Below are 56,633 nucleotides of genomic sequence, written 5' to 3'. Positions count from 1 at the left end.
TCGTCCCCGCAGCCACTGGAAACGATAGTTTAAGTCCAAACTATTAACACACAGAAAGCAAATATTTCTCTTTAGAAACAAAGACTTTTGACGCAAATCTATTCAATTGTTGCATCGCACAAGAATCGCTTGACTTACGTTTTTTTCACCGTAGAATAGGGTTTGTTGCGTTGCACAATTCTTGTTCAGCTTGAAAATTTAGATTCACCTGCTTTCCCAAACGGTACACGCAGCATCAAATTAACCAGATTTCGATTTTTTGGAGATTTATATGTTTTCAATTCCTGAGCAATTTTCGTCCGCTACCAAAGCCAACCTGGAAGCCCAATTCGCCCTTTTCTCGTCGCTGACGGGCAAAGCCTTCGAAGGCATCGAAAAGATCGTCGAACTGAACCTGACCGCTGCCAAGGCAACGCTGGAAGAATCGACCGCCGCCGCCAAGCAATTGCTGTCGGCAAAAGATCCACAAGAATTCTTCTCGCTGAGCGCTGCTCAAGCCCAGCCTAGCGCCGAAAAGGCCATCGCTTACGGTCGTCACCTGGCTGCCATCACGTCCGGCACCCAAGCCGAGTTCAGCAAAGCAGCTGAATCGCAAATCGCTGAAACCAACCGCAAAGTCCTGTCGCTGGTGGAAGAAGTGACCAAGAACGCGCCAGCCGGTTCGGAAAACGCCGTTGCCATCCTGAAAAGCGCCATCGGCAACGCCAATGCAGGCTACGAGCAATTCTCGAAAACCAGCAAGCAAGCCGTTGAAGCCATCGAAGCGAACCTGACTTCGGCCGTGAACCAGTTCACGCAAGCGGCTGAAAAAGTCGCGCCACGCACGGCTGCCAAGTAATTCTTGCGCGACCGCTACGGCGGTCCGCTGTTACCGGCTCCTCCAGGCATCCATCCTGCACTTCCCCGACGGATGCCATTATGCCCCAGCCTCGCTGGGGCATTTTTTATGCCTGAGCACTTCCTGAGCGCGATTACTCCCCCAGATACGCCGCCTTCACGCGCGGGTCGTCGAGCATGGCGGCCGCATTGCCGCCCATGGTGACCAGCCCGGAATCCATCACATAGCCGCGGTGCGCCGCCTGCAGTGCCAGGCGGGCATTCTGTTCGACCAGCAAGATCGTAATGCCTTCGGATGACACCTTGCGGATCACCTCGAAAATTTTCTCGACCATGATGGGCGACAGGCCCATCGATGGCTCGTCAAGCAGCAGCAGCTTCGGATGGCTCATCAGCGCGCGCGCCATGGCCAGCATCTGCTGCTCGCCGCCGGAGAGGGTGCCGGCCATCTGCGCCGCCCGTTCCTTCAGGCGCGGGAATACGTCGAACCATTTCTCGATATCGGCCTCGACACCCGCCTTGTCCGTGCGCGTATAGGCGCCCATCATGAGGTTTTCGCGGATCGACATGCGGGTAAACACGCCCCGCCCTTCCGGCACCATGGCCAGCTTCCTTTCCACCAGGTGAAATGATTTCGTGCCCTTGAGCGATTCGCCCAGATAACTGATCGTACCTTCGATCTTGCAAGCAGGCAAAGTGCCCGTGATGGCTTTCAAGGTCGTCGTCTTGCCGGCGCCGTTCGCGCCGATCAGGGCGATCAGCTCGCCCTCGTTGACTTCCAGATCGATGCCTTTCACCGCCTTGATGCCGCCGTAAGCCACATGCAGGCCCGCGACCTTGAGTACGCTGTTGTTCAAGCCATTGTTACTCATGCGTGCGATCCCCCCAGATAAGCCTCGATAACGGCCGGGTTTTGTTGTATTTCTGCCGGCAAGCCTTCCGCGATGCGCTTGCCATACTCGAGCACCGTGATGCGGTCGCACAATCCCATCATCAGTTTCACATCGTGCTCGATCAACAGCACGGTCTTGCCTTCGGCCTTGATTTTCACCAGCAACTCGCGCAGGGCCAGCTTTTCCGTGGCGTTCATGCCCGCCGCCGGCTCATCGAGGGCCAGCAGGGTCGGGTCGGTCGCCAGCGCGCGGGCGATTTCCAGGCGCCGCTGGTCGCCATACGACAAAAAGCGCGCCGTGCGGTTGGCGAACTGGGCGATGCCGACGAAATCGAGCAGCTCCATGGCCCGCTTGCGGATGGACGCCTCTTCTTCGCGCGCCGCCTTGTGGCGGAAGATGGCGCCGAACACGCCCTGGTGCGAGCGCACATGGCGCCCCACCATGACGTTTTCCAGCGCCGTCATGTCGCCAAACAGGCGGATGTTCTGGAAGGTGCGCGCAATGCCCGCCTTGGCCACCTTGTGCGGCGCGGAGGGTGAATACGGCTTGCCGGCCAGCTCGAAGGTACCCGTGTCGGGCTGGTACAGTCCCGTGATGACATTGAAAAACGTGGTCTTGCCGGCGCCGTTCGGGCCGATCAAGCCATAAATCTGGCCTTGCCGGATGGTAATGCCCACGTCGGTCAGCGCCTGCAAGCCGCCGAAACGTTTATTCACGCCGGCGATGTTGAGAATGATTTGTTCGCTCATGCTATCCCTCCCTTAAGCGGACACGACGCCGGTGGACTTGTTCGGCTGGTCCACATCGTGGTCGGGCCGGTCTTCGTGCTTCGGCGATGGCCACAGGCCGGCGGGACGGTTAAGCATGATCAACACCATGGCCAAGCCGTACAGCAACTGGCGCAGCACTTCCGCCTCGATCACCACGTGGCCGAACAGCGCCTGCTGGGCCGGCTCCACCACGTGGCGCAGTACTTCGGGTATCGAGGCGAGGATCACGCCGCCGAGGATCACGCCGGGGATATGGCCGATACCGCCCAGCACCACCATGGCCAGCACAGCGATCGATTCCGTCAGCGAGAACGATTCCGGCGAGACAAAGCCCTGGAACGAGGCAAACATGGCGCCGGCCACGCCGCCGAACGAGGCGCCCATGGAAAAGGCCAGCAATTTCACGTTGCGCGTATTGATACCCATGGCCTTGGCGGCAATCTCGTCTTCGCGGATGGCCACCCAGGCCCGGCCCAGGCGTGAATGCTGGAGGCGCTTGGTGACGAACACGACGGCGATGCACAGGAAAAGGAACAAAAAGTAATACGCATTCACGGACGGCATGGAAAAACCGCCCACCACGACGGTGCTGTTGGTGCCCGCCTCGCCCGCCAGGTTGACGCCAAAGATACGGATGGGATCGATCAAATTGATGCCTTGCGGACCATTCGTGAAATTAATGGGATCGTTCAAATTGTTCATGAAGATGCGGATGATCTCGCCAAAGCCCAGGGTCACGATGGCCAGGTAGTCGCCGCGCAGTTTCAAGGTGGGCGCGCCCAGCAAGGCGCCGAACAGGCCGGCAACAAAGGCGGCCAGCGGCACGATGAGCCAAATCGACAGGTGGATGCCGTTTTCGCGGATTTCCGGCCCCATCAGCTGTACCAGAGTTTCGCCCAGCACGGGATACTGGTTCACCACCGATTCTAGCAGGATGGCAAACTGCGGCGACGCCAGCAAGGCCGTCAGGTAAGCCCCCACGGCGTAAAAGGCGATGTAGCCGAGGTCGAGCAGGCCGGCAAAGCCGACGACGATGTTCAAGCCCAGGGCCAGCATGATGTACAGCAAGGCCATGTCGATGATGCGCACCCACGAATTGCCGAACTGCGCGGCAAAAAACGGGAACACTATCAGCAGCGCGGCCAGGCCCAGCATGCCGGCGTAGGCTTTGGTCGGATTTTTCTTAGCGTCAAAATCGAGTAGTGCCATGATTTAATCTCCCAGTTTCACATCAGGCACGGTCGGCCACTCGTTCGCCCATGATGCCGGACGGGCGCAGGGTCAGCACGATGATCAGCACGACGAAGGCAAAGATATCCTGATAGTGGCTGCCCAGGAAGCCGCCCGTGATGTCGCCGATATAGCCGGCGCCCAGGCTCTCGATAATGCCCAGCAAGATACCGCCCAGCATGGCGCCGTAGATATTGCCGATGCCGCCCAGCACGGCCGCACAGAAAGCTTTCAAGCCGGGAATGGCACCCATGGAAAATTGTATGGAGGCATAGTTGGCGCCCCACATCACGCCCGCCACGGTCGCCAGCGCGGCGCCGATGGCAAAGGTGGCCACGATGACCTTGTCGGAATCGACGCCCATGAGGCCCGCCACGCGGGGGTTTTCAGCCGTGGCGCGCATGGCGCGGCCCATTCTTGTTTTTTCCACCAGCAACACCAATCCTCCCATCGACAAGGCGGCCAGGGCCAGCAGCAGCACTTGCGTTTGCGAAATCACGGCGCCGCCCACATTGATGGGGTCGGTCGACAGCAATTGCGGGAAGGGCAAGGGATTGCGCGTCCAGATCATCATGGCAAAGGTTTGCAGCAGGATGGAGACGCCGATGGCGGTAATCAGGGGGGCGAGGCGGGGGGCGTTGCGCAGGCGGCGGTAGGCGACCCGCTCGATGATGATATTGACCAGAATACAGATGGGAATGGCGCCGAGGATGGCGGTGGCCAGTTTCAGATAGCCGGGCCAGTCCGGCACATAAATGCCCAGCAGCTTGAGGATGGTCAAGCCCACCATGGCGCCGATCATGAGCACATCGCCGTGGGCGAAGTTGATCAGGTTCAAGACGCCGTACACCATCGTGTAACCGAGGGCGACTAAGGCGTACATGCTGCCCAGCACCAAGCCGTTAATGATCTGCTGGATGAATGTATCCATGATTGCCCTATCAAATATGCATTTTTCGGGAACAACTTCCGCCAGAACATGTCGCTGATACAAAAACGGCACCGGAGGAAGAATTCCTGCAGTGCCATCCCTGGATCGTTCTCACCAGCATGGTGCACGCACTCAAAACGGGCGTGACATCACTTAGTCATAACGACAACACATTCAAGCTTGAGGCAATCATAACGATCTTTTGCAAAAACTAAACTTGGAATAAATCAATCATTTCAAAATTAAATTCGGTTTTGAGGTGACTATTTCATCGATACTCAAGAACCATACAGGCTCAGGCGACGTCGCGCTTGATGCCATCGAGGCCTTTCGGCATCGGGAACGTCACGGCTTCCTGCACCCCGTCGAGGGGGCGCACGCTCTTCACGCCACATTCTTTCAAGCGGTCGATGACGGCTTGCACCAGCACCTCGGGCGCCGAGGCGCCAGCCGTCACGCCCACGCGCAGCTTGCCTTCCAGCCAGGCGGGGTCGATTTGCGAGGCATTGTCGACCATATAGGCTGGCGTGCCCATCTTCTCGGCCACTTCGCGCAAGCGGTTCGAATTCGAGCTGTTCGGGCTGCCGACGACGATCACCACTTCCACTTGCGGGGCCATGAATTTCACCGCTTCCTGGCGGTTCGTAGTGGCGTAGCAAATGTCGCCTTTTTTCGGCTCGGCAATGTTCGGATATTTCGCTTTCAAGGCCGCAATAATGTCGCTAGTGTCGTCAACTGACAACGTTGTTTGCGAAACATAGGCCAGGCTCTCCGGATTGGCGACCTGCAATGCCGCCACATCTTCGAGCGTTTCCACCAGATGCATGCCCATATCGGCCTGGCCCATCGTGCCTTCGACCTCGGGATGGCCATCGTGGCCGATCATGACGATCTCGCGGCCTTCGCGGCGCATCTTGCCTACTTCCATGTGCACCTTGGTGACCAGCGGGCAAGTCGCATCAAAAATGCTCAGGCCACGCGATTCCGCCTCGGCGCGCACGGCTTTCGACACGCCATGCGCGGAAAACACGAGCGTATTGCCAGCAGGTACGTCATCGAGGTCGTCGATGAAGATGGCACCCTTGTTGCGCAAGTCGGCCACCACATAGGCGTTGTGGACGATTTCATGGCGTACATAGATCGGTGCACCAAATTGCTGCAAGGCACGCTCGACGATTTCGATCGCCCGGTCGACGCCAGCGCAGAAACCGCGGGGCTGGGCCAGTAACAGTTCTTTATCCATCGCTATTCCCTTTTACAGCACCGAAATGAGCTTGACTTCAAAGCGCAGCGGCTGACCGGCCAGCGGATGATTGAAGTCGAACAGGGCGGAGTCCTCGCGCATTTCGCGCAGCACGCCGGCAAAGCGGCCGCCGCCCGGCGCGGCAAAGTCGACCAGGTCGCCGATCTTGTAGTCGGCGCCCGGCACGGAGTTTTCGTCCAGCGTCGCGCGCGACACCGACTGCACCAGCTCGGGATTACGCTCGCCAAAGCCTTCGCCGGCGGCCAGCTCGAACGTATGGTGCGTGCCCTCAGGCAAGCCTAGCAGGCGCTGCTCGAGGAATGGCGCCAGCTGGCCCTGTCCCAGCATCAAGGTAGCAGGATTTCCGCTAAAGGTAGTGACAATATCAGTACCGTCAACAGTAGCAAGACGATAATGCAGGGTGAGGTAAGCCGCTTCGGTGACGACTGCTGGTTGCTCGATGGACATAGTGAGTTTTCAAGTAGCTGATGCAAAACGATATTGTAAGCCACACTGGCCGCGCCTGCCCCATGGCTTCGTCAAAGAAGGCCATGCTGGGGCTCGCGCCGGTGACAAACAGGAGAACAGCATGGGCATCAAGGACTGGCCGGCCAGAGAACGGCCGCGCGAACGCCTGATCGAGGATGGCGCACACTCGCTGTCGGATGCGGAATTACTGGCCGTATTCCTGCGCACTGGCGTGCGCGGCAAGAGCGCGGTGGAGCTGGCGCGCGATACGGTGGAACACTTCGGCTCCCTGCGGGGCCTGTTTGGCGCCAGCCTCGTGAGTTTTTCCGCCGTGCATGGCATGGGCAGCGCCAAGTTCGCCCAGCTGCAAGCAGTCATGGAACTGGCGCGGCGCGCCATCATCGAGGATTTGCAGGCGGGCCAGGCCCTCAGTTCGCCGCATGCGGTAAAAGACTATTTGCGCCTGACCCTGGGCAACCTGGCGCACGAAGCGTTTCACGTGTTGTTTTTGGACGTCAAGAACCGCCTGATCACCACCCGCGAAATGTTTCGCGGCACCCTCACCCACACCAGCGTGTACCCGCGCGAAGTGGTCAAGCAGGCGCTGCTGCACAACGCGGCCAGCGTCATGCTGGCCCACAACCACCCGTCCGGCACGCCGGAACCAAGCGAATCGGATTTATTGCTGACGCGCACGCTGGTGCAGGCCTTGTCGCTGGTGGACGTGCGCATCCTCGACCATTTCGTCGTGGCCGGGCGGCAAGTGCATTCGTTTGCGGAACACGGCCAGATCTAGGCCAGCGCCGCTCTGGTCGCAGTTAACCATGTGTAAACAAGGACATACGTGACAGAGCCGAAACGCTTATCTAACAGTAAACAGCACTGTTTACCAGTGCTTTTCCCTATGGGGAAGAGGGAAAGTAAAATTGTTAAATTAATTCACAACAACATGACACAATTGTTTTTCGCAAGTCATTGATAAATCTGCTTATTTTAGATATACTCTCGTTTTTCCAATTTGGAATATCTTTAAGGAGTGCGCCATGGCACGTGTTTGCCAAGTCACTGGGAAGAAGCCGATGGTCGGCAACAATGTTTCCCATGCAAACAACAAAACCAAACGTCGTTTTTTGCCTAACTTGCAGAATCGTCGTATTTTTGTTGAATCTGAAAACCGCTGGGTCTCCCTGCGTTTGTCCAACGCCGGTCTGCGCGTCATCGATAAAGTCGGCATCGACGCCGTATTGGTCGATATGCGCGCTCGTGGCGAAAAAGTCTAATTAGCAGAATAAGGGAGCTATCATGGCAAAATCAGGCCGCGACAAAATCAAGTTAGAATCGACCGCCGGTACGGGTCACTTCTACACGACTACCAAAAACAAGCGTACGACGCCTGCGAAAATGGAGATCATGAAATTTGATCCTAAAGCACGCAAGCACGTAACGTACAAAGAAACCAAAATCAAGTAATTGATATTGTGTTCTGTAAAAAGAGCCGCTCCAATGAGCGGTTTTTTTTCGCCCTGATTTTCAGCCGGCTGCCCGTCCCTTTTGCCGGGACGAAAAAAAGGCCCTGGAATCCAGGGCCTTGATATGGACGCAGTCTTGATTATGCGTAGCTACGCAGGCGCAAGGAAAAATCTTGTAGCGACTTGATGCCCGACGCTTCGGCGCGCGTGCACCAGTCTTGCAGCTTCTGCAGCAACTGTTCGCGCGTAAAGTGCGACCGCTCCCAGATGGCGCCCAGTTCCACGCGCATGTGGTGCATGGTTTCCAGCGCCTTGCTGTGCTGGAACAGTTCCGACAACTGCTCGTGATGCGCATCGGCCAGTTTGCCCGGTTCGCGCTGCATCAGCTTGCGCGACGATTTCAGGAAGCGCTTTTCCAGTTCAGCCTTGTGCTTCAGGTGCTCGAGCTCTTCTTTCCAGGCATGCTTGATCGATTTGGCGTACTTGGCCATCACGTCGTAGCGGTTGGCGATGACCGATTGCAAGGTCTCGAAATCCGCTTCCAGCTTGCCGTGCGAGAACTTCGGTTCCGGCGCCAGCTTTTTCACCTTGGCCAGGCCCAGCATTTCCAGCGCGCGGATATATGCCCATCCAATATCGATTTCATACCATTTCGACGACAGCTTGGCCGATGTCGCATACGTATGGTGGTTGTTATGCAACTCTTCACCACCGATCAGGATGCCAAAGGGAATGATGTTGGTGGCCGCGTCGGCGCAATCGTAGTTGCGGTAGCCCCAGTAGTGGCCAATGCCATTGATGATGCCGGCTGCCGTAATCGGGATCCACATCATTTGCACGGCCCACACGGAAATGCCGATCACGCCGAACAACACGAAATTGATGACGAACAGCGACACCACGCCCAGCCAGCTGTATTTGGTGTACAGATTGCGTTCGATCCAGTCAGTCGGCGTGCCGTGGCCGTACTTGGCCATGGTTTCCATGTTCTTCGATTCGGCGCGGTACAGCTCGGCGCCTTCCCAGAACACTTTCTTGATGCCGCGCGTCACAGGGCTGTGCGGATCTTCATCCGTATCGCACTTGGCATGGTGTTTGCGGTGGATGGCAGCCCACTCCTTGGTGACCTGGCCCGTCGTCAGCCACAGCCAGAAACGGAAGAAATGGCTGGGGATGGCGTGCAATTCCAGCGCCCGGTGGGCCTGGTGGCGATGCAGGTAAATCGTGACGCTGGCGATCGTGATATGCGTGACCACCATGGTGTACAGGAAAACTTGCCATGCGGACAGATCGGTAACGCCAGTTGCCATGAACTGCAAAACGTCGTGTAAAACGGAACTCAATGTCATTACTACTACTCCAAGTGGACAGGCATGCGCACGGTCGCTCCAGTGACTCTGGAGGTCCGGCCGAGTTAATTTTAGGCGTAATTGTACGCCCTAATGGGTGCTATCAGGCAAAATCGGAGGCAGGCAGCGAGGTTAAGGCTGGGTGCCGGACGGCGGGGACTCACCCTCTGCCGCGCCCGCGAGCGGGGCAGGAGGCGTACCAACAATACGCAATTCGCGTTGCGGAAACGGTACAGTGACCTTATGTTCCTGCAAGGTGCGCCAGATGGCGCGGTTCACATTCGACTTCACGCCGCCGGTGCCGTTTTCCGGGTCCGCGATCCAGAAGCCGATCTGCACGTCAAGGCCGTCGGCGCCGAAACGCACGAGGGTGGCCGATGGCGGATTGCTTTGCGACACACGCGGCACCTTGGCCGTCGCCGCTTCCAGCAAGGGGAAGATCACATCGAGATCCGTTTCATAGCCTACTGACACGGCCGTCGACAGCCAGACCATGCGGTTGCTCAGCGACATGTTCTGCACCCCGCCGGAAATCAGCATTTCATTCGGCACGATGGATTCAACGCCATCGCCACCCAATAACACAGTATAGCGCGTATTGATCTGCGTCACCTTTCCCGTAAATTGGCCGACGGTGATCATGTCGCCAATGGTCAGGCTGCGGTCGAGCAGGATGATGAAGCCGGAGACGAAGTTCGCGGCGATCTTTTGCAAGCCAAAGCCCAGCGCCACGCCAAAGGCGCCGCCAAACACGGACAGCACCGTCAGGTCGATACCCACCAGCGACAGGCTGACCAGCACGGAAACGAGGATCAGTACGGCGCGGCCCATGCGCGACAGCACCACGCGCAAGGAGGTGTGCAAGCCCTGCATTTTCATCAGGCGTTCATCGAGCGAGGTGCCGGCCCACATGGCCAGCACCAGTAGCACGGCAACGGAAATAGCGGCTTGCAAGATGGCAGCCACGGACACCTTGTTGCGTCCCAGCGGCACGACGATGCTTTCCAGGAACTCATGCAGTTCCGGCCACAGGCCCGTGATATACAGGGCCATGCCAGCCCACACCACCACCGTGAAAATCTTTTCCAGCAACAACATGGTGGGGCTGATATCGCCATGGCGGGCAAAAATGCGGCGCAGCACATAAAAACCGAAGCGCACCAGCGCCATCGACGTGCACAGGGGGATGGCAATGCTGAGCAGGTTCACCGACTGGAACTTGACCAGGAAATGTTGCGCAATGCCCAGCAGCATGGCCGCCAGCACGGGCGTCAGGATACGGATGAAACTATCCGTGCGCTGCAAGGTTTCCGGCGTGGCCGGGACAGCAGCCGCTTCCGCCCGCTGATGCAGGAAGACGCGCAACTGCCGCACCAGCAGCCAGCTCAGGGCCAGGCAGGCAACAATGACCAGCGCCTGCCACAGGATGGCCGGTTGGCGGAAATCATTGACAAAATCGGTGATCAGGTTGAGCAGCGGGGTTTCGTTCATGGCAGATGGGGTCTGGAAGGTGGGACAGAAGTGGTACGGATGGGCATCGCACCCATGCAGCCAGGCGGGCTGGCGGCATTGAAAGCCGCCACTGCAGGGTGCAGCGGCGGCCCGTGACAGGCTTACTCGGCTTGTTCAGCGTCAACGTCGTCGGCCGGTTTTTCATCGGCGTAGACTTTTTTCGGCATGACCTTGCGCTCGAACACGGCGGCGAAGAAGCCGTCGGTCTGGTGCAGATGCGGCAGCAATTTCAGGTAGTCACCCATTTCCAGGTCGATCTTCTGTTCAGCCAGCACCTTGCTCATCGGCACCAGCGTGAAGTCCGGATGGGCCGCCAGGAATTGCTCGGCGATAAAATCGTTTTCTTCGTTCAGGAAGCTGCAGGTAGCGTACACCAGGCGCCCGCCGCCCTTGACCAGGCGCGCCGCGCCGGCCAGGATGGCTGCCTGCTTGGCTTGCAGTTCGACGATGGAGTTCGGCTGCTGGCGCCATTTCACGTCCGGATTGCGGCGCAGGGTGCCCAGGCCGCTGCACGGGGCATCGACCAGCACGCGGTCGATCTTGCCGGCCAGGCGCTTGATCTTGGCATCGCGCTCATGCGCGATCTGCACCGGATGCACGTTCGACAGGCCGCTGCGGGCCATGCGCGGCTTCAGCTTGGCCAGACGCTTTTCCGACACGTCGAACGCATACAAACGGCCCGTGTTGCGCATCAGCGCGCCCAGTGCCAAGGTCTTGCCGCCCGCGCCGGCACAGAAATCAACCACCATCTCGCCACGCTTGGCGCCGACGATTTGCGACAGGATCTGGCTGCCTTCATCTTGCACTTCGATGGCGCCGCTCTGGAACAAAGGCATGTTTTGCAGCGAAGGCTTCTTGATCACGCGCAAGCCCAGCGGCGCATAGGGCGTCGGGGTGCTGAGGATAGGTGCTTCGGCCAGGGCCAGCATCACGTCTTCGCGCGTCGCCTTGAGCGAATTGACGCGCAAGTCCAGCGGCGCCGGCGCGTTCAGCGCATCGGCCAGCTTCATGGTTTCCGCTTCGCCGAACTGGGCGATCAGCTTGTCGAACAGCCAGGTTGGCATGTTGGCGCGCATGTTCGACGGCATCAGGCTGCGGTCGATCTGTGTGATGCGCTCCAGCCATTCCACTTCTTCTTCCGTCAAGCCGCCCAGCGAATCGGCGCCGACGGCTTCGGCCAGGCCGAGGATGGTCAAACGACGCATGGTGGGGCCACTGCCCGCTTCGGCGAAATCGGTAAAGAACGATTTGTTGCGCAGTACGGCATAAATGCCTTCGGCGATGGCGCCGCGTTCGCGCGAACCGAGGCGCGGATGGTCGCGGAAATAGCGCGACAGGGTCGTGTCGGCCGGGGCCGTGAAACGTAAAATTTCGCGCAATACTTCTTCAGCATTGGCAAGTATCGCTGGTGGCAATCTCATTGTTATTCTTCCTGTAATATTTTATTGAGGGTCCACGCGGACCTGGCCATGCTCGACTGACAGTTTATCGTCAATGAACAGGCGGATGGCGCGCGGGTAAAGCAGATGTTCCTGTACCAGCACGCGCGCCGATAAGCTGTCTTCTGTGTCGCCTGGCAAGACTGGCACCACCGCACTCGCCACGGCCGGGCCATGATCGAGCTCGGCAGTCACGAAATGCACGGTCGCGCCGTGTTCCGTCACACCCGCCTCGAGCGCCTGGCGGTGCGTCGCCATGCCCGGGAACAGCGGCAGCAGCGACGGGTGGATATTGAGCATGCGCCCCGCGTAATGGTCGACGAAAGGCGGCGTCAGGATGCGCATGAAACCGGCCAGCACGACCAGGTCGGGGGCGAAGCCGTCGATCACGGCTTGCAGCGCCGCATCAAACTGCTCGCGGCTGGCATAATCCTTGTTGGCAACGACTGCCGTCGCTATCCCATGTTCCGCGGCAAAAACCAATCCCTGGGCGTCGGCCCGGTTACTGATGACGGCGGCAATACGGGCTGGCCATTGCTCGGCTTGCGCCGCGCGTACGACCGCTTCCATGTTGCTGCCGCGTCCGGAAATGAGGATAACGATATTTTTCATAGCGCGCATTGTACCCGCTATGGCGATGCGAATCTAGAAAGGCCGGTATTATTGTTGCGGCGCAACATGAGCGCCGGCGCGCCGCAGCCGCCCGGCAATGCCGATTATCATTTGCACGAGAGCCCGGTTTTACGGCGCCACGGCAAGAGTAAGTATTTACTCGAACGAATAGAAGACGCGGAACGGCACTTTCTTCTCGGCCCAATAGTCGGCCGCGTCGCGGAACACGTCGAGCAGGATCTCGCGCGCTTCCTTGTCAAATTTTTGCGTATTTGGCAATTGCTCCAGCACCACCAGGAAGCCCGTTTGCGTGCCGGCCTTGTGCATGGTATCCGTCAGGCACAGACGCAGGGCATCGAAATTCTTCGCCAGGTTCTTCGGAAACAGGAATGCTTCTGCAATAATGCCGATGACTTGTTGTTTGGTCTGTCCAGCGTGGCAATGCGCATATAAAAAGTGCTGCCCGAGACGGATCGCCTCGTCTTGTAACTCGGTCACGCGAAAGGCACGGATGGACTGGACAAGGTTGGGCGGCACGGTTAGTAACAAACTCATTTTTCCCTCAAATCGACCTGTTATGTATGGATTTGTTCTATCTGCTCTTCTTATTGCATCCCCGCACGCGGGTCAATGCGCACGCGGTGATTCGATCTGTATCAACTTTTATGCGATTCAGTGCGATTTTATATAAGCCATACGCGTATTAGGGTAACGTGTTGTCCTGTATGAATCAACCCGAATATGATGTCAAACGCAAGATTTGTTACAAACCGCTAGTTTCAAGTCATTCAACATCATGTATCGATTGAAAGTGCATGTTACAGACTGTGGGGCAAGGGGCTTGGGCTGTTACATTTTGTTGCCATGCGAAACACTTGCCTCTTGCTGGCGGGATTACTATAGTCCCAAGTTGTAAAAAATACCCTGAAAGATTCTCTACATAATGAGGTTACAAATGAACTTGCAAGCCAAATTGATGATGTCAGCCCTTTGTCTCGGCGCATTGCCACTCGCTCAGGCTGCCGACTTTGAAGATTTCGGCAAAGTCGTGCGCGTTGTGCCGCAAGTGGAACAGATCAATCGTCCACGCCAGGAATGCCGTACGGAATACGTGCAAGTGCAGGCGCCGCCGCAACAGCGCAGCGCTGGCGGCTCCATCGTCGGCGGTATCGCCGGTGCCCTGCTCGGTAGCCAGGTCGGTGGCGGCAATGGCCGCACGGCCGCCGCGGCGGCTGGCGCGATTGCCGGCGCCGTCGTCGGCGACCGTGTCGACAACCAGAACAACTACCAGGGCGGCATGCAGGAACAAGCCGTCAAGCAATGCCGCCAGGTCGACCATTGGGAATCGCGCAACAATGGCTATCAGGTTACTTACGACTACCGCGGCCGCAACTACACGAGCATCATGTCCTATGATCCGGGCGAAAGAGTTCGTCTGCGTGTCTCGATCGAGCCAGCACAACAGTAAGCGCGATAACCGGCCTGTACCATGCCAGCCCCAGCGGCTGGCATTTTTTATGGCGCCTCGGCACGGGCTATAATGCGGCACACTTTCAGGCCGCCTTATGCTTATCAAACGAAAATCCATCGAACAAGTCGAATCCTCGCGCCCCGCGCGCAAGCCCCGCTATGCCCCTGTCACCCTGTCCGAAATGGATGGCGTGCGCTATCTGCATTTCGGCACGGAATGGGTGCAGGGCGCCATGCGCATCCGCAAGCCGGACTGGCCTGAGCTCGAATACGCGCAACAGATGATGGCGTGGATGCTGTGGATCGAACAACCTCAGCGCCTGGCTCAGTTGGGCCTGGGCACGGCCGCGCTGACCAAGTTCTGCTACCGCCAGTTCCCGCAGGCGCAAGTCGAAGCCATCGAACTGAACCCGTCCGTCATCACCATCTGCGCCTCGATGTTCAAGCTGCCGCCCAACGACGAGCGCCTGCACGTGCGCGAGATGGATGCGCTCGACTACGTCAACGACGACGCCAACCACGGCACCCTGGACGCCCTGCAAGTGGACCTGTATGACGCCACGGCGCGCGGTCCCGTGCTCGACAGCGCCGATTTCTATGCCGCCTGCTGCGCCTGTCTGGCGCCGCACGGCATCATGACGGTGAACCTGTTTGGCGACCACCCCAGCTACGCGAAGAACATCAAGGCGATGAAGTTTGCGTTTGCACAGGTGATCTGCCTGCCGGAAGTCCATGATGGGAATGTGGTGGCGATCGCGTTCAAGACGAAAGTGGCACTCGATGCCGAAGCGCAAGCGGCCCTGCTGGAACGCGCCAAGCAGATCGTCGCCGAGACCAAGCTGCCCGCCAAGACCTGGGTCAAGGGCATCGTCAGCACCCTGTAACCGCCGGCAAGGCCGGCAGCCTGGAAAGGCGCCGGCCATGCCAGACTCCGCTCCTCTTCTCCCTCCTCCGGCTGCGCCGCTGGAACTGGCGCAACTTCTGGCCTGGCTGCAGCACGACGGCTTGCTCGACGCGGCGCAAGCGGCCGCCATCGACGCCCAGGCCGCCCAGCTGCCGGCGCCTGCCTTGCATCCGCTGTGCAGCATCGCGCATGGCGCGCTGACGCTCGATATCCTGTGCGCATGGCTGGCGCGGCGGGCCAGCCTGCCGTACATGCGCATCGATCCCTTGCACATCGATTTCAGCCAGGTGGCCGATGTCATGACGGCCAGCTATGCGGCCCGCTTCAACATCCTGCCCGTGGAAAGCACGCCGGAGCGCATCGTCATCGCCACGGCCCAGCCCTACGCGCTCGCCTGGCAGGCGCAGCTGGGAAAGCTGGCGCCCCGCAAGCTGAGCCTCGTCATTGCCAACCCGCTGCACATTGCCGATGCCATCGCGCAATTTTTCAGTCTGGCCAGTTCTGTCAAGGTCGCCCGGCAAGCGTCCACGCAAGACCTGGCGCTGCGCCAGAATGTCGAGCAACTGGTGGAGCTGGGACGCAACAAGACCAGCCTCGACGCCAACGACCAGCACGTGGTGCGCATCGTCGACTGGCTGTGGCAATACGCGTTTGCCCAGCGCGCCTCCGACATCCATTTGGAACCGAAGCGCGACGCTGGCTTCGTGCGCCTGCGCATCGATGGCCGGCTTTACCAGGCCTACCAGTTGCCGCCCGTGGTATTGCTGGCCATGACGGCGCGCATCAAGTTGCTGGGGCGCATGGACGTGGTGGAAAAGCGCCGCCCCCAGGACGGCCGCATCAAGACGCGCAATGCGCAGGGCCAGGAAATCGAGCTGCGCCTGTCCACCTTGCCCACGGCCTTCGGCGAAAAGCTCGTCATGCGCATCTTCGACCCGGAAGTGGCCGTCAAGAGCCTGTTTGACCTGGGCTTTCCGCCTGCAGATGCCGAACGCTGGCGCCAGCTGACGGCACGCACGCACGGCATCGTGCTGGTCACGGGTCCCACCGGATCGGGCAAGACCAGCACCCTGTACAGTACCTTGAAGGCGCTGGCCAGTAGCGAAGTCAATGTGTGCACGGTGGAAGACCCCATCGAAATGGTGGAACCGGCCTTCAACCAGATGCAGGTGCAAACCCAGGCTGGCATCGAACTGTCGTTTGCCGATGGCGTACGGGCGCTGTTGCGGCAAGACCCCGACATCATCATGGTGGGAGAAATCCGCGACCTGGCCACGGCCGAGATGGCCATGCAGGCGGCGCTGACGGGCCATTTGGTGCTGTCGACACTACACACCAACGACGCTCCCTCGGCCGTCATGCGCCTGCTGGAACTGGGCTTGCCCGCCTACCTGCTGGAAGCGTGCCTGGCCGGCGTGCTGGCGCAGCGGCTGCTGCGCTGCCTGTGCCCGGACTGCAAGCAGCTCGATGCCGCCCCGGGCGCCGCGCCATGGCAGCGACTGACGGGCGGCCAGCTGGAACGGCCCGACGCCATGTACCGCCCCGTCGGCTGCGCCCAGTGCCGGCACAGCGGCTACCTGGGGCGCGCCGGCATTTATGAGCTGCTGAGCGTGACGGAAACATTCGGCCAGCTGGTCAAGGCGGGCGCCGACCTGCATGCCTTGCGCCGCCAGAGCATCCTCGACGGCATGACGCCGCTGCGCATCGCCGGCGCGCGCAAGATCATCGATGGTACGACCAGCATCGACGAAGTGCTGAAGCTCACGGCAGCCCTGCCTTAGCAGGTCAGCACTTTCTAACAGGAATGCTTTGCATTCTTTTTCAACTGATATATAATGCGGCCTCTTTCGGGTCGTTAGCTCAGCTGGTAGAGCAGCGGACTTTTAATCCGTTGGTCGCAGGTTCGAATCCCGCACGGCCTACCACGAATGCGCAGTACCAGAAAAGCCAGGCCTTGAGCCTGGCTTTTTTGCATTCAGCGTACCTGTCGTCAACAAATCCCCACGCCAATCCCACTTGCAAGTCTCGCCCCGGCATGGCAGCAAAGCATCAGCAATTGCCATCAATAACTATATCTTGTAAGTTAAGATTACAGCAAGCAAGCTATGGCAGGTGCGCCTCTCAGGCAACACTGCGCTGCACGCATAATGATTGCCGACACATGACAACCGGAGATGCAATGAGCAAGGTAGAAAAATTCCTGCAATATGGGGTGGCTTCAGATTTGGCGCAAAGGGCCGTCACTGCGGGCCTGACCGTCACAAGTACCAGAACGATCAGCCAGAAAAATCTGATGGATACCTATGGTTTCAGTCAGGCTGAAGCGAAATTTCTCAAACAAGCGCTGGTGCGGGCAGAAATTCCTGCCGACACCCTGTTTCGCCTTCTCGACAACAGCAACTATATATGCAATATGTGCAAAGGCGGCAAAGGCGTGGCCTACGTAGTGCATCACATCGAAGAGTATGAAATCAGCAAGGACAATAGCTATGCGAATCTGATCGTGCTATGTCCAAACGACCATGACCTCGCGCATCACAGTTCGGGCTTAACCCTGGGCATTACCAAGGACCAGCTCAAAGCCAGCAAGAAAAAATGGGAAGCGACCGTGAGACAAAGCAACACGAGTACGGCCCTACGTGGCGTACAAACGGACAAGAATGGGATTACCTCCATTGAAATCCTCCCGCACCTCATGAACAAATATAAAAATTTCATGCGCAGCGACCTGACATCCGTCGCCTTCGTACAATCCCTGGAACGCTGCTATATCGAAATCACCACCACGAAAAATATCCGTCATGGACTCGAGGATGAAATCAGCATGCGCACGGATTTGGGCTTTATCACAGGCGATATCACGACGGAGCAAAAATTATTTAGCCCGGCCAAGCAAGCTGCCGACAATGCCCGTTACTTCGTCGAGCAGCTCGATGTGGTATCCATCATTAACTGCACGGATTTATTTACACAGGAAGCGTCCAGGCGCATTGACGAGCATTGGCGCATGCATGGTGCGCTTCTGGAAGACCATTGAGAGCCCACGGATAAGGCATTTGCCCATACAAAGGCAGAATGTCGAAAACGCTATACTGAAGGATCAATACCCACGGCCGGGTGCCGCTAAACCTGTCGCGGCCAGCTTGTCCACCTGATTCATATTTTCTATCGCCTACCTATCGTGAACCATTTACAGCAATTCCACGCTAAAAACAGACAAGCTTGCCTGGCTATGGCTTACGCCCTCGGCACGCTGCTCTGCCAGTTCCCGGGACAGGCCCAGGCACAGCCGCCCATTGTGCTCGACGGCCTGTACAGCGCGCGCACGGACGAGATGAGCCTGGAAATCATCGGCAACCGCGTCTGCTTCGCGCCCGACAAGGCGCAATGGGGCCGATTGCCCCGGCCGGCGGCTTCGCACGCTGCATGGTTTTGTTTCAGCAACGATGCCGAAGCGCGCCGCCAGCTGCGCGTACCCGCGCGCCAGGCCGACAATTGCGGCTGGCAAGCGCGTGCGCGCATCGTCATTGATACGTATCAACCGTATGTGGAACAGGGCGACGGCAACGACATGGCGCGCCTGGCATCGGTCATCAAGGTGGCGCAACCGAACGCCATCGCCTGCGAATAGTATTAATCGAGTTCGTATTCCTGCAGATAGCGCGCGAACAAGTCGCCATCAGCCAGCGGACAGACAAAACCCGCGCCCCAGTCGGCCAGCAGCAACTGTTCTTTCAAGGGCAGCAGCAACAGCTCAGGCATGCCATCGCTGCACCACAGGTCGCACACGATGCCCTTGTCATCCAGGCCGGCAAACAAGGTCTCCGTCTTGTCGCCGCCAAAGGCCAGCACGTTCTTGCATTCCACCCGGTAACTGCTGTAGCCCGTGTAGACGGCGTCATACGGCGGCAAGGTGTCCGCCAGCGCCAGCCGCAGCTGATCGGCCGTGAGGCCCAGTACGCGCATCTGCGACGGCGGCGCCTCGGGCACGTACATGGCCGTCCAGCCGGCGCCACTGCGGTGCGCGTCGGCGAACGCCTGCTGTTCGCCCATCTGCGTCAAACAGTGCTGTAAATTATCCAGCGGCAGCAGTTCGATCATGCAAAAATCGTCTTCGTGATAATACGCTTCGCGCATGCTTCAATTCTCCAGCAAATCTTGTAACTGGGCATTGCGCCGCACCGTCAGCAGGCCGGCCCAGGTCTCGCTCGTCACGGACGGATAGCGCACGGCGCCGAAATTCATCCAGGCATCGCGGTAAGCCAGCCACAGGCGCTGAGTGGCGCGGATGCCATCCTTGCCCACGGCGCCCGCATAGGTTTCCGCCGGCTTTTTCATGAGCTTGCCGTAGATGGCGTTGAGTTCCTTGTCGAGCGCCGCCGCCTGCTCCCTGGACATGCTTGGCGGCAGCTTGCCCGCTTCGTACTCGCGCAAATCGTGCGCCAGCTGGTCGAGCTCTGCCGTGCGGGCGGCGATGCTCAGGGCGGCGCGCGCCGTGCCGCTCAAATCCGTTTCATTAGCGGCGCGCGCATCGGCAAACTTGCTTGTTGCCGTCTGCAGCTTTTGCAGTGATGCTTGCGCCACTGCCGGCATGCCCGCACTGACTTTGTCTGTTGCCTGCGCGCGCACGCGCTGCTTTTGCCGCGCATCGATGGCGCTGCACACGCCCATCATGTAGCCGCTGGTGATGTCGTCGCACAAGTCGATCATGCCGCGCCCGCTGGCATTGATCTGCTGCAAGTGTTCGATGCGCCCCCGCATCTCGGCGGGCGCTGCATCGATGCTGCACGCATACTTCAGCGCCAGCAACGGGTCTTTCTGCACGCCCTGTCCATTCTGGTACAGCATCATCAAGACGGCGCTGTTCTGCGTTGCCATCGCGCAATGACGCACGGGACGCCAGTCGGCCGGCTTGGGCGAGGACATACTCTTGGTATCGTAATACAGGTCTGTTGCCTGGCACTGCTGCAAAGCAGCCACGGAGGACGGCGCCGGCAGGTCGGCCGGCGGCGGCGCCGCATCCTTGACCTTCAGGCAGCCCGCATACCAGGCCGTGCTTTCCGCCTGGCCCACGCCCATGGCGCTGGTATTCGGGTACGGTGCGGCGGCAGCGGCAAAACCCGGGCTGGCAAGCAGCGCGCCGGCACCCAGCAATAGCGTTTTCAATAAGGATAGACAAGTTTTCATGTTCAAGCAGCGCCAGCGTGAGTAAAGCGGCAAGTTTAACTGATCAGCCAAGCTGCGCCCGCCCGATACACGCCCATCGCGCCTGGTAAGTAACGGTACTCAGCCTTGGCAGGGCAGGAAGCCATGGGCAATAATGTTGCCCGCTATACTTTTTTCACTTCCCGGACCACGCCCATGACCTTACCCCGTCTTCGCCGTTCCCTCGGCTCCCTGCTGATCGCAGCAGCCTGCGCCTCGCTGGCAATGACCGTCCACGCCGCCGATACCACGACGGCTATCCCCGTTGCCACCACGCAAACGCAAGTCAAACATGCCATCACGCACGAAGACGTGTGGCTGATGAAACGGGTGGGTGCCCCTGTCGCCAGCCCGGACGGGCGATGGGCTGTGTTTTCCGTCATCGACAGCGCCTACGATAGCAAGGAGCAATGGTCGGACCTGTGGATCAAGTCGCTGCTAGACGACAGCCCAGCGCGCCGCCTGACCTCTTCCAAAGGCGGCGAAAGCGCCGTGGCCTGGTCGCCGGACAGCCGCCAGTTGGTGTTCGTCGCCAAGCGCGATGGCGATGAAGCGGGTCAGATCTACCGCCTCGACGTGGCCGCTGGCGGCGAAGCGCAACGCCTGACCTCGCTCACCTTGGGCGCACGCATGCCGAAATGGAGCCCGGATGGCACGCAATTGCTGTTCATCAGCGACATCTATCCAGGCAACAAGACGGAAGCCGACGTCAAGCAAAGCGCGAAAGAACGCAAGGAGCGCAAAGTCAGCGCCCGCTCGTATGAAACGACGGCGCCCCGCTATTTCGACAAATGGCTGACCGACAAGCAGGTGCGCCTGTTCATCGTCGACGCCAACGCTGCTGCCCGAGGTGAAAACACAGCGCGCGACATCCTGTCGGGCACGCAACTGGTCACCCTGCCGGGCTTTGGCGGGGGCCAGGGCGACGAGGGACAATCGCTGGACGCCGTCTGGACGCCGGATGGCAAGGCCGTCGTTTTCAACGCGGCCACCAACCGCGATGCAGCCCAGCGCGAAGCCGTCTACTCACAACTGTATTTGCTGCCCTTGGCGGGCGGCGAAGCGCAGCGTTTGACGCAGGACAAACATAGCTACGGTTCCCTGAAATTCGCTGCCGATGGCAAGACCCTGTTCGCCTTGAGCGACGCGCAAACACCGGGCAAGGTATATGACGTGAAGCGCCTGGCCAGCTTCGCCTGGCCGATGAGCAACCCTGCACCGACCATCCTGACGGCCAAGCTGGACCGTTCGATTTCGCGCTATGTGCTGCCCGAGGGCGGCAAGCGCGTCATCTTCAGCTATGAACACGCGGGCCTGGAAAAGCTGTACTCGATCGACGCCAGCGGTGGTGACGTGCGCGAGGAGCCATCCTCGCCGACGGGCAGCATCAATTCGCTGAGCAGCGGCGGCAAGGCCCTGGTCGGCGTGTGGGAGTCGTCCATCAACCCGCCGGAAATCTATGCCTTCAACGGCAAGCAGCCGAAGCGGCTGACGGCCTTCAACACGGACAAGGCAAGTAAAATCGACTGGCAGGCGCCCGAGCACTTCTGGTTCACCACGGCCGACGGCCGCCAGATCCACAATATGCTCGTCAAGCCGGCCAACTTTGACCCGAACAAGAAATATCCGCTGTTTACCGTCATCCACGGCGGCGCGGCCAGCATGTGGCGCGACCAGTTCGTGCTGCGCTGGAACTATCACTTGCTGGCCAAACCAGGCTATGTCGTGCTGCTGACCGACTACAAGGGTTCCACCGGCTATGGCGAGGAATTCTCGCGCTCGATTCAATTCGACCCATTGAAAGGCCCGGGCGATGAAATCAACCAGGGCGTCGATGAAGCCATCAAGAAATACGCCTTCATCGACAGCACGAAACTGGCCGCCGGCGGCGCCAGCTATGGCGGCCACCTGGCCAACTGGCTGCAAGCGACCACCACGCGCTACAAGGCCATCGTCTCGCACGCGGGCGAAATGGACTTGATCATGCAATGGGGCACCAGTGATGGCGGCTTCGGCCGTGAAACCAATGCGGGCGGACCCGTCTGGTCGAACCTGCCCGTATGGCGCGATCAAAGCCCCGTCATGCAGGCAGGCAACCACGAAAAAGGCACGGGTTTCACGACACCGATCCTGATCACCGTGGGCGAGCTCGACTACCGCGTGCCGGCCAACAATGCCTTGATGAACTTTGCAGTGCAACAGCGCCTGAACGTGCCGGCAAAATTACTGGTGTTCCCGGACGAAAACCACTGGATCTTGAAGGGCGAGAACAGCCGTTTCTTCTATAGCGAAGTCGAGGGCTGGCTGGCGAAGTATTTAAAATAATCCTGCTGCGCGCTGTTTGAAGAGCCAGGCTCCGCGCACGCGGGCCTGGCTTTTTTCATGCGGGCTGGACTGTGGCCACGGCCGCCGTCTGCCGTCGTATCGCCAGCACCAGCAGCGCGGCCAGCAGGCAGGCGGCGCCGGCCGCGAACAGGGCCGGGTTGTAGGTCAGCATCAGGGTGCGGATGCGGCCAGCCCCATAGGCGGCCACGGCGGCGCCCAGCTGGTGGCCCGCGAAGATCCAGCCAAACACCATGCCCGCGCGCTCCCGGCCAAACGTGGCCCCCACCAGTTTCACCGTCGGCGGCACGGTGGCGATCCAGTCCAGGCCGTAGAACATGGCGAACAGCGACAGGCCATACAAGGTGAATTCCGAATACGGCAGCCAGAACAGGGACAAGCCCCGCAAGCCGTAGTACCAGAACAGCAATTTGCGGTTGTCATAGCGGTCCGACAGCCAGCCGGACAAGATCGTGCCGAACAGGTCGAAGGCGCCCATCATGGCCAGCACGGAGGCGGCCGGCACGGCGGACAGGCCCGAATCGCCGCACAGCGAGATGAAGTGCGTCTGGATCAGACCGTTGGTGCTGAGGCCGCAGATGAAGAAGGTGCCGAAGAGTATCCAGAAAGTGCGGTTTGCCGCCACGCTGCGCAAGATCAGGAACGGCGTGGCAAACGTCATTGCTGCCGCCGGCGCCACCACCAGGGGCGTGTCGGGATCGGCGCCATAGGGCCGCAAGGCAAGGTCTTGCGGCCGGTTGCGCATGCACAGGAAGGCCAGCACGGCGACGATGGTGCAGGCGGCAAACACGGGCATGACGGCCGTGCGCCAGCCGAAGTGCTCGATCAGCCAGGCGCCCACGGGCAGGAACAGCAACTGGCCCGTGGCCGAGCTGGCCGTCAGCACGCCCACCACCAGGCCACGGTGCGTCTCGAACCAGCGGTTGGCCACCACGGCACTCAAGACCAGGGCCGTCATGCCCGAGCCCAGCCCCAGCAGGATGCCCCACAGCGCCACCAGGTGCCAGAACTGCGTCATGCGCGTGGCCAGCAGCATGCCAGCCGCGATCAGCCCCAGCGCCACGCAGATGATATTGCGCAAGCCGAAGCGCTCCATCAGGATGGCGGCAAACGGTCCCATCAGACCGAACAGCACGAAGCGCACGGCCAGCGCCGAGGAAATCTGCTCGGCATCCCAGCCGAACTCGCGGCTCAAGGGTTGCATCAGCGCCCCCGGCAAGCCCAGCGCGGCAGACGAGGTCAAGGCGGTGAGGAAGGTGATGGCGACGATGACCCAGGCAAAGTGCATGCCGCGGCGCGCCAGCCATTGCGAAAAAGGATAGGAAAGCATGCAGTCCTCATGAGAAAAAGTGGATGCCGATCATTGCCATCTGGCGGCATTTTTCTCATGTTATATTATGATCGTAATTTATACAATCAAAAAAAACTGGCGCGACGCTGCTGCGTGCGGCTCCAGTCCTGGCTGCAAGCTTGTGACATGGAGTCAGACCCGGCGGGTCTGACTCCATACATTACTTCACCTTCAAGCCATTCTTCACATCCGTCACCCCTTCCACGCCACGCGCCAGGTCGGCGGCTTTTTTCACTTGCGCCTGGGAAGGCACGAAGCCGCTGAGCATGACGACGCCGTTCACCGTTTCCACGTGCACGTCGAGCGCTTTCAAGTCACTGTCCTTGACGAGGTCCGCCTTGATCTTGGTGGTGATGACAGAGTCTTCCACTGCCACCTTGGTGCTGCTGGCCGCATTGCGCGTCATGCAGGCGGCCTTGGCCGTCGCATCCATGGCGTCACAGTTTTCCTTCATGGTGGCAGGCGGATTCTGCGCCACGTTGGTGCCAGCCGTGGCGCCCGTGTTGGCGTCGGCCAGCGCGGCCGTTTTTGCCGTCTTGGCATCGTTCATGCACGATGTCTTGTCGGCGCCCGTGCGGTCGCCGCACTTGGCCTTGGCCAGGTCATACTCGGCATTGGCGACATCCTTGCGGGCCTTGCCCAGTTCGCGCGGCGTGTTACGGTACTGGGCCACGGCGTCCGAGTCGGCCTTGGTGCGCGCCACCCTGGCTTCTTCCACGCAGACTTTTTTCGCATTGCCGCTCTGGCTGTCGCAAGCGGCCTTGGCCTGCTTGTAGTCGGCCGATGCCTTGTCCGTCAAACTCTTGTACGAGGCATCCTGCGCATACGCGGGCGTGGCGGCAAGCAGTGCGCTGGCACTGGCGGCCAGCATGAGTGCGATCATTTTGTTCATGATGGTTCCTCTCTGGTTAGTTGATGCCCAGATTAGACCCCTGCCGGACGCAAAGCTCCGTGCGACAGCACACGCTGACTAGCCATCTGCGCAAAATTCACCGTTTATTTGTCGCCGCTCAAGCCCTTTCGCCACAATACTTGCGCCTGTTCAAATGATGAAGCGGTCCCATCAAATGCACCTGCACCATCCGCCAGCGCCAGCCATGCCTGCGTGGCGTGCGAACCGCCCGCGCTGTCGCCGCCGGCGCGCACGCCGCGCATCCAGGCCAGTACCTCCTGATACTGCCCGGGGTGGCGTCCATGCATCCAGGCCAGGGCCACCAGGTCTGCATAAGCCTCTTCACGGCGCGTCTCGCGCAGCTCCTGCGCCAGCGATGTCAGCTTGTCCTGCTGCCTGCCGGGCGGCTCGACAAAACCGCGTGGCAAGGCGTGCCAGTCACCTTGGGCATAGCGCTGGCAATGGCCGATTTCATGCGCCGTCATCGCTTCCATCATCATGCCTTGGCGCGCAACTGGCACGCCCTGCAAGACACTGTCCGCCTGTGCATTGCCGCGCAGCGACAAGACCAGCTTGCAGCGCCCCGCTTCGTAGCCCAGCGCCAACGGCACGGCGCCGGGCGCATTCTGGGGTTGCACGATGATATCGATGGGTAAGCCTTGCGCGCGGGCAAAGGCGATGACGGGCTGGCCAGCCTGCAGCCAGCGGCTTTCCAGTTCGGTGAGCTGAGCATGCGCCATGGCAGGCGCGGCACTAAGCAAACTCAACAGCGAAATCAGTTTCAACATGGGATCAACGGCAAGAAAGGAATGCAACCACTGCAGAGTAAGCGGTGAAGATATTTCCACAAGGAAAAACTGGCAACTATTCACAAATAAAGACGAAAAAAAACCGGTGCAGCAGCACCGGCTTTTCACACTGACAATCGTCAGGGCGGATTTATTTCTTCGTCGCTTTATCCAGGGCGCGGGCCGTGACGAATTCCGGACGGATATCGTTCGGCACGGCTTTCATCTTGTCGAGCGCCACTTGCACTTCCGGACGAATCACCACGTACTTGCTCATCAACGCTTGCGCGCGCGCATAGTCGCCCGTCGCCTCGATAGTCAAAAATTCGCGGTCCAGGTCGATCACGGCCTGTTTGATCTTGCCAAAATCAACGCCAAACTTGCCGTCGCCCAGGGAAACAAAACCGCCCTTGTCGAGGATGTAATTCATCTGGATGGCCATGCCACGCGCATGCGAATCCGTCAGGCCGAAATGCAGGGTGCGGAAACCGGAGGCGAGAAAAGTGTTGTACAGCTTGCGCTCGGCCGCCTCGCCCTGGCCCAGGGTGTCGTTCAGCTGCCCCTTGTCCATCATGTAGCGCAGCGCAAACAAGCCCGTGATGTCGGCCTTGGCTTCTTCGATGGTCGAATATGCTTCCTTCAAGTCCTGGCGTGGCGTCGATGGCTTGCCGTCGACGACGGTGGCGTGCGGGCCCAGGCCGTGCATGATTTCATGCGCGAGGATGTGCGTGAAAAAGGAATTGAAGTCGACGTCCTGCTGCGCGTCGGCGGTCAGCACCAGTTTCGAGATCGGCGTCAGGGTGGCCTTGAACTTGGCTTCCTGCACGTTTTTCAACATCACACGCTTGGAACCGCGCGCGCTGATGATGCGCTCGTCGTTGGGCAGGTTGTAGGCGGCTGTCTGCACGGCCATGTTGCCGTCGCCCGCGCCATACACCTGGTTGACCACCACCATCGGTGCCAGCGCGCCCACTTTCGGGTTGCGGTACTGGGCATCGAGCGGCAGGTTGTCTTCCAGCTCCTGCATGTGCTTGGCGAAGAAGTTCAGCTTCTGCGTCTCGGCCTGGTCGCGGATATTCACATAGGCTTCGAAGGCCGCCTTGTAGCCGAACAGCTCGTCGTTATACGTTTCATACGGGCCGATGGTGATGTCGACGGGCGAGTCGAGGTCCATCCAGGCGAAGTCGGACGGCAGATAGTCGTTGTCGAGGAAAGCCTTGGCGCGCAAGGTGAGGAATTTCTTCAGGGACGCGTTGTCCGTGGCGGCCGCCGCCTCGTCGAGCAGCTTGGCCAGCTGCTTGAGTTCCACCTTGTACTCGTCCGAATACTTGACGGTCTGATATTTGCCATCCTTGCCCGCGCGAATCGTCGTGAAGAACCATTGCGCCTGCTGCTTGTCGTCCGCCGACAAGCCACTCATCCACGCTTCCAGGCTGGCCTTGGTGGCGCCCTGCGGATAGAAATTACCCGCTTCCGGCTTGTGCGCGGGAATGGCGATGCCCGCATAGCTGGCGGGCATGAACGAGGCGTGCGCGTCGAGCACCGACCATGGCCCCTTGTTGATCCAGAAATAATTCAGGCGCGCCTGGCCCAGCTTTGATTTATCCTTCTTCAAGGCCGCCCACAGCGCTTCATTGCCGGACCAGCGCTGGCGCAGTTGCAGCACGTCAACCAGCTTGGCCGCTTCGACCAGCTTGGCGATGGCCTGGCGGTCGCCAAAGGACAGGTGTGTGACATCGGCGGTCAGTTCAACGGGCGCATAGCGGGCGCTCATGGCCGTCAGTTGTTGCGCCGTGGCCGGGCTTGCTGGTGCGGCGGCTGGCGTTGCGGCGCAGGCGCTGCCGACGGCGGCGGCCATCAGCAGGGGAATCAGGAGTTTTTTCATGGGGGTCTCGGTTAGATTTTTCTCAGAAAAAAAAGCGGCTGGCGCGGATGGCGCGCTACCGCTTTCTTGCTCAGACTGCGATTGTCCCACCTGCCCCATGGCATGGCAAGCCGCTTACCAGACCTTGTACACCTGCCCCGTCTGCGCCCCTTCCACGCTGCGGCTGTAAGCCAGGGCCACACGGCTGGCGGCGGCTGACTCAAAGCCGTAGAAGAAGGGACCGTAAGCTTCCAGCGATTCTGCCAGCACCGTGGGGCTGACGACATTGATGCGCACGCCGCGCGCCAGTTCGATGGCGGCGCCCCGCACGAAGCCTTCCACGGCCGCATTCGTCATACTGGCGGCCGCACCGAAGCGGATCGGGTGCTCGGCCACGATGCCGCTGGTCAGGGTGATCGAGCCACCGTCGTTCAGGTATTCCTGCGCCACCAGCGCCACGTTGACCTGGCCCATCAACTTGCTGTCCAGGCCCAGCTGGAATTGCTCGGGAGTAAATTCGGCCAGGGGACCGAAATGCAGCTTGCCGGCCGTGACGACGACGGCGTCGACCTTGCCGATGCGCTTGAACAGGGCGCGCACTTGCGCAATGTCGCCCATGTCCGCCTGGTGCGTGCCGCTGCGGCTGCCCACTTCGATGATTTCATGGCGTTGCGCCAGTTGTGCCGCGACGGCCGTGCCGATGGTGCCGCTGGCACCGATGATGACGATTTTCATGCTGCTTCCTTGTCTGGGGTTGAACGATGAAGCCAGTATGCGCCGCTTCCAAAAAGGAATAAATACGCTAGAATTTATAAGATTACCAACCCACAGTTTGCAATCAAGGTGTATGGATAAATTGCGCAGCATGGAAATCTTTGTCGCCGTCGTCGACCAGGGCAGTTTTACGGCCGCCGCCGACACCTTCCACATCTCGCCCGTGATGGTGGGCAAGCACATCAGGCAGCTCGAAGAGCGGCTGGGCACGCGCTTGCTGGCGCGCACCACGCGCCGGCAAAGCCTGACGGAAATCGGCCAGCAGTATGTGGAGCAGTGCCGCCAGATCCTGGCGCAGATCGCCGCAGCCGAAACGGGCGCGGAAGCGATGCAGGCCACGCCGCGCGGCAAGCTGAAAATCACGGCGCCCGTTTCCTTCGGCAGCGAACGCATGGCGCCGCTGCTGGCCGAGTATCTGACGGCCTATCCAGACGTGAGTCTGGAGCTGAATCTGAATGACAGGATGGTGGATCTGGTGGAGGAAGGTTTTGATGCGGCCATCCGCATCGGCGCGCTGGACGATTCCGGCATGGTGGCGCGCCCCTTGCGGCCTTACGCGATGGTGATCTGCGCCTCGCCCGACTACCTGGCCAGGCACGGCACGCCGCGCTCGCCGGAGGACCTGGCGCGGCACGAGTGCGTGGATTTCATGCAGTGGTCGCGCCACATGCGCTGGCGCCTGAGCGGCAAGGAAGCGCGCCACGATGGCGCGGCGGCCGAGAGCCGCTTCCGCTCGAACAATGGGCAGGCGCTGCGCATGGCGGCCCTGCACGGCTTCGGCATCGTCATGCAGGCGGAAATCCTGCTGGCCGACGATATCGCGGCGGGCCGCCTGGTGCCGCTGCTTCAGGATTATGTGCCGGCGCCGCGCCTGATGCATGTGCTGTATCCGCGCGACCGCCAGCCCACGCCCAAGCTGACGACCTTCATCGACTTTCTGCTGGAACGCTACGGGCCAGCGGCGACACCGCCGCCGGCCACGCTCACGTAACTGAGAACTTAGTTGGCCTTTGCCAGCTTCGCCAGCTCGCCATCGGGCTGCCAGCCGGCACCTAAAGAGCGGGCCACGGCAACGGTCGCCAGCAAGCGCTGGGTCTTGATCTGCACGGCGGCACGGTCAGCTGCCAGCGAGCTGCGCTGGGCATCGGTGACATCCAGGTAGGTAGAAATGCCGCGCTCGTAGCGCGTGCGCGCCACCAGGTAGGCGCGCGCGGCCGCTGCCTGCGACAGGGCCTGGGCGTCGCCCTGCAACTGGCGCTGCTCCACGTCGGACAAGGCGTCTTCCACTTCGCGCAAGGCCGTCAGCAGCTTCGTTTCGTGATTCGCCACGGCTTCCGCATAGCGCGCCTTGGACAAGTCCAGGTTGGCCTGGTTGCGGCCACCGTCGAAGATGGGCAGGGACAGGGCCAGTGGGCCAAAGCTGAACTGGCGCGAACCGCCTTGCGCCAGGTCGCGCAGTTTTTCGGAGGCGTAGCCGAAATTGCCCGTCAATTGCAGCGAGGGGTAAAACGCGCCTTCGGCCACGCCCACTTGCGCGTTCGCCGCGCGCAGGTTCGCCACGCTGGAGACCAGGTCCGGGCGGTGCGCCAGCAGGCTGGCAGGCAAGCCGACAGGGATACCTGGCGGCAGCGGCAAGATGGAAGGCTCGGCGGCCACCGGCAATTGCAGCGCCGACGGCGGCTTGCCCGTCAGGGTGGCCAAGCTGTTTTCCAGCTGGTTGCGCTGGCGCTTGACTTCATGCAGGTCGGCTTGCGCATTCGACAGTTCGACTTTTGCGCGCGCCAGGTCCAGCTCATTCGTCAGGCCCGCATTGAAGCGCGCTTCGACCAGCTGTGCCGACTCGCGGCGCGTGTCGAGCGCACCGTTCAGGATCGCCATTTCCGCATCCAGTCCCCGCAGTTGCCAGTAATTGCTGGCCACTTGCGCCGACAGCATCAGCAGCACGCCGTCACGGTCTGCCTGCGCCGCCAGCGCCTGCGAATCGGCCGCTTCGACCATGCGTTTCACGCGGCCCAGCAAGTCGACTTCATACGACAGCGAGCCGCCCACGGAAAAATTGTTGCCGCTGATGGAGCGGTTGCCCAGGGCCAGACCCTGCGAGGTGTTGGCCGAAGTGCGCGAATTCGAGATGCCGGTGCTGACGTTGACGCTCGGACCCTGGTTGGCGCGCGCCGTGCCGCTTTGCGCCAGCGCCTGCAGCAGGCGCTCACCCGCCGCTTTCACGCTGGGATTATCCTGCAGCGCGCTTTGCTCCAGGCGGTCCAGGGTAGCGTCGCCATAAATGCTCCACCACTCTTTGGGCAGCTGCGCTGCATCCGCTGCGGCAGCGCCGTGGCGGAAAACACCGTTGTCGATGCCGGCCACATTCGCCGGGGCGGTAAAATCCTGGCCCACTGTACCGCAGGCGGAGAGCGCCACGGCAAGGGAAGCGGCCAGCGCAATTTTCGTCAATACTGTTTGCATGGTGTATACCTTCTTGTTCTTTAAGGGCTTGCGTTGGCGGTCAATGACCGCCGCCACCGCCACCGGGAGCTTTGAGTTTGTCGGCCAGCCACAGGGGCAAGATGCAGGCCAGCAGGATGGCGCCGATCAGGAAAAAGCCATCGTTGTAGGCCATCACATACGCTTCGCGGCGCACGATGCCGTCGATCGCCTGCAAGGCCTGGTTGCCGGCCGTGACGGCGTCATAGCCCTTGGCCATGAAAGTGGACGTCAGCTGGTCGATGCGCAGCTGCGTGGCGCTGGAATACGCATTGATCGCTTCACCCAGGCGCTGCGAGTGGAAATGCTCGCGAGTGCTCAGGGCCGTGGCCAGCAGGGCGATGCCGATCGAGCCGCCCAGGTTGCGCGTCATGTTGAACAGGCTTGATGCGGACGGCATGTCCTTCGGCGCGATCCCCTTCATGGCGAAGTTCGACAGGGTCAGCATGACGAAGGGCTGGCCCAGCGCGCGCACCACCTGCGACCACAGCAGCTGGTCGTAGCCGGTGGAAGCGTCCATGTAGGCATTCATCATGCACGAGCCGCCGAACAGCAGCAGGCCGAACGAGCACAGGATGCGGTTGTCCACCACGGACGACAGCTTGGCGACGAAGGGCATGATGAACAGCTGCGGCAAGCCTACCCACATGATGACTTCACCGATCTGCATCGGCGAATAGCCGGCGATCTGGCCCAGGAACAGGGGCAGCAAAAAGGCCGAGCCATACAGGCCCATGCCCGTCACGGCCGACAGCACGGTGGCGACCAGAAAATTTCGCTGGCCGTACAGGGCCAGGTTGACGAACGGTTCGGCGCGCGTGGCGCTGGTGACGACCCAGCCCAGGATGCCCGTCAGCGCCAGCGCGGCAAAGGCAATGATGAAACCGGAGTCGAACCAGTCCTTCGAATTACCCTCTTCCAGGAAGATGGTCAGGCAGCCCAGGCCCAGGGCCATGAAGAAGATGCCCAGCCAGTCGGCTTTCCAGAACATCTCCAGCTTCATCGGCTCCTTGTCCAGGCCGTAGATCATGCCGGCGATCAGCAGCACGCCTGGCACCCAGTTGATGTAGAAGATCGAGGGCCAGCCATACAGCTCGGAGAGGTAGCCGCCCAGGGTCGGGCCCATGGCCGGCGCCAGAGTGGCTGTCAGGCCGAAAATGGCCATGCCGACGGCGCGCTTCGACGGCGGCAGCTTGAGCATCACCAGGGTGAACGCCATCGGAATCAGCGCGCCGCCCGTAAAGCCTTGCAGCATGCGGAAGACGATCATGCTTTCCAGGTTCCAGGCCGTGCCGCACAGGGTGGAGAACAGCAGGAAGAAGGCGGTGGTGCCGATCATGTAGGTGCGCAAGCCGAACACGCGCGCCAGCAGCGCGGTGAGGGGAATGACGATAATTTCCGCCACCAGGTAGGCCGTGGAAATCCACGAACCCTCTTCCTGGGTGGCCGACAGCGAGCCAAGGATATCCTTGAGCGAGGAGTTGGTGATCTGGATGTCGAGCACCGCCATGAAGGCGCCCAGCATGCCGGCGGCGACCGCCAGCCAGGTGCGCCCGGAGACTTTCTCGCTGATCACGGGGAACGCCGGCGATGCCGCCGGTGTGGTGGAAGGGCTGCTCATGAAAACTTAGCGGGCGGCGGTCTGCGCGGCGGGAGCAGCTGGCGCAGCGGCATGGCGCGGCGCCTTGTCCTGAGACGACACGGGCTGGTTGACTTCCACTTCGGCGATCACCGACATGCCCGGCACCAGGCGGCCATTCATGGCCTTGATGTCTTCCGGCTTGAAGACGATTTTGACCGGCACGCGCTGGACGATCTTGGTGAAGTTGCCGGTGGCGTTATCTGCAGGCAGCAGGGCGAATTGCGCGCCCGAGGCAGGTGCGAAGCTGTCGACCGTGCCCACCAGTTTCTTGCCTGGCATGGCGTCGATGGTCACGTGCACGCTCTGGCCGCGGTGCAGGTCGGCCAATTGGGTTTCCTTGAAGTTGGCGGTGACCCAGACGTTGTCTTGCACGATGGCCGTCAATTGCTGGCCAGGCTGCACGCGCATGCCCGTTTCCACGTTGCGCTTGCCGATGCGGCCGGCAACGGGGGCCAGGATGCGGTTGTACTGCAGCTGCTGTTCCGCGTCCTTCAATTGCACGCGCAGCACGGCCACTTGCGCCTTGGCCACGTCGCGCGCGGCTTGCGCCGCACCAATCTGCGCCTTGGCAGCCGAAGCGCTGTCGCGGCGGGCGGCCAGGTCGGCCACGGCGCTCGAGCGGGCCGCATTGGCCGCATCGAGTTCCGCTTTCGAGACGGCTTTCATCTGGCTCGTGTACAGCTGGCCATAACGGTCTGCATCCTGTTTTGCGCGCAGCAGCTGTGCATCGGCCTGCGCCACTTGCGCCTGGGCGGCGCTCGCTTGCGCCTGCACTTGCGCGATCTGCGCGTCGGCCTGCAGCACTTGCTGCTCGGCGCTGGCGATCTGCGCGGCGATCTGCTCGGTTTTCACGCGCTGGTCGAAGGGATCGAGTTCAGCGATCACGTCGCCCTCTTTCACCATTTGATTATCGTCAATGAAGACCTTGGTGACGACGCCGGAAATGCGTGCCGAAACGGGATGCACGTGGCCGGACACATAGGCGTTTTCCGTTTCCACGAAATAGTGGCTGCGATACCACATGCGCGCGCCAGCGCCCAGCGCGACGAGGACGATCAGGCCGGCGATTATTTTTACGCGGTTGTTAGGTGGTGCGGAGCTGGCGGAAGCGGCGGGCATGGAAGGTGCGGCAGGGGCCGCGGGTGGGACGGCGCTAAGCACCTTGTGCTCTGCTTGGCCTGGCTGGTTGGACATACTCGCTCCGAAAATGAAATGATATAGGTTCATTATTGGACAAAGAAAAGCCAAAGTCAAGAAATGAAACGATTGCATTTCATTTTAATTTGCACTACAGTGTAAGCCATCACTTACCTTCCAACTTATAAAGAGACCCAGACCATGTCCGATCCCGGCCTCAGCAATACCTTAAGCACCGATACAGAATCCAACGACGCCCCACAGGAACTTTCCTGCTGCGGCAAGCCGGCCGGCCGGCCGCGCGCGGCCGACATGGAAGCGCGCATGGAAAACCTGCTGCACACGGCTGGCTGCCTGTTTCTGGAAAAAGGGTATGGAAAGGTCAGCCTGGAAATGATCGCCCGCGAAGCCCATGTGGCCGTACGCACGATTTATGTGAAATTTGGCGGCAAGGCGGGCTTGTTCAACGCCGTGGTGGAGCTGCGCCGCGCCGCCTACTTCTCGACCATGCCTGCGCTGGAAACGGATATGCGCCCCCTGCCCGCCATCCTTGGCGAGTTCGGCTTACTGTTCGTGCAACTGGTCACCATGCCGGCGGCCATTCGCCTGAATCGCATGGTGGTGGCCGAAGCGGCCACGCACCCGGAACTGGCGGAAACGTTTTACAAAGTGGGGCCGGGTCAGACGCGCGAGATGCTGATCAAGTTTTTCAGCCGTCCCGACATCGCGCCACTGTTTCGCGCGGAGTTGACGCCGTCCATCCTGGCGCTGCACCTGCTCAATTGCCTGCTGGGGGACCAGATGTCGCGCCTGCTGTTTCCGCCGCAGCAGCAGCCGGATGTGGCACAGTTGCGCACCAAGGTAGCGCTCAGCCTGGACCTGTTTCTACGCGGCACCTTGCACCAGCCGCTCGCGGCCTGACGCGCGATTCAGCCAGGGCAGCGGCCCTCTTCCTGCATCGCTGATTCGGCAGGCTCATCGTTCAAGCCCAGCGCACGCAAGAAAGGCTGGGCCGCCGACGGTCCGTCAAGACTCAGTGACGACTCAATTCCATCAAGGCGTTCCGGGCCATAGCGCATCAGGTCGAACGAGGTTTCAAAGCGCTGCGCCAGGAAATAAGTGCGGAAGTAATCGAAGGAAAACGCCACCTGGCCATCGGCCAGCAGCAGCAAGCCATGCGCATGCAGTGGCGCCAGCCAGTCCCCTGCGGCCATGCTCCAGCCCTTCACGCCGCAATAGTCGCTGGCAAAACGCTGCAGTTCCGCTTCGCCGAGGAACAGGGTCTTGGCTTCGAACATCACGAACGCCAGCTCGATCAGGAATTCGCGCGCATCGGCAGCCACGCCAGCACCCTCACGCTGCCGCGCGCCCGCCTTGCCCAGCAAACCATCGAGATAAACGCGTTCGCTCGCCAGCTGCGGCAGCAAGGTAGCAAACACATACTCGGCATCCATCTGCCCCGTTTCCTGGCCGTTCGGCGTGTACAGTACCGACAGGGCGAAGTTCTTGCTCACGTCGTCGAACTCGCGCAACGACACCGTCCACTGCGTGCCTGGCGCGTCGCCCTCGGCCCCGCCCGTGCCGAACTCGAGCACGGAAAACGCCGCCATCTGGCCATGCGCTCCGTACAGGCTGCCGGGATTGCTCTTGAACAGGATGCCCAGCGACTTCATCAGTGAACTGGCGTCGCCCGTATGCTGGTGGCCGTGGAACACGGCGTGGATATTCTTGTAGTGCGCGCGCTGCTCGGCACTGGCGTGCTCATCGGCGGAGAAAAAACTGAAGCCGGCATTGCCCAGCGCCGCAGCCGCAACACCCTGCACGCGGCTGCCCGGTACCAGGTAGTAACGCGCACCGGGCAAGCTGGCCGCCTGCAGCAAGGGACGCAGGAAGTATTCGTAGACATACACAGGCGTCGTGCCGGCACAGGCGTCCGGCGCCACCAGCTGCCCCGTGAAGAAAATCGCATCGATCTGCTTGCCCGCCGCCAGAATGGCAGCCACATCCTGGTACAAGGCATGCAGCATCACGGCTTGCTCTTGCTCATCAGCCCGACGCAAACGGACATCAGCAATATGAAGGGCGGTAAATTTTTTCATTGTTGCAAAACTTTCTTAGAGCCTATCCCAGTAGGGAGCGTCTTCTGCTGGTCGTTCATCAGGAGAGCGGACAAGGCCGTGATGAGAACGCATGGCGAGCCATGCGACGACGATCAACGCAGTCCCCGCTTCTGAGGGGCGCCAGCAGGGGATGTATTCATCTACTGAGACAGGCTCTCAGTACAGCGGAACTTGAGCGACCCACACGCTGGCAGCATTCCTGGAAAAATCACACGCTTCTATTGAAGCAAAAGCAAAACATGGTTACAGACCTCTATTCTGCCATTTTTTCCACACGGCAATACTCACCAATTTTCACAAGGCATAGACGCGCCACGTTTTACCATGCCAAAGGTCAAGGGAAATAAAAAAAACGGAAACAAGTCCCGGTTTTTTATACTGAAAGTTAACTTTTTATCAGCGCTTGCGCGGTGGCGGCAAGTCCGTGCACACGCCTTCGTAGACTTCAGCGGCCATACCGATCGACTCGCCCAGGGTCGGGTGCGGGTGGATGGTCTTGCCGATGTCGGTGCCGTCGCAGCCCATTTCGATGGCCAGGGCGATTTCGCCGCTTCATCGTTCACCTGTCGCCCGCATGCGTGCCGACGATGGTGCCGCCGATGATGTGTTTAATCGTTGCTGGATAATAAAAAACCCCGCAATCGCTTGCGGGGTTTTTAGTGTTACGACACAGCGCTACAACATCAACGCTTGCGCGGTGGCGGCAAATCCGTGCAGACACCTTCGTACACTTCAGCGGCCATACCGATCGACTCGCCCAGGGTCGGGTGCGGGTGGATGGTCTTGCCGATGTCGGTGCCGTCGCAGCCCATTTCGATGGCCAGGGCGATTTCGCCGCTTCATCGTTCACCTGTCGCCCGCATGCGTGCCGACGATGGTGCCGCCGATGATGTGTTTAATCGTTGCTGGATAATAAAAAACCCCGCAATCGCTTGCGGGGTTTTTAGTGTTACAACATCAACGCTTGCGCGGTGGCGGCAAGTCCGTGCAGACACCTTCGTAGACTTCAGCGGCCATACCGATCGACTCGCCCAGCGTCGGGTGCGGGTGGATGGTCTTGCCGATGTCGGTGCCGTCGCAGCCCATTTCGATGGCCAGGGCGATTTCGCCGATCATGTCGCCCGCATGCGTACCGACGATGGTGCCGCCGATGATGCGATGCGTTTCTGCGTCGAACAGCAGCTTGGTAAAGCCTTCTGCGCGGCCATTGGCCACGGCGCGGCCCGAGGCGGCCCACGGGAAGTGGCCCTTCTCGACCTTGATGCCCTTGGCTTTCGCTTCGTCTTCCGTAATGCCGGCCCATGCCACTTCCGGGTCCGTGTAGGCGACCGACGGGATCACCTTGACATCGAAGTGCGACTTCTGGCCGGCGGCAGCTTCCGCTGCCACGTGGGCTTCATGCACGGCCTTGTGCGCCAGCATCGGCTGGCCCACCAGATCGCCGATGGCGAAGATGTTAGGCACGTTGGTGCGCATCTGGCTGTCGACGTTGATGAAACCGCGGTCCGTCACTTGCACGCCGGCCTTGTCTGCGGCCAGCTTCTTGCCGTTCGGACTACGGCCCACGGCGACGAGCACCAGGTCGTAGACTTGCGGCGCTGGCGCCGTGGCGCCCGCTTCGGCTGCTTCGAACGTGACCTTGATGCCTTCCGGCAACGCCTCGACGGCCACCGTCTTGGTCTTGGTCATGATGTTATCGAAGCGCTTCTCGTTGAACTTCTGCCACACCTTGACGGCGTCGCGGTCGGCGCCCTGCATCAGGCCATCCATCATTTCGACCACGTCGATGCGCGCGCCAAACGTGGAATACACGGTCGCCATTTCCAGGCCGATGATGCCGCCGCCGATGACCAGCATGCGTTTCGGGATCTGGCGCAATTCCAGCGCACCCGTCGAATCGACGATGCGCGGGTCTTCCGGCACGAAGGGCAGTTTCACCACGGACGAACCGGCAGCGATGATGGCCTGCTTGAACTGCACGACTTTTTTCGAGCCGTCGCCTGCCGTCACTTCGATGTGGTTGGCGCTGAGGAACTGGCCCACGCCGGTAACGATTTGCGTCTTGCGTGCCTTGGCCATGCCAGCCAGGCCGCCCGTCATGTTCGAGATGACGCCTTCCTTGTACTTGCGTACCTGGTCGATGTCGATCGTCGGCTTGGCAAACGTCACGCCCGTATTCGACATGTGCGCCGTTTCATCGATGACGGAGGCGACGTGCAGCAGCGCCTTCGACGGGATGCAGCCCACGTTCAGGCACACGCCGCCGAGGGTGGCGTAGCGCTCGACGATGACCGTCGACATGCCCAGGTCGGCCGCGCGGAACGCCGCCGAGTAACCGCCAGGACCACCGCCCAGCACCATCATGTCGACGTCGATGTCGACCTGGCCGCTGTAATTGCCGGCCGGGATGGCGGCAACGGCCGCAGATGCTGGTGCGGCAGCGGCTGCCGGAGCGGCTGCAACCGGCGCAGGAGCGGCCGCTGGCGCAGCAGCCGCCGCGCCTTCAGATGCTTCCACCACCAGCAGCGCGCTGCCTTCGGCGATCTTGTCGCCAACCTTGACCTTGATTTCCTTGACGACACCCGCATGGGTCGAAGGAATTTCCATGCTGGCCTTGTCCGATTCGACCGTGATCAGGGACTGGTCCACCTTGATGGTGTCACCCACCTTGACCATCAGTTCGATGACTTCGACTTCCTTGAAGTCGCCGATATTCGGTACTTTTACCTCTACTGTGCTCATCAATCGCTCCTTACAGCAGAATTTTGCGCATGTCGGCCAGGACTTCGCCGAGGTACACGGAGAATCGCGCGCCCATCGCGCCATCGACCACGCGGTGGTCGTAGGACAGCGAGGTGCCCATCATCAAACGTGGCTGGAAGGCCTTGCCATCCCATACCGGCTTGATCGAGGCTTTCGACAGACCCAGAATCGCCACTTCCGGCGCATTCACGATAGGCGTGAAGTGCGTGCCGCCGATGCCGCCCAGGGACGAAATCGTGAAGCTGGCGCCCTGCATGTCGGCCGGTTTCAGCTTGCCTTCGCGCGCCTGCAAGGACAGTTCCGTCATTTCGCGGGCGATTTGCGAGACCGACTTCTGGTCCGCGCCCTTGATCACAGGCACCACCAGGCCATTCGGCGTGTCGGCCGCGAAGCCGATGTTGTAGTACTGCTTGAGGATCAGGTTTTCGCCCTTGGCGTCGAGCGAAGCGTTAAACGCCGGGAATTTCTTCAGCGCGGCGACGGAGGCCTTGATGACGAAGGCCAGCATGGTCAGCTTGGCCGCATCCTTGTTCTTCGCGTTGGCCGCGTTGGTATCGACGCGGAACGCTTCCAGGTCCGTCACGTCCGCTTCGTCGAATTGCGTGACGTGCGGGATCATGACCCAGTTGCGGTGCAAATTCGGACCCGAGATTTTCTTGATGCGCGACAACGGCAGCAATTCGGTCGCGCCGAACTTGCTGAAGTCCAGCGACGGCCATGGCAGCAAGTCCAGGCCCACGCCCGAACCGGCCTTCGCCACTGGCGCGTTCGGCGCAGCGACGGCGCCCGACATCACGCCCTTGACGAAATTCTGCACGTCTTCCTGGGTGATGCGGCCCTTCGGGCCGGAACCGCCCACGCGGGCCAGGTCCACGCCCAGTTCGCGCGCGAACTTGCGGATCGAAGGCGACGCATGTGCCAGCTTGCCATTTGCGGCAGGCGCGGCGGCAGGGGCAGCAGCAGCGACCGGTGCCGAAGCGACGGCGGCGGCTGGTGCGGCGGCGGCTTGCGCGGCAGGTGCAGGAGCGGCGGCAGGTGCAGCAGCAGGAGCGGCGGCGCCGCCGGTCGTTTCCACGACCAGTACCAGCGAACCCTTGGCAACCTTGTCGCCAACCTTGACTTTCAATTCCTTGACGATACCGGCGTGGCTCGATGGAATTTCCATGCTGGCCTTGTCCGATTCGACCGTCAGCAGCGACTGGTCGACCTTGATGGCATCGCCCACCTTGACCATCAATTCGATGACTTCGACTTCCTTGAAGTCGCCGATATCGGGCACGGTCACTTCGACCAGGGCTGGCGCGCCGGCGGCGGCGGCGGCGGCGGGTGCCGGTGCGGCAGCAGCGGGGGCGGCTTCAGCGGCAGGTGCTGCTACTGGAGCAGCAGCGGCGGCAGGCGCAGGCGCCGAGGCGTCGTCCGCCACTTCCAGCAGCAGGACCAGCGAACCTTCGGCGATCTTGTCGCCCACGTTGACTTTCAATTCCTTGACGACACCGGCGTGGCTCGATGGAATTTCCATGCTGGCCTTGTCCGATTCGACCGTGATCAGGGACTGGTCTACCTTGACCGTGTCGCCTGGCTTGACCATCAGTTCAATGATCTCGACTTCCTTGAAATCGCCGATATCCGGGACTTTGACTTCCACAATGCTCATAGCTTGCTCCGTTATTTTATTTGTCAGATGGACCCGCACACACGCCAGGGCAGCACTTTCGCACCGCCCTGGCATCATCGGGTCCGCACAACGATTACTGGGTCACCGGATTCGGTTTGTTCGCGTCGATGCCGTACTTGGCAATCGCCTGCTCCACCACCGACACGTCGATCTTGCCTTCGTCAGCCAGCGATTTGAGCGCGGCCACGGTGACATAATAACGGTTCACTTCGAAGAACTCGCGCAGCTTGGCGCGGCTGTCCGAGCGGCCAAAGCCATCGGTGCCCAACACTTTGTAAGTGCGGCCCTTCGGCATGAAGGCGCGGATCTGTTCTGCAAACGCGCGCATGTAATCGGTCGTGGCGACGATCGGGCCATCCGTGTCCTGCATCAGCGACGTCACGTACGGCACGCGCTGCTCTTTCGACGGGTTGACCATGTTCCAGCGCTCGGCATCCTGGCCATCGCGGGCCACCAGGGTCAGCGACGGCGCCGACCACACATCTGCGGCCACGCCCCAATCGTTTTGCAGCAATTCGGCAGCGAAGATCGATTCGCGCAGGATGGTGCCGCAACCGATCAGTTGTACGCGCAGCTTGGCGTCCGCCTGGCCGTCCTGCAGCTTGTACATGCCTTTCAGGATGCCTTCTTCCTGGCCTGGCTTGATGCCTGGCTGGGCGTAGTTCTCGTTCATGATCGTGATGTAGTAGAACACATCTTCCTGATTGGCGATCATGCGGCGCAGGCCGTCCTGGATGATGACGGCGACTTCATGGCTGAAGGTCGGGTCGTACGGCATGCAGGTCGGGATGGTTGCGGCGAAGATATGGCTGTGGCCATCTTCGTGCTGCAAGCCTTCGCCGTTCAGGGTCGTACGGCCAGCCGTGCCGCCCATCAGGAAGCCGCGGGCGCGCATGTCGGCAGAAGCCCATACCTGGTCGCCGATGCGCTGGAAGCCGAACATCGAGTAGAAGGTGTAGAACGGGATCATGATGCGGTCGTTGGTCGAATACGACGTCGCCGCGGCGATCCACGAGCTCATGCCACCCGCTTCGTTGATGCCCTCTTGCAGGATCTGGCCAGCCTTGTCTTCGCGGTAGTACATGACCTGGTCTTTGTCGACCGGCTCGTACAACTGGCCTTTCGGGTTGTAGATGCCGATCTGGCGGAACAGGCCTTCCATGCCGAAGGTACGCGATTCATCGACCAGGATAGGCACCACGCGCTGGCCCAGATTCGGGTCTTTCAGCAGGGTCGAAATGACGCGCACGAAGGCTTGCGTGGTCGAGATTTCACGGCCTTCAGGCGTGGCTTCCAGCACGTTCTTGAACGCGTCCAGGCCAGGCACAGGCAGGGTTTCTTCCGACTTCTGGCGACGCTGCGGCAGGTAGCCGCCCAGGGCCTTGCGGCGCTCGTGCAGGTAGACCATTTCCGGCGCATCGTCGGCAGGCTTGAAGAATGGGATGTCGGCCAGCTTGTCGTCAGGAATAGGCAGCGAGAAGCGGTCGCGCATTTCGCGGATGGCTTCATCGTCCAGTTTTTTCGTCTGGTGCGCCGTGTTGCGCGCTTCGCCCGACTTGCCCATGCCGTAGCCCTTGATGGTTTTCACCAGCAGGACGGTTGGCTGGCCCTTGTGTTCCTGGGCGATCTTGAAGGCCGCGTAGATCTTGTGCGGATCATGGCCGCCACGGGTCAGGCGCCAGATGTCGTCGTCCGTCATGTTGGCAACCATTTCCAGCAGCTTCGGATGCTTGCCGAAGAAGTGCTTGCGCACGTAGGCGCCGTCTTTCGCTTTGTAGTTCTGGTATTCGCCGTCGACGGTTTCCATCATCACGCGCTGCAGGATGCCTTCCTTGTCTTGTGCCAGCAAGGCGTCCCAGCCCGGGCCCCAAATGACCTTGACGACGTTCCAGCCGGCGCCGCGGAATTCGCCTTCCAGTTCCTGGATGATCTTGGTATTGCCCCGCACAGGGCCGTCCAGGCGCTGCAGGTTGCAGTTGACCACGATGACCAGGTTGTCGAGCATGTCGCGTGCGGCCAGGCCGATCGCGCCCAGCGATTCCGGCTCGTCCATCTCGCCATCGCCGCAGAAGGCCCAGATCTTGCGGTTGTCGGTTTTCGCGATGCCGCGTGCGTGCAGGTATTTCAGGAAGCGCGCCTGGTAGATCGCCATGTGCGGGCCCAGGCCCATCGACACGGTCGGGAACTGCCAGAAGTCAGGCATCAATTTAGGATGCGGGTACGAAGACAGGCCCTTGCCGTCAACTTCCTTGCGGAAGTTCAGCATTTGCTCTTCCGTCAAGCGACCTTCGAGGAAGGCGCGCGCGTAGACGCCGGGCGAGGAGTGGCCCTGGATGTACAGCAGGTCGCCGCCGTGGTCGGCCGTTGGCGCGTGCCAAAAATGGTTGAAACCGATGCCCAGCATGTTCGCCAGCGAAGCGAACGAGGACAAGTGGCCGCCCAGATCGCCGTCGGCGCGGTTGGCCTTGACCACCATGGCCATGGCGTTCCAGCGCATCCACGAGCGCAGGCGCTCTTCATATTCCAGGTTGCCGGGACAGTGTGCTTCTTGTTTGGTGGGGATGGTATTGACGTAGGCGGTGGTGCTGGAGAACGGGATCTGGGCGCCACGGCGGCGGGCCAGGTCAACCATGCGTTCCATCAGGTAATGCGCGCGTTCCGGACCTTCATTTTCCAGAACGGCTTCGAGCGCGTCCAGCCACTCCTTGGTTTCCTGCATATCCGGGTCGGTGCCGATCTGTGTCGTTACCTGGTTCAGTTGAGCTGACATCTGTTGAGTCTCCTTTGTGAACGCCCCACCCCGATTTTCCGGATCGCTGTCGGACGGTATTTCGCTGATTATTTACTATTAAGTCGGTTTAGTGTGGGGATTCTAACAGCGTATTTACTATTTTTCAAATTACGATATAGCATTTCGCATTGTGAAATTACCCTATGAAATTTATGCTGCAGTGCCGCAAATTCTGCCCGGAAATTAGGGTGAGCAGAGTAACAAAAGGAATGAACACCCCCAGTCGCCCGCACAGGCTCCCCGGGCCAAGCGGGCCTGAAAAATGTCGAAGGCTAGGCGCAGCGACGCAGACAGTACGTCAGTACGGCAAGGAGCTGCAACGCCGCCATCGGCATTTTCTCAGGCTCGCGTCTCTGGCCCGCTGTTGTTACGCCTTTGCATAGCCAAAACCGCCCCTTTGCGCCGCCCGGCTTTATAATCTGTCTTTTCCCTCCCACCAGCTCTCAGCCTCCCTAATATGCCAGCACAACTGATCGACGGAATCGCCCTTTCCCAAAAACTGCGCAGCGAGATCGCCACGCGCGCCGCCGCCCTCACGGCCAAGGGCATCCAGCCCGGCCTGGCCGTGATTCTCGTCGGCGAAGACCCGGCCAGCCAGGTGTATGTCCGCAACAAGGTCAAGGCGTGCGGCGACGTGGGTTTTCACTCGGTGCTGGAAAAATATGAAGCGGACCTGTCCGAAGCGGACTTGCTGGCACGCATCGCCAGCCTGAATACCGACCCGGCCATCCACGGCATCCTCGTGCAAATGCCCTTGCCCAAGCACATCAACCCGCACAAGGTCATCGAAGCGATCGCCACGACGAAAGACGTGGATGGCTATTCCGTCCTGAGCGCCGGCGAACTGATGACGGGCTTGCCCGGCTTCCGCCCGTGCACGCCTTACGGCTGCATGAAATTGATCGAAAGCACGGGCGTGGACTTGCGCGGCAAGCACGCCGTCGTCATCGGCCGCAGCAACACTGTCGGCAAGCCGATGGCCCTGCTGCTCTTGCAAGCGAACGCTACCGTCACCATCTGCCATAGTGCAACCCCGGACCTGGGCCTGTACACGCGCCAGGCCGACGTCGTCGTAGCCGCCGTCGGCCGCCGCAACACCCTGACAGCCGACATGGTCAAGCCGGGCGCCATCGTCATCGATGTGGGCATGAACCGCGACGATGACGGCAAGCTGTGCGGTGACGTGGATTTTGCGGGCGTGAAAGAAGTCGCCTCCCACATCACGCCCGTGCCCGGTGGTGTTGGCCCGATGACGATCACCATGTTATTAATGAACACGGTAGAGGCTGCCGAGCGCATCTAAAGAATCACCCCGGGGCGGCGTTGCCGCCCTATTAATATGGAACCGACGATGAATACCAATCCCCTGCTTGATTTTTCCGGACTGCCACGCTTCGACGCGATCACGCACGAGCATGTCACGCCTGCCATCGATACCCTGCTGGCCCAGGCGCGCGCCACCGTGGCGCAGCTGGAAGCGCCGATGGAAGAAGTGAGTTGGGAAAACTTCGTCGCCCCCCAGGACCAGATCGCCGAAACCCTGGGCCGCGCCTGGAGCATCGTCAACCACCTCAACAGCGTGGTCGATACGCCCGAGCTGCGCACCGCCTACAATGCCAACCAGCCCAAGGTGACGGAATTCTGGACCGAGCTGGGCCAGAACGAAATCCTCTTCGGCAAATACAAGCAGCTGCAGTCCAGCGCCGGCTTTGCCAGCCTGTCGCCGGCGCGCCGGCGCATCGTCGACAATGCCGTGCGCGACTTCCGCCTGGGCGGCGCCGAATTGCCCGAAGACAAGAAAGAGCGCTTTGGCGCCATCCAGGAAGAACATGCGGCCGTCTCCACGCGTTTTTCCGAAAACGTGCTCGATGCCACGAATGACTACAAGTTGCTGGTCGACAATGAAGCGGATCTCGCAGGCTTGCCCGACGACGTGAAGGCCGCCGCGCGCGCCGCCGCCGAGAAGGCGGGCAAAGCGGGCTATGAATTCTCGCTGCACTTCCCCTCTTACTACCCGATCCTGCAATTTGCCGACAATCGCGCGCTGCGCGAAACCATCTACCGTGCCAACGCCACCAAGGCCTCGGACCAGGGCGAGGTCTTCAGCAAGAAGGACGAGTGGGACAACACGCACAACATCGTCACTTTGTTGAGACTGCGCAACGAAGAGGCAAAACTGCTCGGCTACGGCAATTTTGCCGAAGTGTCGCTGGTCTCCAAAATGGCCACCTCGCCCGCGCAAGTCATCGCTTTCCTGGAAGACCTGGCCAAACGCGCGCGCCCGTTCGCAGAGAAGGACCTGGCCGAATTGAAACAATTCGCGCGGGAAGAACTGGGCATCGCCGAGCTGCAAGCGTGGGACGTGCCATACGCTTCCGAAAAGCTGCAGGAACGCCGCTACGCGTTCTCGGCCCAGGAAGTAAAACAGTATTTCCCTGAACACAAGGTGATCGACGGCCTGTTCCGCCAGATCCAGAATCTGTTCGCGGTCGCGATCAAGCCCGATACGGCGCCCGTCTGGCACCCGGACGTGCGCTTTTACCGCATTGAGCGCGACGGCCAGCTGGTCGGCCAGTTCTACCTGGACCTGTATGCGCGCGCGGGCAAGAGCGGCGGCGCCTGGATGGACGATGCGCGCGGTCGCCGTGCCGATGCCAGCCAAGTGCAAACGCCGATCGCCTACCTGACCTGCAACTTCACGGAACCGGCCGTGGTCGACGGCCAAGCCCAGCCTGCCCTGTTCACGCACGATGAAGTGATCACCCTGTTCCACGAATTCGGCCACGGCCTGCACCATATGCTGACGGTGGTCGACGAACTGGGCGTGTCGGGCATCTCCGGCGTCGAATGGGATGCCGTAGAACTGCCCTCGCAATTCATGGAAAACTTCTGCTGGGAATGGGAAGTGCTCGAACACATGACGGCGCATGCCGTCACGGGCGAGCCGCTGCCGCGCGCGCTGTACGACAAGATGCTGGCGGCCAAGAATTTCCAGTCAGGCTTGCAAACCCTGCGCCAGGTAGAATTTTCCTTGCTCGACATGCATTTGCACTATGACTACGATGCCAGCACGGGCCAGAGCGTACAGCAGCTGATCGACGGCGTGCGCGCCAAGTTTTCGCTGCTCATCCCGCCTCCGTTCAACCGCTTCCAGAATGCCTTCGGCCATATCTTTGCCGGCGGCTACGCGGCCGGCTACTACAGCTACAAATGGGCCGAGGTGCTGTCCGCCGACGCCTATGCAGCGTTCGAGGAAGCCAAGGCGCTGGGGCAGGCCGCCACCACCGCGGCCGGCAAGCGCTACCTGCAAGAAATCCTGTCCGTCGGTGGCTCGCGCCCCGCGCTGGAATCGTTTACGGCCTTCCGTGGCCGTGAACCATCGATCGACGCGCTGCTGCGCCACAGCGGCATGGCAGCCTGAAGGGTGATATGAGCAGCACCATGAACCGCGTCGATTTTCACAGCAACGTGCCGGACAAGCTGGCCTACGCCTGCCGCCTGGCGCGCAAGGCCTATATGGCCGGCAACAAGGTCGTCGTGCTGGCGCAAGATGCCGCCCAGCTCGACGCCTTGAACACGGCCATGTGGACCATTTCAGCCACGGATTTCCTGCCGCACGTGCTGGCCGGCGACCCGCTGGCGGCGCAAACGCCCATCATCCTGACCGATGACGCGGCCGCGGAGCTGCCGCACCACGACATCCTCGTCAACCTGTCGCAGTTGCCGCCGCCCAACTATGCGCAGTTCCAGCGCGTCTTCGAGATCGTTTCCATGGAGGAGCAAGATGCGCAGGCGGGCCGCCAGCGCTTTTTGCACTACCGCAAGCTGAACGTGCAGCCGACGCACTTCGTGGCGGGTAAAGCATGAACGAACAGCCATTCGACCAGGGCATTCCGCTGCTGACGGAAGTACTGTCGGGGCCGGAAGCCTTGCATGAGACGACGGCGGAGCCGGAAACCGTGCCGAGCATCGGCAGGACCGACATGATCGAAGTGGCCGATATTGCCGAGATGGAGGCCGCACCTGCTCCCGCCATTGCCCAACCCGACTGGGACGCCATCGAACAGCGGCTGACCCAGCGCATCCTGCACCAGGTGCAGGGCAAGATCGATCATCTGCTGGAAGAACGCATCGCCCACGTGCTGCAAACGGCCCTGCAAAACGCGCTGATCGGCATGCGCGGCGCCCTGCGCGCAGACTTGCAGCAATCGCTGGAGCAGATCGTGGCGCATGCGGTCAGCCATGAGCTGGGGCATTTGCATCCACCTGCGCAGTAAGCACATGCCTGTCGTTGACACCATGTCACCCGCCGGCAAACATCCGGGGTCAGACCCGACGTGACTCGGCGTCCCCGTCTGACCCCGGCATTCAAGCCTTTGGGATAAATGACCGTCACTGCATTCGCGCTCTACACCCTTCCCCCTCCCAACGCCATTCTTTGGTGCGCTCGTGCCTGCGAAATCGGTGCATCGCGCCTCACTTTGGTGATTGTTGCGACAAAATGCAAAAAGCCCCAAAAGCGGCTTTGCGCGGCCTGTTTTTTGTTGTAACGTACTTCACACGTACCGCCATTCGAAGCGGTTTCACGAGACGCCGCCGTATCTTTATCCATTGGAGAATGTTTATGCTGCTCAAGACCAAAGTCCTTCCTTTCGCCATCGCCCTCGCCTTTGCCGGCCATGCGGGCGCGCAGGAAATCATCAAGATAGGCCACGTCGCCCCGGTCTCTGGCGCCAGCTCCCACCTGGGCAAGGATAATGAGAACGCGGCCAAGATGGCCATCGAGGATTTGAACGCCAAAGGCTTCAAGATCGACGGCAAAGCCGTGAAATTCGTGCTGGTGCCAGAAGATGACGCGGCCGATCCCAAACAGGGCACGGCCGTGGCGCAAAAACTGGTCGACGCCAAGGTCAACGGCGTCGTCGGCCATTTAAACTCGGGCACGACGATACCCGCCTCGCGCATTTACTTCAATGCCGGCATTCCGCAGATTTCACCGGCCGCCACCAACCCGACGTATACCCAGCAGAAATTCAACACGGCCTTCCGCGTGGTGGCCAATGACAACAAGCTGGGCGGTACCCTGGGTGCGTATGCCGTGGGCAAGCTGCAAGCGAAGAAAATCGCCGTCATCGATGACCGCACGGCCTACGGCCAGGGCGTGGCGGAACAGTTCGTCAAGGGCGCCAAGAAGGCGGCGCCTGGCGTGCAAATCGTCGGCAAGGAATTTACGAATGCCAACGCGACGGACTTCAATGCCATCCTGACCAGCATCAAGTCGAAAAATCCCGACCTGATCTTCTTTGGCGGCATGGATTCCGTGGGCGGGCCCATGCTGCGCCAGATGAAGGCGCTGGGTATCAAGGCCAAGTTCATGGGCGGCGACGGCCTGTGCACGGAACCGCTGGGCAAGCTGGCGGGCGACGCCGTGGGCGAAGACATGGTCACCTGCGCGGAAGCGGGCGGCGTGACGGGCGCACAGCAAAAAGGCATGGACGATTTCCGCGCCCGCTACAAGCAGAAATACAATATGGAAGTGCAGCTGTACGCGCCGTACGTCTACGATGCCGTGATGACCATGGCCACCGCCATGGCCGACGCGAAATCGTCGAAGCCTTCCGTCTACCTGCCGTTCCTGGCGAAGGTGCACTACCAGGGCGTGACGGGCCCCATCTCGTTCGATGCCAACGGCGACATCAAGGATGGCGCGCTGACCCTGTTCACCTACCGGGATGGCAAGAAAACCAAGATGGAAGTGATTAAATAGGCGGCTGCTCGGCCACGTAAGCGAGCAAGCCTTCGACCAGCGCGTCGAAGGTGGCGCGGCAGCGCAGGCTGCCGCGCAAGTCTTCATGCATGGTGACCCAGGTTTCCATGGGCAGCGAAAACGCTTGCGGCAACACGCGCCGCAGGGCCGGGTCGCGCGCCGCCAGCGCCGCCTGGCATACGCCGATGCCGGCGCCCGCGCGTATCAGGGCCAGTTGCGCCAGGTCGCTGTCGCTGCGCCAGGCAAAGTTTTCCCGCGTAAAACCCTCAAAGGCCGCGCCCGCGTTGCGCACGAAGGGACTCGCCTCGTCATAGCCGATGATGGCATGGCGGGCCAGATCGGCCAGTGCCAAAGGCATGCCATGCTGCGCCAGATAGTCCGCGTGCGCATGCAGGCCCAGTTCGATATCGCCCACCTTGCGCGCCACCAGCTGTTCCTGGCGGGGCCGCAGCATGCGCACGGCAATATCCGCTTCCCGGCGCAGCAAGTCCTGCACCTTGTTACTCAATACCAATTCAATAATCAAGTCCGGATGGCGCGCACGCAGGCGGGCCAGTATCGCCGGCAGCACCTCCACGCCCACCACTTCGCTGGCCGCGATGCGCACGACGCCGGCCACGCCCTGCCCTTGACTGCTGGCGGCGCGCTGCATCAGGGCCGCCGTATGCTCCATGGTTTCCGCGTGGGGGCGCAGCGCCAGCGCCACTTCCGTGGGCAGCAAGCCCTGCTGGGAACGCGTAAACAGGGTCGCGCCCAGCGCCTGCTCCAGCGCGGCGACATGCCGGCCGACGGTGGGCTGCGTGATGCCCAGCGCGCGGGCCGCGCCGGACAGCGAACCATGCTTGAGCACGGCCAGCAGCGAACGATAGTATTCCCAGGCAATGGAGCTAGTCATACATAAATGTATAGCCTGTCATCGATGTTCGTCAATTCTCAATTAGCCTTGCGTGGCAGATACTGGCTCCATCAACCACAGGGAGGCCATGATGGAGAACACGAAAAACACGAAAGCGGTATTGGTGCTGGGCGCCACGGGCGGCATCGGCGGCGAAATGCTGCGCCAGCTGGCGGCGGCGGGCTGGCAGGTACGCGCCTTGACGCGGGGAGAAACGCCATCGCCGCGCGGCGACGGCGTTGCATGGCTGCGCGGCGATGCGCTGTCGCGCGCGGACGTGCTGGCGGCCGCCAAAGGTTGCGCCGTCATCGTGCACGCCGTCAACCCGCCCGGCTACCGCCACTGGGGCCGGCTGGTGCTGCCCATGCTTGACAACACCATCGCGGCCGCCATCGCCGAAGGCGCCACCATCGTGCTGCCTGGTACCGTGTACAACTTTGGCCCCGATGCCTTCCCCAGGCTGGCCGAGGACGCGCCGCAGCACCCGCAGACGCGCAAGGGCGCCATCCGCGTGGAACTGGAAGCGCGCCTGGAGCGGGCAAGCACGCAGGGCGCCAGGGTCCTGATCGTGCGGGCGGGCGACTTCTTCGGCCCCCGTGCCGGCAATAACTGGTTTTCGCAGGTTCTCGTCAAGCCGGGCCAGAGCGTGCGCAGCGTGCTGTATCCGGGCGCACCCGGCGTGGGCCACCAGTGGTCCTACCTGCCCGACGTGGCGCGCACGATGCTGCAATTGCTGGCCATGCGCGCCACCTTGCCCGCGTTTGCGCGCTTTCACATGGCTGGCCACTGGGACCACGACGGCCGGCAAATGACGGGGGCGATTGCCCGCGTGCTGGAACAAGCCACGGGTACGCCACCGGCCATCCGGCGTTTTCCGTGGTGGCTGGTGGCACTGGCGTCACCGTTCGTGGCGACCCTGCGTGAAATGCGCGAAATGCGCTATTTATGGCAAACCCCGCTACAGATGGACAATGCGCAGCTGCTTGCCGTACTGGGCCGGGAGCCGCATACGCCGCTCGACGAGGCGGTGCGGGCGACATTGGAGGGCATGGGCAATCTGCAAAAGGCAGCGGGCAAAAAAAACGCGCCGGGATGGCCGGCGCGTTAATTGCAGGTACTGCGGCACAGATTATTTCTGTGCCAGTACCCATTTAACCAGGGTGTGGGCTTCCGCATCGCTCACCTGCGGGTTGGCTGGCATCGGGATCGCGCCCCAGGTGCCGGAACCGCCCTTCATGACTTTCGCCACGAGCTTGGCTTCCGCATCTTTTTGGCCGGCATACTTGGCCGCCACGTCTTTATACGCCGGGCCCACCAGTTTCGTGCTCACCGCGTGGCAAGCCATGCAGTTTTTTGCTTTCGCCAGGTCCGGATTGGCCAACGCTGCTTGCGATGCCAGAGCCGACACGGCCAATACACTCACCAACATAAAACGTTTCATTGTCTTTTCTCCAAAGTTACTTCCTGCGGCATTTTACTGTGTTTCCGCAGATGCACCACGAGCCCAGATCAAGCGTTTCAATGTAGTAACGCAATGTAGTAGCGATTAGGCACTCATATTCTGCCCCATCTGCGCGCGCCTGACCATGTTGTTTGTAAGGCGATGTAACGACAAGCGGCCCCGCACAGTCAAATGGGGCCTGCCGTCGCACTTACACAACAAATCAGCGTTTCTTCAGCTGCGACAGATCGCGCACGGCGCCGCGGTCGGCCGATGTCGTCAGGGCCGCATAGGCCTGCAGCGCCTGCGATACATAGCGTTCGCGGTTGACGGGCAGCCAGGCATCGTCGCCCTTCGCTTCCATGGCGGCGCGGCGCGCGGCCAGCTGCGCATCCGTCACGCGCAGGTTAATGCTGCGCTCGGGGATATCGATGTCGATGAAGTCGCCCTCTTCCACCAGGCCGATGGCGCCCCCTTCGGCCGCTTCCGGCGACGCGTGACCGATCACCAGGCCAGAAGAACCACCCGAGAAGCGCCCGTCCGTGAACAGCGCGCATGCCTTGCCCAGACCCTTCGATTTGATATACGAGGTCGGGTACAGCATTTCCTGCATGCCGGGGCCACCTTTCGGGCCTTCGTAGCGGATGATGACGACATCGCCTTCATGCACGGTGTCTTCCAGGATGGCCGCGACAGCCGCATCCTGGCTTTCGAACACGCGCGCCTTACCCGAGAATTTCAAAATGCTTTCATCCACGCCGGCCGTCTTGACGATGCAGCCCTTTTCGGCCAGGTTGCCGTACAAGACCGCCAGGCCGCCATCCTGCGAATAGGCGTGGGCCTTGTCGCGGATGCAGCCCGTGGCACGATCCGTGTCGACGGCGGCGAAGCGCTCCGATTGCGAGAACGCCGTCTGCGTCGGCACGCCGCCCGGGGCGGCGCGGAACAGTTCATGCACGGCAGGGTTGTCGGTGCACATGATGTCGTTTTGCGCGATGGCGTCGGCCAGGGTAGTCGCGTGGATGGTTGGCAAAGTCGTGTTGAGCAGGCCGGCACGCGCCAGTTCGCCCAGGATGCCCACGATGCCGCCCGCGCGGTGCACGTCTTCAATATGGTATTTGTCCGTCATCGGCGCCACCTTGCACAGGCAGGGCACCTTGCGCGAGATGCGGTCGATGTCAGCCATCGTGAATTCCACTTCCGCCTCGTGCGCGGCGGCCAGCAAATGCAGCACGGTGTTGGTCGAGCCACCCATGGAGACGTCGAGCGCCATGGCGTTTTCGAAGGCGGCCTTGGTGGCGATCGAGCGCGGCAGCACGGAGTAATCGTCCTGCTCGTAATGGCGCTTGGCCAGGTCCACGATCAGACGTCCCGCGCGCAGGAACAGTTGCTGGCGGTCGGAGTGCGTGGCCAGGATGGTGCCGTTGCCAGGCAGGGCCAGGCCCAGCGCCTCGGTCAGGCAGTTCATCGAGTTGGCCGTAAACATGCCGGAGCAGGAACCGCAGGTCGGACAGGCCGAACGCTCGATTTCCGCCACGTCGGCGTCGGACACGCTGCTGTCGCCCGCCTTGATCATGGCGTCCACCAGGTCCAGTTTGATGATCTTCTGCGTGCCGTTGACGACCTTGACGACCTTGCCCGCTTCCATCGGCCCGCCCGAGATGAAGACGACGGGGATATTGATGCGCATGGCGGCCATCAGCATGCCCGGCGTGATCTTGTCGCAGTTCGAGATGCACACCATGGCGTCGGCGCAGTGGGCATTGACCATGTATTCGACGGAATCGGCGATCAGGTCACGCGACGGCAGCGAATACAGCATGCCGCCGTGGCCCATGGCGATGCCGTCATCGACGGCGATGGTGTTGAACTCCTTGGCCACGCCGCCTGCCGCCTCGATTTCGCGCGCCACCATCTGGCCCAGGTCTTTCAGATGCACGTGACCGGGCACGAACTGGGTGAACGAGTTGACGACGGCGATGATCGGCTTGTCGAAATCGCCATCCTTCATGCCGGTGGCGCGCCACAGGGCGCGGGCGCCAGCCATGTTGCGGCCGTGGGTGGTGGTGCGGGAGCGGTATTGCGGCATGATGGACCTTCCAAAAGTGTTGGTGCCTGACTGTGCGGGCCTGTAGTAAAACCCTGCGTACAGTGGGGGTACGTCAGATTGCCTTGCGCACGCCCCACTGTCAAATATATGATGCACGTGTCTGTGAGTCGTTTTACATATCACAGCACTTATTCCACATGGAAACGCATATGAATCTCGAACTGCGCCAGTTGCGCTATTTCGTCACCGTCGCCGAGGAATTGCACTTCGGCCGCGCCGCCGCGCGCCTGCACATGACGCAGCCGCCCCTGTCGCAAACCATCATGGCCCTGGAAGAGCTGCTGGGTGCGCCCCTGTTCGTGCGCACGCGCCGCGAGGTACAGCTGACGCCGGCAGGCAGCGCCCTGCTGCCCGAAGCGCGCCGGCTGCTGGCGCAGGCACTCGATTTGCCGGCGCTGGTACGGCGGGCCGCGCAGGGCGAGGCGGGGCGTTTGAGCCTGGCGTTTGTCTCCTCGGCCGACTACAGCGTGCTGCCGCCCTTGCTGCGCGCTTACCAGACGGCCTATCCGCAGGTGCAGATTGCACTGCAGGAAGCTACCTCCGATTTGCAGCTCGATGAATTGCTGGCCGGGCGCACGGATGCAGGCCTGTTGATCCCGCCCCTGCCCGAGAAGGCGAAAGGAGAGCTCGATTATTTGCCAGTGCTGGCCGAGCCGCTGGTGCTGGCTGCGCCGTCCGGCCTCGACATCCTGACTGCGCCAGGGCCCGTGCACCTGCGCGACGTGCCGGCCCTGCCTTTGATCATCTTCCCGCGCGCGATATCGCCCGCCCTGCATGACGCGATCCTCGGCGTGTTCCGCGCGGCCGGCATCACGCCGCAGATCGGCCAGGAAGCGATCCAGATGCAAACCATCGTCAGCCTCGTCTCGGCTGGCATGGGCATCGCGCTTGTGCCACAATCGGTATCGAATCTGATGCGCCCCGGCGTAGAATACAGGCCGCTGCAGGACGCCACGCCCCTGGTGGAAACGGGCCTGGCCTGGCGCCGCGACAATCCGTCCGCCGTACTGCAAGGCTTTTTGGCGCTGCTGCGCAAGCAGATCAGCGCGACCGCCGATTAAATTAAGTGGCCGCTAAGGCAAAAAACCGCAAGCGCCGCCATACTACGCAACCTTAGCTTTAAACAAAGAAAGAAACCCCATGCTGATACACCCGATGCCCGACCCGATCGCCATACAAATCGGCCCGCTCGCCGTGCACTGGTACGGTCTGATGTATGTGCTGGCCTTCGCCCTGTTCATTATCCTGGGCCGCGTGCGCATCAAGCAGCCGCATATCGCCGTGCTGGGCTGGAAGAAGGAAGACCTTGATGACATGCTGTTCTACGGCATGCTGGGCGTGGTGATCGGCGGGCGCCTGGGCGAAGTGCTGTTCTACCGTCCCGAATACTTCATGCACAATCCGCTGGAGATCTTCATGGTCTGGCATGGCGGCATGTCCTTCCATGGTGGCTTCCTCGGTGTCATCCTGGCCATGTACGTGTGGAGCCGCAAGGCGGGCCGCAACCTGTTCGACGTGCTCGACTTCATCGCGCCGCTGGTACCGCTCGGTTATGCGGCGGGCCGCCTGGGCAACTTCATCAATGCCGAACTGCCGGGCCGCATCGCCCCGGAAAGCCTGCCGTGGGCCATGCAATGGCCAGGCATCCCCTACCCAGTGCATCCGTCGCCGCTCTACCAGATGCTGGTCGACGGCATTTTGGTCTTCATCATCCTGTGGCTGTATGCCCGCAAGCAGCGCCCGCGCATGGCTGTCGGTGCCATGTTCACCCTGCTGTACGGCTGCGCGCGTTTCTTCACAGAATACTTCCGCACGCCGGACTGGGAAGTCGTGTGGCTGGGCGTGCCGATCACGTCAGGCCAGATGCTGTCGCTGCCGATGATCGTCGGCGCCATCGCGCTGCTGGTGTGGGCCCATAAAAGCCAGGTGATCGGCACGCCGCCTACCAAGGCCCGCCCGGCAAATACGTAACACCGCTTTCCCTCGGTGGCGCGCCAGGCAGGCGCGCCACACCTCCGTCTGCAACATTTCTCTAAAAACAGCAAAATTTCCTGGTGGAATAGACTTGCTGTTGACATCTGGGTATCATCGTTTTCAGTGCAGCCATACTGGCGGCACGCCACGACGCCACGATACCGATGCCACCGGGGAGTGCCTTGCCATGCCGCCTGCCGGGCGAAAACTGACATGCTGGATCGCGCTGGGCATCTGCTACGTGCTGGCCCAGCTGGCCTTGACGGCCTGGGCCGGCACGCGCGCCCCTTGGGTAAGCTATGCATTCAGCATTGTCTCGCCCCTGCTGGCGATGGCCGCCTGTTGCCGCTGTGCCTACATCAGCGCGGCAGGCGCCGCCAGGACAGGCTGGGCCCTGTTCGCCGTGGCCATGCTGTTCTGGAGCACGGGCATGATATTGTCGGCCTGGCAAGACCTGAGTGGCCAGGTAGCATCCGACGCCACGTATTTTTCCGATTTTGCCTATTTCATGTATGGCGCGCCTCTGCTGCTGGCCATGTCGTCCGTGACGCACGAACATCCCTCCCGCACCCTGCGATGGCACGACGCCGTGCAGGTGTTGCTGGCGACTTACCTTGCCTATTTGGCCATCTTTTCCGTGTCGCCCTTCGACCAGCGCTCCATCGCGCCGATTCCCGCCAGTCTGCTGGTGCTGACCTATAACGTGGAAAATCTGGCCCTGGCCTGCTGCGCCTCGCTGCGCCTGCTGGCGCACCGCCGCGATGGCGGGCAAGGCCGCTTTTACCTGCTCCTGACGGTATTTTTATGGTGCTATGCGGGCTGCGCGGGCGCGTATAACTATCTGACCTTGCACGGCGTGACGGAGCAATGGAGCGAAGTGCTGCCGGGCCTGCCGTTCCTGCTGCTGGTGCTGCTCACCACGCGTGTCCCGGCGGCGCAGGCGGGGATGGAAAGTACACAGGCGCAGCGGGCCCCGCAAAAGCTGACCCTGCTGATCGACAATTTCAGCCCCATCTTCTTTACGGCCGCCTTGCTGGGCCTGGGTTTTGCCGTCATGCGCACGCATTTCTACCTGGCGGCGGCATCGCTGTTCGTCGCGCTGTTGCTCCACGCGCTACGCTCGGCCACCCTGCAAAGCCGCTACATGCAAAGCGAACTGGCTTTGCGTGCGGCGCATGACAAGCTGGAAAAACTGTCGCTGACGGATGGCTTGACGGGCATCGCCAACCGGCGCTGCTTCGACCAGACCTTGCAGCTGGAGTGGCAGCGCGCCGCGCGCAACAATCACCCACTGGCGCTGCTGATCATCGATATCGATTTCTTCAAAAGCCTCAACGATACCTTCGGCCACCCGTATGGCGACGCCTGCCTGGTGCAGATCGCGGCAGCCCTGCATTCCGCGCTGCCGCGCGCCAGCGACCTGGCGGCCCGATTCGGCGGCGAGGAGTTTGCCGCCATCCTGCCCGCCACCGACGGCGCTGGCGCGCTGGCGG

At 61.1% G+C, this 56,633-nt stretch carries 49 protein-coding genes, 1 tRNA gene and 2 pseudogenes (1 of these 52 cut by a window edge); 22 read left to right on the top strand and 30 right to left on the bottom strand.

Annotated elements, in window-relative coordinates:
* The first annotated feature begins 271 nt into the window (after window positions 1-271).
* Entirely contained in the window at window positions 272-838 is a 567-nt protein-coding gene (locus tag C8C89_RS09855; RefSeq protein ID WP_101482478.1) for a phasin family protein, read from the top strand.
* Window positions 839-971: 133 nt separating this feature from the next.
* On the opposite strand, the gene C8C89_RS09850 is transcribed toward C8C89_RS09855, so the two are convergent.
* From C8C89_RS09850 to C8C89_RS09825, 6 genes are all read right to left on the bottom strand, one after another.
* Window positions 972-1,694 carry an ABC transporter ATP-binding protein gene (locus C8C89_RS09850; RefSeq protein ID WP_101484697.1) on the bottom strand — a complete coding sequence of 241 codons (723 nt, stop codon included), beginning with the start codon at window positions 1,692-1,694 and terminating at the stop codon, window positions 972-974.
* 11 nt (window positions 1,695-1,705) lie between these two features.
* Window positions 1,706-2,479: an ABC transporter ATP-binding protein gene (locus C8C89_RS09845; protein ID WP_070281341.1), complete on the bottom strand. Its 774-nt coding sequence runs from the start codon at window positions 2,477-2,479 to the stop codon at window positions 1,706-1,708.
* Window positions 2,480-2,491: 12 nt separating this feature from the next.
* Window positions 2,492-3,709 carry an ABC transporter ATP-binding protein gene (locus C8C89_RS09840; RefSeq protein WP_101482479.1) on the bottom strand — a complete coding sequence of 406 codons (1,218 nt, stop codon included), beginning with the start codon at window positions 3,707-3,709 and terminating at the stop codon, window positions 2,492-2,494.
* Between the two features lie 22 nt (window positions 3,710-3,731).
* Window positions 3,732-4,661: a branched-chain amino acid ABC transporter permease gene (locus C8C89_RS09835; protein WP_133989667.1), complete on the bottom strand. Its 930-nt coding sequence runs from the start codon at window positions 4,659-4,661 to the stop codon at window positions 3,732-3,734.
* Window positions 4,662-4,956: 295 nt separating this feature from the next.
* On the bottom strand, window positions 4,957-5,904 hold the full coding sequence (ispH, locus tag C8C89_RS09830) for a 4-hydroxy-3-methylbut-2-enyl diphosphate reductase (RefSeq protein ID WP_101482481.1): 948 nt from the start codon (window positions 5,902-5,904) through the stop codon (window positions 4,957-4,959).
* 12 nt (window positions 5,905-5,916) lie between these two features.
* Window positions 5,917-6,372, bottom strand: a complete 456-nt coding sequence (locus C8C89_RS09825; protein WP_101482482.1) for an FKBP-type peptidyl-prolyl cis-trans isomerase — start codon at window positions 6,370-6,372, stop codon at window positions 5,917-5,919.
* 121 nt (window positions 6,373-6,493) lie between these two features.
* On the opposite strand from C8C89_RS09825, the gene radC reads away from it, so the two are divergent.
* The 3 genes from radC (at window position 6,494) to rpmG (ending at window position 7,842) form a co-directional block, all read left to right on the top strand.
* Entirely contained in the window at window positions 6,494-7,168 is a 675-nt protein-coding gene (radC, locus tag C8C89_RS09820) for a DNA repair protein RadC (protein ID WP_133989665.1), read from the top strand.
* A gap of 247 nt (window positions 7,169-7,415) precedes the next feature.
* Window positions 7,416-7,652: a 50S ribosomal protein L28 gene (rpmB, locus tag C8C89_RS09815; protein ID WP_010400928.1), complete on the top strand. Its 237-nt coding sequence runs from the start codon at window positions 7,416-7,418 to the stop codon at window positions 7,650-7,652.
* Between the two features lie 22 nt (window positions 7,653-7,674).
* The gene (rpmG, locus tag C8C89_RS09810; RefSeq protein WP_010400929.1) at window positions 7,675-7,842 is read left to right on the top strand and encodes a 50S ribosomal protein L33; all 168 of its coding nucleotides are present in this window, start codon (window positions 7,675-7,677) and stop codon (window positions 7,840-7,842) included.
* A 139-nt stretch (window positions 7,843-7,981) separates the two neighbouring features.
* On the opposite strand, the gene C8C89_RS09805 is transcribed toward rpmG, so the two are convergent.
* From C8C89_RS09805 to C8C89_RS09785, 5 genes are all read right to left on the bottom strand, one after another.
* Entirely contained in the window at window positions 7,982-9,190 is a 1,209-nt protein-coding gene (locus C8C89_RS09805) for a fatty acid desaturase (protein ID WP_133989663.1), read from the bottom strand.
* A gap of 132 nt (window positions 9,191-9,322) precedes the next feature.
* Window positions 9,323-10,681 (bottom strand): mechanosensitive ion channel domain-containing protein, encoded by a 1,359-nt coding sequence (locus tag C8C89_RS09800; protein ID WP_133989661.1) that lies wholly within the window; start codon window positions 10,679-10,681, stop codon window positions 9,323-9,325.
* Between the two features lie 122 nt (window positions 10,682-10,803).
* Window positions 10,804-12,123 (bottom strand): RsmB/NOP family class I SAM-dependent RNA methyltransferase, encoded by a 1,320-nt coding sequence (locus C8C89_RS09795; protein WP_101482486.1) that lies wholly within the window; start codon window positions 12,121-12,123, stop codon window positions 10,804-10,806.
* Between the two features lie 21 nt (window positions 12,124-12,144).
* Window positions 12,145-12,753, bottom strand: a complete 609-nt coding sequence (gene purN, locus C8C89_RS09790) for a phosphoribosylglycinamide formyltransferase (RefSeq protein WP_101482487.1) — start codon at window positions 12,751-12,753, stop codon at window positions 12,145-12,147.
* Window positions 12,754-12,909: 156 nt separating this feature from the next.
* Entirely contained in the window at window positions 12,910-13,308 is a 399-nt protein-coding gene (locus tag C8C89_RS09785) for a barstar family protein (RefSeq protein WP_101482488.1), read from the bottom strand.
* A 400-nt stretch (window positions 13,309-13,708) separates the two neighbouring features.
* Here C8C89_RS09785 and C8C89_RS09780 point away from each other — a divergent pair, with 400 nt between their 5' ends.
* The 6 genes from C8C89_RS09780 (at window position 13,709) to C8C89_RS09755 (ending at window position 18,758) form a co-directional block, all read left to right on the top strand.
* Entirely contained in the window at window positions 13,709-14,221 is a 513-nt protein-coding gene (locus C8C89_RS09780; RefSeq protein WP_101482489.1) for a glycine zipper 2TM domain-containing protein, read from the top strand.
* A gap of 97 nt (window positions 14,222-14,318) precedes the next feature.
* Complete coding sequence (locus C8C89_RS09775; RefSeq protein WP_101482490.1) at window positions 14,319-15,107, top strand: spermidine synthase; 789 nt, start codon at window positions 14,319-14,321, stop codon at window positions 15,105-15,107.
* Window positions 15,108-15,144: 37 nt separating this feature from the next.
* Window positions 15,145-16,908, top strand: a complete 1,764-nt coding sequence (locus tag C8C89_RS09770) for a GspE/PulE family protein (protein ID WP_133989659.1) — start codon at window positions 15,145-15,147, stop codon at window positions 16,906-16,908.
* 68 nt (window positions 16,909-16,976) lie between these two features.
* A tRNA-Lys gene (locus C8C89_RS09765) sits at window positions 16,977-17,052 on the top strand.
* Window positions 17,053-17,306: 254 nt separating this feature from the next.
* Window positions 17,307-18,164, top strand: a complete 858-nt coding sequence (locus C8C89_RS09760; RefSeq protein WP_166674702.1) for an HNH endonuclease signature motif containing protein — start codon at window positions 17,307-17,309, stop codon at window positions 18,162-18,164.
* Window positions 18,165-18,359: 195 nt separating this feature from the next.
* Complete coding sequence (locus C8C89_RS09755; RefSeq protein ID WP_133989655.1) at window positions 18,360-18,758, top strand: hypothetical protein; 399 nt, start codon at window positions 18,360-18,362, stop codon at window positions 18,756-18,758.
* A gap of 2 nt (window positions 18,759-18,760) precedes the next feature.
* Here C8C89_RS09755 and C8C89_RS09750 read toward each other — a convergent pair whose 3' ends face one another.
* Complete coding sequence (locus tag C8C89_RS09750) at window positions 18,761-19,264, bottom strand: hypothetical protein (RefSeq protein WP_133989653.1); 504 nt, start codon at window positions 19,262-19,264, stop codon at window positions 18,761-18,763.
* Between the two features lie 3 nt (window positions 19,265-19,267).
* A complete protein-coding gene (locus C8C89_RS27160) occupies window positions 19,268-20,314 on the bottom strand; it encodes a lysozyme inhibitor LprI family protein (RefSeq protein ID WP_133989651.1) in 1,047 nt (348 codons plus the stop codon).
* Window positions 20,315-20,488: 174 nt separating this feature from the next.
* On the opposite strand from C8C89_RS27160, the gene C8C89_RS09740 reads away from it, so the two are divergent.
* On the top strand, window positions 20,489-22,657 hold the full coding sequence (locus tag C8C89_RS09740) for a S9 family peptidase (RefSeq protein WP_133989649.1): 2,169 nt from the start codon (window positions 20,489-20,491) through the stop codon (window positions 22,655-22,657).
* A 55-nt stretch (window positions 22,658-22,712) separates the two neighbouring features.
* On the opposite strand, the gene C8C89_RS09735 is transcribed toward C8C89_RS09740, so the two are convergent.
* The 5 genes from C8C89_RS09735 to C8C89_RS09715 all read right to left on the bottom strand — a co-directional run bounded on the left by C8C89_RS09735 (window position 22,713) and on the right by C8C89_RS09715 (window position 28,305).
* Window positions 22,713-24,005, bottom strand: a complete 1,293-nt coding sequence (locus C8C89_RS09735; protein WP_133989647.1) for an MFS transporter — start codon at window positions 24,003-24,005, stop codon at window positions 22,713-22,715.
* A gap of 181 nt (window positions 24,006-24,186) precedes the next feature.
* Window positions 24,187-24,918: a BON domain-containing protein gene (locus C8C89_RS09730; RefSeq protein ID WP_101482496.1), complete on the bottom strand. Its 732-nt coding sequence runs from the start codon at window positions 24,916-24,918 to the stop codon at window positions 24,187-24,189.
* 104 nt (window positions 24,919-25,022) lie between these two features.
* Window positions 25,023-25,706, bottom strand: a complete 684-nt coding sequence (locus tag C8C89_RS09725) for a hypothetical protein (RefSeq protein WP_133989645.1) — start codon at window positions 25,704-25,706, stop codon at window positions 25,023-25,025.
* Between the two features lie 151 nt (window positions 25,707-25,857).
* A complete protein-coding gene (locus tag C8C89_RS09720; RefSeq protein ID WP_101482498.1) occupies window positions 25,858-27,591 on the bottom strand; it encodes a hypothetical protein in 1,734 nt (577 codons plus the stop codon).
* 114 nt (window positions 27,592-27,705) lie between these two features.
* A complete protein-coding gene (locus C8C89_RS09715; RefSeq protein ID WP_133989643.1) occupies window positions 27,706-28,305 on the bottom strand; it encodes a short chain dehydrogenase in 600 nt (199 codons plus the stop codon).
* 112 nt (window positions 28,306-28,417) lie between these two features.
* Between C8C89_RS09715 and C8C89_RS09710 the strand changes: the two genes are divergently transcribed.
* The gene (locus C8C89_RS09710) at window positions 28,418-29,335 is read left to right on the top strand and encodes a LysR family transcriptional regulator (RefSeq protein WP_101482500.1); all 918 of its coding nucleotides are present in this window, start codon (window positions 28,418-28,420) and stop codon (window positions 29,333-29,335) included.
* Window positions 29,336-29,343: 8 nt separating this feature from the next.
* Here the strand turns inward: C8C89_RS09710 and C8C89_RS09705 are convergent, their stop codons facing one another.
* Genes C8C89_RS09705 through C8C89_RS09695 form a run of 3 tightly spaced genes read right to left on the bottom strand, consistent with a single transcriptional unit; the run spans window position 29,344 to window position 33,661 of the window.
* Entirely contained in the window at window positions 29,344-30,807 is a 1,464-nt protein-coding gene (locus tag C8C89_RS09705; RefSeq protein WP_166674701.1) for an efflux transporter outer membrane subunit, read from the bottom strand.
* Window positions 30,808-30,847: 40 nt separating this feature from the next.
* The gene (locus tag C8C89_RS09700; RefSeq protein ID WP_101482502.1) at window positions 30,848-32,446 is read right to left on the bottom strand and encodes a DHA2 family efflux MFS transporter permease subunit; all 1,599 of its coding nucleotides are present in this window, start codon (window positions 32,444-32,446) and stop codon (window positions 30,848-30,850) included.
* 6 nt (window positions 32,447-32,452) lie between these two features.
* Window positions 32,453-33,661: an HlyD family secretion protein gene (locus C8C89_RS09695; RefSeq protein WP_133989641.1), complete on the bottom strand. Its 1,209-nt coding sequence runs from the start codon at window positions 33,659-33,661 to the stop codon at window positions 32,453-32,455.
* A gap of 144 nt (window positions 33,662-33,805) precedes the next feature.
* On the opposite strand from C8C89_RS09695, the gene C8C89_RS09690 reads away from it, so the two are divergent.
* Window positions 33,806-34,525 carry a TetR/AcrR family transcriptional regulator gene (locus C8C89_RS09690; protein ID WP_133989639.1) on the top strand — a complete coding sequence of 240 codons (720 nt, stop codon included), beginning with the start codon at window positions 33,806-33,808 and terminating at the stop codon, window positions 34,523-34,525.
* 8 nt (window positions 34,526-34,533) lie between these two features.
* Here the strand turns inward: C8C89_RS09690 and C8C89_RS09685 are convergent, their stop codons facing one another.
* The 6 genes and pseudogenes from C8C89_RS09685 to aceE all read right to left on the bottom strand — a co-directional run bounded on the left by C8C89_RS09685 (window position 34,534) and on the right by aceE (window position 42,932).
* A complete protein-coding gene (locus C8C89_RS09685) occupies window positions 34,534-35,634 on the bottom strand; it encodes a hypothetical protein (protein WP_133989637.1) in 1,101 nt (366 codons plus the stop codon).
* A 486-nt stretch (window positions 35,635-36,120) separates the two neighbouring features.
* A pseudogene (locus C8C89_RS09680) lies at window positions 36,121-36,328 on the bottom strand (dihydrolipoyl dehydrogenase); the annotation flags it as partial.
* 79 nt (window positions 36,329-36,407) lie between these two features.
* Window positions 36,408-36,615, bottom strand: a pseudogene (locus C8C89_RS09675) (dihydrolipoyl dehydrogenase); the annotation flags it as partial.
* Between the two features lie 66 nt (window positions 36,616-36,681).
* Window positions 36,682-38,466, bottom strand: a complete 1,785-nt coding sequence (gene lpdA, locus C8C89_RS09670) for a dihydrolipoyl dehydrogenase (RefSeq protein ID WP_133989635.1) — start codon at window positions 38,464-38,466, stop codon at window positions 36,682-36,684.
* Window positions 38,467-38,476: 10 nt separating this feature from the next.
* Entirely contained in the window at window positions 38,477-40,141 is a 1,665-nt protein-coding gene (gene aceF / locus C8C89_RS09665) for a dihydrolipoyllysine-residue acetyltransferase (protein ID WP_133989633.1), read from the bottom strand.
* A gap of 94 nt (window positions 40,142-40,235) precedes the next feature.
* On the bottom strand, window positions 40,236-42,932 hold the full coding sequence (gene aceE, locus C8C89_RS09660; protein ID WP_133989631.1) for a pyruvate dehydrogenase (acetyl-transferring), homodimeric type: 2,697 nt from the start codon (window positions 42,930-42,932) through the stop codon (window positions 40,236-40,238).
* A gap of 478 nt (window positions 42,933-43,410) precedes the next feature.
* Between aceE and folD the strand changes: the two genes are divergently transcribed.
* From folD to C8C89_RS09635, 5 genes are all read left to right on the top strand, one after another.
* Complete coding sequence (gene folD / locus C8C89_RS09655) at window positions 43,411-44,256, top strand: bifunctional methylenetetrahydrofolate dehydrogenase/methenyltetrahydrofolate cyclohydrolase FolD (RefSeq protein ID WP_133989629.1); 846 nt, start codon at window positions 43,411-43,413, stop codon at window positions 44,254-44,256.
* A 48-nt stretch (window positions 44,257-44,304) separates the two neighbouring features.
* Window positions 44,305-46,374, top strand: coding sequence for a M3 family metallopeptidase (locus C8C89_RS09650; RefSeq protein WP_133989627.1), 2,070 nt, complete (start codon window positions 44,305-44,307; stop codon window positions 46,372-46,374).
* 20 nt (window positions 46,375-46,394) lie between these two features.
* Window positions 46,395-46,820 carry a DNA polymerase III subunit chi gene (locus C8C89_RS09645; protein ID WP_101484699.1) on the top strand — a complete coding sequence of 142 codons (426 nt, stop codon included), beginning with the start codon at window positions 46,395-46,397 and terminating at the stop codon, window positions 46,818-46,820.
* The gene (locus C8C89_RS09640) at window positions 46,817-47,230 is read left to right on the top strand and encodes a hypothetical protein (protein WP_101482511.1); all 414 of its coding nucleotides are present in this window, start codon (window positions 46,817-46,819) and stop codon (window positions 47,228-47,230) included. Before C8C89_RS09645 ends, C8C89_RS09640 begins: the two co-directional genes overlap by 4 nt.
* 347 nt (window positions 47,231-47,577) lie before the next feature.
* On the top strand, window positions 47,578-48,720 hold the full coding sequence (locus tag C8C89_RS09635) for a branched-chain amino acid ABC transporter substrate-binding protein (RefSeq protein WP_101482512.1): 1,143 nt from the start codon (window positions 47,578-47,580) through the stop codon (window positions 48,718-48,720).
* Here C8C89_RS09635 and C8C89_RS09630 read toward each other — a convergent pair.
* Complete coding sequence (locus C8C89_RS09630) at window positions 48,713-49,615, bottom strand: LysR family transcriptional regulator (protein ID WP_133989625.1); 903 nt, start codon at window positions 49,613-49,615, stop codon at window positions 48,713-48,715. The genes C8C89_RS09635 and C8C89_RS09630 overlap by 8 nt on opposite strands.
* Window positions 49,616-49,706: 91 nt before the next feature.
* Here C8C89_RS09630 and C8C89_RS09625 point away from each other — a divergent pair, with 91 nt between their 5' ends.
* On the top strand, window positions 49,707-50,723 hold the full coding sequence (locus C8C89_RS09625) for an NAD-dependent epimerase/dehydratase family protein (protein WP_133993270.1): 1,017 nt from the start codon (window positions 49,707-49,709) through the stop codon (window positions 50,721-50,723).
* A gap of 21 nt (window positions 50,724-50,744) precedes the next feature.
* Here the strand turns inward: C8C89_RS09625 and C8C89_RS09620 are convergent, their stop codons facing one another.
* Both C8C89_RS09620 and ilvD read right to left on the bottom strand, forming a co-directional pair.
* Window positions 50,745-51,056 carry a c-type cytochrome gene (locus C8C89_RS09620; protein WP_086138918.1) on the bottom strand — a complete coding sequence of 104 codons (312 nt, stop codon included), beginning with the start codon at window positions 51,054-51,056 and terminating at the stop codon, window positions 50,745-50,747.
* Window positions 51,057-51,279: 223 nt separating this feature from the next.
* Complete coding sequence (ilvD, locus tag C8C89_RS09615; RefSeq protein WP_101482514.1) at window positions 51,280-53,145, bottom strand: dihydroxy-acid dehydratase; 1,866 nt, start codon at window positions 53,143-53,145, stop codon at window positions 51,280-51,282.
* 170 nt (window positions 53,146-53,315) lie between these two features.
* Here ilvD and C8C89_RS09610 point away from each other — a divergent pair, with 170 nt between their 5' ends.
* From C8C89_RS09610 to C8C89_RS09600, 3 genes are all read left to right on the top strand, one after another.
* On the top strand, window positions 53,316-54,227 hold the full coding sequence (locus C8C89_RS09610) for a LysR family transcriptional regulator (protein WP_133989623.1): 912 nt from the start codon (window positions 53,316-53,318) through the stop codon (window positions 54,225-54,227).
* Window positions 54,228-54,306: 79 nt separating this feature from the next.
* Window positions 54,307-55,137 (top strand): prolipoprotein diacylglyceryl transferase, encoded by an 831-nt coding sequence (gene lgt, locus C8C89_RS09605; RefSeq protein ID WP_101482516.1) that lies wholly within the window; start codon window positions 54,307-54,309, stop codon window positions 55,135-55,137.
* 190 nt (window positions 55,138-55,327) lie between these two features.
* On the top strand, window positions 55,328-56,633 hold the 5' portion of the coding sequence (locus C8C89_RS09600) for a diguanylate cyclase (protein ID WP_133989621.1). The gene runs 197 nt beyond the window's last position; 1,306 of the gene's 1,503 nt are visible here — the first part of the coding sequence; it begins with the start codon at window positions 55,328-55,330; the stop codon falls past the right edge of the window.

Source organism: Janthinobacterium sp. 75, assembly GCF_004365495.1.
In the GTDB taxonomy this organism is placed as follows: domain Bacteria; phylum Pseudomonadota; class Gammaproteobacteria; order Burkholderiales; family Burkholderiaceae_D; genus Janthinobacterium.
This window is presented reverse-complemented; position numbering and strand designations above follow the sequence as displayed.

What these genes read in the sequence shown, in the direction of transcription:
- C8C89_RS09855 (WP_101482478.1), top strand. Translation starts at nt 272, where the DNA reads ATGTTTTCAATTCCTGAGCAATTTTCGTCCGCTACCAAAGCCAACCTG.
- C8C89_RS09845 (WP_070281341.1), bottom strand. Translation starts at nt 2,479, where the DNA reads ATGAGCGAACAAATCATTCTCAACATCGCCGGCGTGAATAAACGTTTC.
- C8C89_RS09840 (WP_101482479.1), bottom strand. Translation starts at nt 3,709, where the DNA reads ATGGCACTACTCGATTTTGACGCTAAGAAAAATCCGACCAAAGCCTAC.
- C8C89_RS09835 (WP_133989667.1), bottom strand. Translation starts at nt 4,661, where the DNA reads ATGGATACATTCATCCAGCAGATCATTAACGGCTTGGTGCTGGGCAGC.
- ispH (WP_101482481.1), bottom strand. Translation starts at nt 5,904, where the DNA reads ATGGATAAAGAACTGTTACTGGCCCAGCCCCGCGGTTTCTGCGCTGGC.
- C8C89_RS09825 (WP_101482482.1), bottom strand. Translation starts at nt 6,372, where the DNA reads ATGTCCATCGAGCAACCAGCAGTCGTCACCGAAGCGGCTTACCTCACC.
- radC (WP_133989665.1), top strand. Translation starts at nt 6,494, where the DNA reads ATGGGCATCAAGGACTGGCCGGCCAGAGAACGGCCGCGCGAACGCCTG.
- rpmB (WP_010400928.1), top strand. Translation starts at nt 7,416, where the DNA reads ATGGCACGTGTTTGCCAAGTCACTGGGAAGAAGCCGATGGTCGGCAAC.
- rpmG (WP_010400929.1), top strand. Translation starts at nt 7,675, where the DNA reads ATGGCAAAATCAGGCCGCGACAAAATCAAGTTAGAATCGACCGCCGGT.
- C8C89_RS09805 (WP_133989663.1), bottom strand. Translation starts at nt 9,190, where the DNA reads ATGACATTGAGTTCCGTTTTACACGACGTTTTGCAGTTCATGGCAACT.
- C8C89_RS09800 (WP_133989661.1), bottom strand. Translation starts at nt 10,681, where the DNA reads ATGAACGAAACCCCGCTGCTCAACCTGATCACCGATTTTGTCAATGAT.
- C8C89_RS09795 (WP_101482486.1), bottom strand. Translation starts at nt 12,123, where the DNA reads ATGAGATTGCCACCAGCGATACTTGCCAATGCTGAAGAAGTATTGCGC.
- purN (WP_101482487.1), bottom strand. Translation starts at nt 12,753, where the DNA reads ATGAAAAATATCGTTATCCTCATTTCCGGACGCGGCAGCAACATGGAA.
- C8C89_RS09785 (WP_101482488.1), bottom strand. Translation starts at nt 13,308, where the DNA reads ATGAGTTTGTTACTAACCGTGCCGCCCAACCTTGTCCAGTCCATCCGT.
- C8C89_RS09780 (WP_101482489.1), top strand. Translation starts at nt 13,709, where the DNA reads ATGAACTTGCAAGCCAAATTGATGATGTCAGCCCTTTGTCTCGGCGCA.
- C8C89_RS09775 (WP_101482490.1), top strand. Translation starts at nt 14,319, where the DNA reads ATGCTTATCAAACGAAAATCCATCGAACAAGTCGAATCCTCGCGCCCC.
- C8C89_RS09770 (WP_133989659.1), top strand. Translation starts at nt 15,145, where the DNA reads ATGCCAGACTCCGCTCCTCTTCTCCCTCCTCCGGCTGCGCCGCTGGAA.
- C8C89_RS09760 (WP_166674702.1), top strand. Translation starts at nt 17,307, where the DNA reads ATGAGCAAGGTAGAAAAATTCCTGCAATATGGGGTGGCTTCAGATTTG.
- C8C89_RS09755 (WP_133989655.1), top strand. Translation starts at nt 18,360, where the DNA reads ATGGCTTACGCCCTCGGCACGCTGCTCTGCCAGTTCCCGGGACAGGCC.
- C8C89_RS09750 (WP_133989653.1), bottom strand. Translation starts at nt 19,264, where the DNA reads ATGCGCGAAGCGTATTATCACGAAGACGATTTTTGCATGATCGAACTG.
- C8C89_RS27160 (WP_133989651.1), bottom strand. Translation starts at nt 20,314, where the DNA reads ATGAAAACTTGTCTATCCTTATTGAAAACGCTATTGCTGGGTGCCGGC.
- C8C89_RS09740 (WP_133989649.1), top strand. Translation starts at nt 20,489, where the DNA reads ATGACCTTACCCCGTCTTCGCCGTTCCCTCGGCTCCCTGCTGATCGCA.
- C8C89_RS09735 (WP_133989647.1), bottom strand. Translation starts at nt 24,005, where the DNA reads ATGCTTTCCTATCCTTTTTCGCAATGGCTGGCGCGCCGCGGCATGCAC.
- C8C89_RS09730 (WP_101482496.1), bottom strand. Translation starts at nt 24,918, where the DNA reads ATGAACAAAATGATCGCACTCATGCTGGCCGCCAGTGCCAGCGCACTG.
- C8C89_RS09725 (WP_133989645.1), bottom strand. Translation starts at nt 25,706, where the DNA reads ATGTTGAAACTGATTTCGCTGTTGAGTTTGCTTAGTGCCGCGCCTGCC.
- C8C89_RS09720 (WP_101482498.1), bottom strand. Translation starts at nt 27,591, where the DNA reads ATGAAAAAACTCCTGATTCCCCTGCTGATGGCCGCCGCCGTCGGCAGC.
- C8C89_RS09715 (WP_133989643.1), bottom strand. Translation starts at nt 28,305, where the DNA reads ATGAAAATCGTCATCATCGGTGCCAGCGGCACCATCGGCACGGCCGTC.
- C8C89_RS09710 (WP_101482500.1), top strand. Translation starts at nt 28,418, where the DNA reads ATGGATAAATTGCGCAGCATGGAAATCTTTGTCGCCGTCGTCGACCAG.
- C8C89_RS09705 (WP_166674701.1), bottom strand. Translation starts at nt 30,807, where the DNA reads ATGCAAACAGTATTGACGAAAATTGCGCTGGCCGCTTCCCTTGCCGTG.
- C8C89_RS09700 (WP_101482502.1), bottom strand. Translation starts at nt 32,446, where the DNA reads ATGAGCAGCCCTTCCACCACACCGGCGGCATCGCCGGCGTTCCCCGTG.
- C8C89_RS09695 (WP_133989641.1), bottom strand. Translation starts at nt 33,661, where the DNA reads ATGTCCAACCAGCCAGGCCAAGCAGAGCACAAGGTGCTTAGCGCCGTC.
- C8C89_RS09690 (WP_133989639.1), top strand. Translation starts at nt 33,806, where the DNA reads ATGTCCGATCCCGGCCTCAGCAATACCTTAAGCACCGATACAGAATCC.
- lpdA (WP_133989635.1), bottom strand. Translation starts at nt 38,466, where the DNA reads ATGAGCACAGTAGAGGTAAAAGTACCGAATATCGGCGACTTCAAGGAA.
- aceF (WP_133989633.1), bottom strand. Translation starts at nt 40,141, where the DNA reads ATGAGCATTGTGGAAGTCAAAGTCCCGGATATCGGCGATTTCAAGGAA.
- aceE (WP_133989631.1), bottom strand. Translation starts at nt 42,932, where the DNA reads ATGTCAGCTCAACTGAACCAGGTAACGACACAGATCGGCACCGACCCG.
- folD (WP_133989629.1), top strand. Translation starts at nt 43,411, where the DNA reads ATGCCAGCACAACTGATCGACGGAATCGCCCTTTCCCAAAAACTGCGC.
- C8C89_RS09650 (WP_133989627.1), top strand. Translation starts at nt 44,305, where the DNA reads ATGAATACCAATCCCCTGCTTGATTTTTCCGGACTGCCACGCTTCGAC.
- C8C89_RS09645 (WP_101484699.1), top strand. Translation starts at nt 46,395, where the DNA reads ATGAACCGCGTCGATTTTCACAGCAACGTGCCGGACAAGCTGGCCTAC.
- C8C89_RS09640 (WP_101482511.1), top strand. Translation starts at nt 46,817, where the DNA reads ATGAACGAACAGCCATTCGACCAGGGCATTCCGCTGCTGACGGAAGTA.
- C8C89_RS09635 (WP_101482512.1), top strand. Translation starts at nt 47,578, where the DNA reads ATGCTGCTCAAGACCAAAGTCCTTCCTTTCGCCATCGCCCTCGCCTTT.
- C8C89_RS09630 (WP_133989625.1), bottom strand. Translation starts at nt 49,615, where the DNA reads ATGACTAGCTCCATTGCCTGGGAATACTATCGTTCGCTGCTGGCCGTG.
- C8C89_RS09625 (WP_133993270.1), top strand. Translation starts at nt 49,707, where the DNA reads ATGGAGAACACGAAAAACACGAAAGCGGTATTGGTGCTGGGCGCCACG.
- C8C89_RS09620 (WP_086138918.1), bottom strand. Translation starts at nt 51,056, where the DNA reads ATGAAACGTTTTATGTTGGTGAGTGTATTGGCCGTGTCGGCTCTGGCA.
- ilvD (WP_101482514.1), bottom strand. Translation starts at nt 53,145, where the DNA reads ATGCCGCAATACCGCTCCCGCACCACCACCCACGGCCGCAACATGGCT.
- C8C89_RS09610 (WP_133989623.1), top strand. Translation starts at nt 53,316, where the DNA reads ATGAATCTCGAACTGCGCCAGTTGCGCTATTTCGTCACCGTCGCCGAG.
- lgt (WP_101482516.1), top strand. Translation starts at nt 54,307, where the DNA reads ATGCTGATACACCCGATGCCCGACCCGATCGCCATACAAATCGGCCCG.